Origin of the sequence: Shewanella sp. 10N.286.52.C2, from assembly GCF_002874545.1 — a bacterium.
Taxonomy (GTDB): domain Bacteria; phylum Pseudomonadota; class Gammaproteobacteria; order Enterobacterales; family Shewanellaceae; genus Shewanella.
In genome coordinates this window covers 115,344-173,014 of sequence record NZ_MCTV01000001.1, presented here as the reverse complement: position 1 = coordinate 173,014, position 57,671 = coordinate 115,344, and the positions used below count along the sequence as shown (strand labels likewise).

Annotated in this window: 43 protein-coding genes, 1 tRNA gene and 1 riboswitch (2 of these 45 cut by a window edge); of the genes, 22 read left to right on the top strand and 22 right to left on the bottom strand. The window is 42.3% G+C overall.

Annotated elements, in window-relative coordinates; translation table 11 throughout:
* Positions 1-2,092 carry the 5' portion of an RNA polymerase-associated protein RapA gene (gene rapA / locus BCU94_RS00665; RefSeq protein WP_102475358.1) on the bottom strand. It extends 815 nt beyond the left edge of the window, so 2,092 of the gene's 2,907 nt are visible here — the first part of the coding sequence; the start codon lies at positions 2,090-2,092; its stop codon lies off the left edge, out of view.
* Positions 2,093-2,437: 345 nt separating this feature from the next.
* Between rapA and BCU94_RS00660 the strand changes: the two genes are divergently transcribed.
* From BCU94_RS00660 to BCU94_RS00650, 3 genes are all read left to right on the top strand, one after another.
* A complete protein-coding gene (locus BCU94_RS00660) occupies positions 2,438-3,832 on the top strand; it encodes a PhoH family protein (protein WP_102436666.1) in 1,395 nt (464 codons plus the stop codon).
* Between the two features lie 321 nt (positions 3,833-4,153).
* Positions 4,154-7,861, top strand: a complete 3,708-nt coding sequence (locus BCU94_RS00655; RefSeq protein WP_102436668.1) for a response regulator — start codon at positions 4,154-4,156, stop codon at positions 7,859-7,861.
* Between the two features lie 73 nt (positions 7,862-7,934).
* Positions 7,935-10,334, top strand: a complete 2,400-nt coding sequence (locus tag BCU94_RS00650; protein ID WP_102475357.1) for a zinc-dependent metalloprotease — start codon at positions 7,935-7,937, stop codon at positions 10,332-10,334.
* Between the two features lie 124 nt (positions 10,335-10,458).
* Here BCU94_RS00650 and BCU94_RS00645 read toward each other — a convergent pair whose 3' ends face one another.
* Positions 10,459-12,267, bottom strand: coding sequence for a protein kinase (locus BCU94_RS00645; RefSeq protein ID WP_102436672.1), 1,809 nt, complete (start codon positions 12,265-12,267; stop codon positions 10,459-10,461).
* Positions 12,268-12,543: 276 nt separating this feature from the next.
* Here BCU94_RS00645 and BCU94_RS00640 point away from each other — a divergent pair, with 276 nt between their 5' ends.
* Both BCU94_RS00640 and BCU94_RS00635 read left to right on the top strand, forming a co-directional pair.
* Positions 12,544-12,900 (top strand): hypothetical protein, encoded by a 357-nt coding sequence (locus tag BCU94_RS00640; protein WP_076540594.1) that lies wholly within the window; start codon positions 12,544-12,546, stop codon positions 12,898-12,900.
* A gap of 164 nt (positions 12,901-13,064) precedes the next feature.
* Positions 13,065-13,727, top strand: a complete 663-nt coding sequence (locus BCU94_RS00635; protein WP_102475356.1) for a thiopurine S-methyltransferase — start codon at positions 13,065-13,067, stop codon at positions 13,725-13,727.
* Between the two features lie 82 nt (positions 13,728-13,809).
* On the opposite strand, the gene BCU94_RS00630 is transcribed toward BCU94_RS00635, so the two are convergent.
* Together BCU94_RS00630 and BCU94_RS00625 are read right to left on the bottom strand one after the other, a co-directional pair.
* On the bottom strand, positions 13,810-14,853 hold the full coding sequence (locus BCU94_RS00630; RefSeq protein ID WP_102475355.1) for a porin: 1,044 nt from the start codon (positions 14,851-14,853) through the stop codon (positions 13,810-13,812).
* Positions 14,854-15,343: 490 nt separating this feature from the next.
* The gene (locus BCU94_RS00625; protein ID WP_102475378.1) at positions 15,344-16,372 is read right to left on the bottom strand and encodes a porin; all 1,029 of its coding nucleotides are present in this window, start codon (positions 16,370-16,372) and stop codon (positions 15,344-15,346) included.
* 408 nt (positions 16,373-16,780) lie between these two features.
* Between BCU94_RS00625 and tcdA the strand changes: the two genes are divergently transcribed.
* Positions 16,781-17,575, top strand: coding sequence for a tRNA cyclic N6-threonylcarbamoyladenosine(37) synthase TcdA (gene tcdA / locus BCU94_RS00620; RefSeq protein ID WP_102436769.1), 795 nt, complete (start codon positions 16,781-16,783; stop codon positions 17,573-17,575).
* Between the two features lie 242 nt (positions 17,576-17,817).
* Positions 17,818-18,429, top strand: a complete 612-nt coding sequence (locus tag BCU94_RS00615) for a superinfection exclusion B family protein (protein ID WP_102436678.1) — start codon at positions 17,818-17,820, stop codon at positions 18,427-18,429.
* Positions 18,430-18,552: 123 nt separating this feature from the next.
* Here BCU94_RS00615 and BCU94_RS00610 read toward each other — a convergent pair whose 3' ends face one another.
* Positions 18,553-18,684 carry a DUF3149 domain-containing protein gene (locus BCU94_RS00610; protein ID WP_076540587.1) on the bottom strand — a complete coding sequence of 44 codons (132 nt, stop codon included), beginning with the start codon at positions 18,682-18,684 and terminating at the stop codon, positions 18,553-18,555.
* 262 nt (positions 18,685-18,946) lie between these two features.
* Here BCU94_RS00610 and BCU94_RS00605 point away from each other — a divergent pair.
* A tRNA-Leu gene (locus BCU94_RS00605) sits at positions 18,947-19,031 on the top strand.
* Positions 19,032-19,211: 180 nt separating this feature from the next.
* Here the strand turns inward: BCU94_RS00605 and BCU94_RS00600 are convergent.
* The 3 genes from BCU94_RS00600 to BCU94_RS00590 all read right to left on the bottom strand — a co-directional run bounded on the left by BCU94_RS00600 (position 19,212) and on the right by BCU94_RS00590 (position 22,402).
* The gene (locus BCU94_RS00600; protein WP_102475354.1) at positions 19,212-20,948 is read right to left on the bottom strand and encodes an ATP-binding protein; all 1,737 of its coding nucleotides are present in this window, start codon (positions 20,946-20,948) and stop codon (positions 19,212-19,214) included.
* A 9-nt stretch (positions 20,949-20,957) separates the two neighbouring features.
* Positions 20,958-21,491 (bottom strand): heme NO-binding domain-containing protein, encoded by a 534-nt coding sequence (locus BCU94_RS00595; protein WP_102436682.1) that lies wholly within the window; start codon positions 21,489-21,491, stop codon positions 20,958-20,960.
* Positions 21,492-21,835: 344 nt separating this feature from the next.
* The gene (locus BCU94_RS00590; RefSeq protein WP_102475353.1) at positions 21,836-22,402 is read right to left on the bottom strand and encodes an outer membrane beta-barrel protein; all 567 of its coding nucleotides are present in this window, start codon (positions 22,400-22,402) and stop codon (positions 21,836-21,838) included.
* A gap of 553 nt (positions 22,403-22,955) precedes the next feature.
* Between BCU94_RS00590 and BCU94_RS00585 the strand changes: the two genes are divergently transcribed.
* Positions 22,956-24,278 carry an anaerobic C4-dicarboxylate transporter gene (locus BCU94_RS00585; RefSeq protein WP_102475352.1) on the top strand — a complete coding sequence of 441 codons (1,323 nt, stop codon included), beginning with the start codon at positions 22,956-22,958 and terminating at the stop codon, positions 24,276-24,278.
* Positions 24,279-24,347: 69 nt separating this feature from the next.
* Here the strand turns inward: BCU94_RS00585 and asnC are convergent, their stop codons facing one another.
* From asnC to BCU94_RS00565, 4 genes are all read right to left on the bottom strand, one after another.
* Complete coding sequence (asnC, locus tag BCU94_RS00580) at positions 24,348-24,809, bottom strand: transcriptional regulator AsnC (RefSeq protein ID WP_076540553.1); 462 nt, start codon at positions 24,807-24,809, stop codon at positions 24,348-24,350.
* 121 nt (positions 24,810-24,930) lie between these two features.
* Positions 24,931-25,608: a bifunctional tRNA pseudouridine(32) synthase/23S rRNA pseudouridine(746) synthase RluA gene (gene rluA / locus BCU94_RS00575; RefSeq protein ID WP_102475351.1), complete on the bottom strand. Its 678-nt coding sequence runs from the start codon at positions 25,606-25,608 to the stop codon at positions 24,931-24,933.
* A gap of 135 nt (positions 25,609-25,743) precedes the next feature.
* Positions 25,744-26,034, bottom strand: a complete 291-nt coding sequence (locus BCU94_RS00570) for a hypothetical protein (protein ID WP_102436690.1) — start codon at positions 26,032-26,034, stop codon at positions 25,744-25,746.
* A 36-nt stretch (positions 26,035-26,070) separates the two neighbouring features.
* Positions 26,071-26,490: a hypothetical protein gene (locus tag BCU94_RS00565; protein ID WP_102436692.1), complete on the bottom strand. Its 420-nt coding sequence runs from the start codon at positions 26,488-26,490 to the stop codon at positions 26,071-26,073.
* A 180-nt stretch (positions 26,491-26,670) separates the two neighbouring features.
* Here BCU94_RS00565 and BCU94_RS00560 point away from each other — a divergent pair, with 180 nt between their 5' ends.
* Together BCU94_RS00560 and BCU94_RS00555 are read left to right on the top strand one after the other, a co-directional pair.
* The gene (locus BCU94_RS00560) at positions 26,671-27,663 is read left to right on the top strand and encodes a 2-hydroxyacid dehydrogenase (RefSeq protein ID WP_102475350.1); all 993 of its coding nucleotides are present in this window, start codon (positions 26,671-26,673) and stop codon (positions 27,661-27,663) included.
* An 82-nt stretch (positions 27,664-27,745) separates the two neighbouring features.
* A complete protein-coding gene (locus BCU94_RS00555; RefSeq protein ID WP_102475349.1) occupies positions 27,746-28,483 on the top strand; it encodes a dienelactone hydrolase family protein in 738 nt (245 codons plus the stop codon).
* A gap of 86 nt (positions 28,484-28,569) precedes the next feature.
* On the opposite strand, the gene BCU94_RS00550 is transcribed toward BCU94_RS00555, so the two are convergent.
* Positions 28,570-29,085 (bottom strand): DUF3332 domain-containing protein, encoded by a 516-nt coding sequence (locus BCU94_RS00550; protein WP_102436698.1) that lies wholly within the window; start codon positions 29,083-29,085, stop codon positions 28,570-28,572.
* A gap of 287 nt (positions 29,086-29,372) precedes the next feature.
* Between BCU94_RS00550 and BCU94_RS00545 the strand changes: the two genes are divergently transcribed.
* The 7 genes from BCU94_RS00545 to BCU94_RS00515 all read left to right on the top strand — a co-directional run bounded on the left by BCU94_RS00545 (position 29,373) and on the right by BCU94_RS00515 (position 40,908).
* Positions 29,373-30,116, top strand: coding sequence for a fused MFS/spermidine synthase (locus tag BCU94_RS00545; protein WP_102475348.1), 744 nt, complete (start codon positions 29,373-29,375; stop codon positions 30,114-30,116).
* Between the two features lie 484 nt (positions 30,117-30,600).
* Positions 30,601-31,170, top strand: coding sequence for an alkyl hydroperoxide reductase subunit C (gene ahpC / locus BCU94_RS00540; protein ID WP_076540540.1), 570 nt, complete (start codon positions 30,601-30,603; stop codon positions 31,168-31,170).
* A gap of 162 nt (positions 31,171-31,332) precedes the next feature.
* Entirely contained in the window at positions 31,333-32,940 is a 1,608-nt protein-coding gene (gene ahpF / locus BCU94_RS00535; protein WP_102475347.1) for an alkyl hydroperoxide reductase subunit F, read from the top strand.
* Positions 32,941-33,492: 552 nt separating this feature from the next.
* Positions 33,493-37,167: an ATP-binding protein gene (locus tag BCU94_RS00530; RefSeq protein WP_102436704.1), complete on the top strand. Its 3,675-nt coding sequence runs from the start codon at positions 33,493-33,495 to the stop codon at positions 37,165-37,167.
* Positions 37,167-37,829 carry a hypothetical protein gene (locus BCU94_RS00525; RefSeq protein ID WP_076540535.1) on the top strand — a complete coding sequence of 221 codons (663 nt, stop codon included), beginning with the start codon at positions 37,167-37,169 and terminating at the stop codon, positions 37,827-37,829. Before BCU94_RS00530 ends, BCU94_RS00525 begins: the two co-directional genes overlap by 1 nt.
* The gene (locus BCU94_RS00520) at positions 37,826-39,046 is read left to right on the top strand and encodes a phosphoenolpyruvate carboxylase (RefSeq protein WP_102436706.1); all 1,221 of its coding nucleotides are present in this window, start codon (positions 37,826-37,828) and stop codon (positions 39,044-39,046) included. Before BCU94_RS00525 ends, BCU94_RS00520 begins: the two co-directional genes overlap by 4 nt.
* 620 nt (positions 39,047-39,666) lie before the next feature.
* The gene (locus tag BCU94_RS00515) at positions 39,667-40,908 is read left to right on the top strand and encodes a dicarboxylate/amino acid:cation symporter (RefSeq protein WP_102436708.1); all 1,242 of its coding nucleotides are present in this window, start codon (positions 39,667-39,669) and stop codon (positions 40,906-40,908) included.
* Positions 40,909-41,079: 171 nt separating this feature from the next.
* Here BCU94_RS00515 and BCU94_RS00510 read toward each other — a convergent pair whose 3' ends face one another.
* The gene (locus BCU94_RS00510; RefSeq protein WP_102436710.1) at positions 41,080-42,072 is read right to left on the bottom strand and encodes a class 1 fructose-bisphosphatase; all 993 of its coding nucleotides are present in this window, start codon (positions 42,070-42,072) and stop codon (positions 41,080-41,082) included.
* 249 nt (positions 42,073-42,321) lie between these two features.
* Here BCU94_RS00510 and BCU94_RS00505 point away from each other — a divergent pair, with 249 nt between their 5' ends.
* Complete coding sequence (locus BCU94_RS00505; protein ID WP_102475346.1) at positions 42,322-44,598, top strand: S9 family peptidase; 2,277 nt, start codon at positions 42,322-42,324, stop codon at positions 44,596-44,598.
* Between the two features lie 194 nt (positions 44,599-44,792).
* Here BCU94_RS00505 and arcA read toward each other — a convergent pair whose 3' ends face one another.
* A complete protein-coding gene (arcA, locus tag BCU94_RS00500) occupies positions 44,793-45,509 on the bottom strand; it encodes a two-component system response regulator ArcA (protein ID WP_076540527.1) in 717 nt (238 codons plus the stop codon).
* A gap of 703 nt (positions 45,510-46,212) precedes the next feature.
* On the opposite strand from arcA, the gene BCU94_RS00495 reads away from it, so the two are divergent.
* The 3 genes from BCU94_RS00495 (at position 46,213) to BCU94_RS00485 (ending at position 50,008) form a co-directional block, all read left to right on the top strand.
* A complete protein-coding gene (locus tag BCU94_RS00495; RefSeq protein WP_102475377.1) occupies positions 46,213-46,650 on the top strand; it encodes a DUF3293 domain-containing protein in 438 nt (145 codons plus the stop codon).
* 417 nt (positions 46,651-47,067) lie between these two features.
* A riboswitch (Lysine riboswitch) is annotated at positions 47,068-47,244 on the top strand.
* Positions 47,245-47,492: 248 nt separating this feature from the next.
* Complete coding sequence (lysC, locus tag BCU94_RS00490) at positions 47,493-48,842, top strand: lysine-sensitive aspartokinase 3 (protein WP_102436714.1); 1,350 nt, start codon at positions 47,493-47,495, stop codon at positions 48,840-48,842.
* A gap of 17 nt (positions 48,843-48,859) precedes the next feature.
* Positions 48,860-50,008, top strand: coding sequence for a succinylglutamate desuccinylase/aspartoacylase family protein (locus BCU94_RS00485; protein ID WP_102475345.1), 1,149 nt, complete (start codon positions 48,860-48,862; stop codon positions 50,006-50,008).
* A 155-nt stretch (positions 50,009-50,163) separates the two neighbouring features.
* Here the strand turns inward: BCU94_RS00485 and BCU94_RS00480 are convergent, their stop codons facing one another.
* From BCU94_RS00480 to rsmE, 7 genes are all read right to left on the bottom strand, one after another.
* The gene (locus BCU94_RS00480; protein WP_102436718.1) at positions 50,164-51,294 is read right to left on the bottom strand and encodes a site-2 protease family protein; all 1,131 of its coding nucleotides are present in this window, start codon (positions 51,292-51,294) and stop codon (positions 50,164-50,166) included.
* A 63-nt stretch (positions 51,295-51,357) separates the two neighbouring features.
* Positions 51,358-51,735: a DUF4144 family protein gene (locus BCU94_RS00475; protein ID WP_133149772.1), complete on the bottom strand. Its 378-nt coding sequence runs from the start codon at positions 51,733-51,735 to the stop codon at positions 51,358-51,360.
* Positions 51,736-51,836: 101 nt separating this feature from the next.
* Positions 51,837-53,504: a FapA family protein gene (locus tag BCU94_RS00470; RefSeq protein ID WP_102475343.1), complete on the bottom strand. Its 1,668-nt coding sequence runs from the start codon at positions 53,502-53,504 to the stop codon at positions 51,837-51,839.
* A gap of 193 nt (positions 53,505-53,697) precedes the next feature.
* The gene (locus BCU94_RS00465; protein WP_102475342.1) at positions 53,698-54,732 is read right to left on the bottom strand and encodes a methyltransferase; all 1,035 of its coding nucleotides are present in this window, start codon (positions 54,730-54,732) and stop codon (positions 53,698-53,700) included.
* A gap of 98 nt (positions 54,733-54,830) precedes the next feature.
* The gene (locus BCU94_RS00460; RefSeq protein ID WP_241901135.1) at positions 54,831-56,312 is read right to left on the bottom strand and encodes an alkaline phosphatase; all 1,482 of its coding nucleotides are present in this window, start codon (positions 56,310-56,312) and stop codon (positions 54,831-54,833) included.
* A 65-nt stretch (positions 56,313-56,377) separates the two neighbouring features.
* Entirely contained in the window at positions 56,378-57,331 is a 954-nt protein-coding gene (gene gshB / locus BCU94_RS00455; RefSeq protein ID WP_102436726.1) for a glutathione synthase, read from the bottom strand.
* A 37-nt stretch (positions 57,332-57,368) separates the two neighbouring features.
* On the bottom strand, positions 57,369-57,671 hold the end of the coding sequence (gene rsmE, locus BCU94_RS00450) for a 16S rRNA (uracil(1498)-N(3))-methyltransferase (RefSeq protein WP_102475341.1). The gene runs 444 nt beyond the window's last position; 303 of the gene's 747 nt are visible here — the last part of the coding sequence; the start codon falls outside the window, past its right edge; it ends in the stop codon at positions 57,369-57,371.

Genomic DNA, 57,671 nt, shown 5'->3' with positions numbered 1-57,671 from the left:
GCTCGCCGCCATGGGAGTTAATCTCTAACAGCTTATCGCGGCCTTGCTCCATCGCTTGCTTAAGTGCTTGGTAACGGCTTTGGGTGCCGTTAAGCAGCGCTGTCATTAGCTCTGGGTTGTCATCGTTGAGTACGTTCATTAGCTCATCAGCAAATTCATTGAACAATACATGGCCACTTGGGCTGGTAAGTTCAAATGAGTTTAAGCCTTGATGATACCAATGCATCAGTCTTTCTTGGGCGGTGTCTTCAAGGTATGGCAAATGAATTTGAATATCATTTTGCTGACCAATACGATCTAATCGACCAATACGTTGCTCAAGTAAGTCAGGGTTGAGCGGTAAATCAAATAGCACTAATTGACTCGCAAATTGGAAGTTACGCCCTTCAGAGCCAATTTCAGAACAAATTAACGCCTGAGCGCCGCCTTCTTCTTGAGCAAAGTACGCGCCGGCTTTGTCACGTTCAATAATCGACATCCCTTCATGGAAAACGGTTGCCTGAATACCTTCACGGGTGCGCAGTGCTTCTTCAAGGCTTAATGCCGTTTCTGCTTGGCTAGCAATAATCAGCACTTTTTTACTGCGATTATCTTTTAAGAATTCAATTAACCAATCGACTCGCGGATCAAACTTCCACCAACTGGCACTATCGGTTTCAAAGGCTTGATACAGTTTTTCAGGGCTTAGAGATTGCTTAGCTTGATCTTGTGCTGATTTTTTCGATCCCATCATGGCATTAACGCGCTCAGCCGTGACGTATTCTTGCGGCATAGCCAGTGGATGCGGATTAAAAATACGGGTCGGGAAGCCACTGACAGAGGCGCGGCTGTTACGGTATAAAATGCGGCCAGTACCGTGACGGTCGAGTAAATCTTGTAATAACTCAGCGCGGGCAGCTTGCTGGGCGTCAGCATCGACATCATCTGCTTGGATAAGCTTAATGCTTGCGCTGATGTCTTTCTCGCTGAGTAATTCGGTTAAGCTGACAACAGCACTGTCAGCTAACTTGTCGTTGGCAGCTAATGCTTCGGCGGCCTCGGCAACGCTTTGATAGCTTTTTTCTTCTTCAAGAAACGCGTTGTAGTCGTAGAAGCGATCTGGATCCAGTAATCGTAAACGAGCAAAGTGACTTTCATGGCCTAATTGATCTGGCGTTGCCGTGAGCAATAACACTCCAGGCACTTCTTCACTTAAGGCTTCTACGATTTGATAAGCGCGACTTGGGGCGGTTTCGCTCCACTCAAGGTGATGGGCTTCATCCACTACCATTAAGTCCCAATCGGCATCGACAGCTTGTTCTAAACGGCGCTTTTTACGTAATAGTTCTAATGAACAAATGACTAATTGTTCAGTGTAAAAAGGGTTGTCGTTATCGGCATAGGCTTCAACGCAGCGATCTTCATCGAAAATAGAAAAACGTAAGTTAAAGCGGCGCAGCATTTCAACTAACCACTGATGGCGCAAAGTGTCAGGCACAATCACTAAGATACGTTCAGCACGGCCAGTCAATAATTGTTGATGGATAATAAGGCCAGCTTCAATGGTTTTACCCAAACCTACTTCATCGGCTAAAAGTACTCTAGGGGCATAGCGACGACCGACTTCATGGGCAATCCACTGTTGATGTGGAATTAAACCAACACGTGGGCCTTGTTGCCCAAGCAAATCTGAGGTGGCAAGTTTATGGCGTAGCATTTGGCTTTGGTAACGAATACCAAAGCGCTCTAGACGATCAATTTGACCGGCAAATAATCTGTCTTGTGGTTTATTAAAACGAATGTTGTGGTTTAGTAAGGTTTCACGCAGACGTACCGTCTCGTTGGTCTCACTGTGGATACCAACATAGGTGACTAAACCATCTTTTTCTTCGACTTCACTGATGGTTAGGCTCCAGCCTTCATGGCTTTCTACGGAGTCACCGGGATTAAAAATTACACGAGTTAATGGCGCTTCACTGCGGGAGAACAAACGGTTCTCATCGGCGGCAGGAAACAATACTGTCACCATACGGCCTTCAACAGCAACCACAGTTCCTAAACCAAGTTCTGACTCGGTATCACTAATCCAGCGTTGACCTAAAGAAAACGGCATTTTTTACTCTCATTCGGGACGGATAAACACAAAGGGCGCGTATGTTATACCAAACGCTACTCAATTTAAATTCTAGCAGTGATTTAAATATTCATCTGAAGGAATTTCACTTTTACGCCAGCGAATTTTTGACATCTTAGTGTCATCTCTGTGCCAACTTTAACAACTTAAACTCGAACCTTTAATCAATAAAATGATATTGAGACTTGATATAATTACTGGCATAGTAAATTTAAGTTTGGTTGAAAATCAATCATGATGATTCGATTATTCCAGCTTATGAACAGGAGTTTATATTGCTTTAATCCCATAGTTACATTTTGTATTGAGCACTCTGGAGGCGCCATGGAACGAGACGACAGAAAGTTGTTTGTACTGGATACCAATGTGTTACTACATGAACCTTTAGCGATATATTCGTTTAAAGAACATGACGTAATAATTCCCATGACTGTGTTAGAAGAATTAGACAATATAAAGGATAGAAAGCACGATATTAGCCGTGATGCCCGGGTCGCGATTAGGGCATTGGAAGACATACTTGGCGGTAAGACCTCGCCGGAACAAATTCTAAACGGCGTTGCACTCCCAAGCCGCGAAGGACATTTAGACGTATCAGGTAGTTTATCTATTTTCCCCGACCATCAAATCGACTTTATCATTGGCGCTCTGCCAGGCGATAATAACGATAATCGTATTATTAACACCGCACTTCATCTACAAAATCTGCATCAGCCTCGTCAGGTCGTATTAGTCACCAAAGACATTAATATGCGCCTTAAAGCTAAAGGGGCGGGTATTGAGCGAGTTGAAGACTATCGCACCGATCAGTTAATTGATGATATTCGCTTTTTGGCGAAAGGCTTTTATCAGTTTGACGGTGATTTTTGGGACAAGGTGGATAAAGTCTCTACTGATAGAGAAGCTGGCAAAGTCGTCCATCAGGTGGATATCGATGCCGTAGGTAACGAGCCCTTCTACAGTAATCAATACCTTATCGATGAAACCTCTGATTTTTGCGGCAAGGTTGCCAGCAAAACCGCAACACATCTTAATATCATCGATTATGGCCGCGAAAGGCTTAATCATTTGCAAGCTTGGGGTGTTAAACCTAAGAATATTTATCAGGGGATGGCGTTAAATGCTTTGCTAGATCCAGATATTGACTTAGTGATCCTCACCGGCCCCGCCGGTTGTGGTAAAACCTTAATTGCCATGGCGGCTGCGCTTGAGCTGGTGGTTGAGCAAAACCAGTACGAAAAAGTCATTGTAACCCGTAACACCCCTGAAATTGCCGAGTCCATCGGTTTTTTACCTGGCACCGAAGAGGAAAAAATGGCGCCCTGGCTTGCGGCAATTACTGATACCCTTGAGGTGCTGCATAAAAATGATGTTAACCCCACCGGCAGCATGAACTACATCATGGAGAAGGCGAACGTGCAGTTTAAATCGATTAACTTTATGCGTGGCCGCTCGATTCAAAATTCAGTGGTCATTTTAGATGAATGCCAAAACCTGACCGCATCACAAATCAAAACCATGATCACCCGCATGGGCGAGGGCACCAAACTAGTGTGTTGTGGTAACTTGGCGCAAATAGACTCAACCTATTTGACGGCGGTGACATCAGGTTTAACCTATATTGTGGAGCGTTTTAAAGACTTTGACGGCAGTGCCAATATTTACCTTAATGGTGTGGTGCGATCTCGCTTAGCAGAGTTTGCTGAAGAGAACTTATAAGCACTTCTGCTTTAAAGTACCGTTTATGGCTACCTGTTAGGTGGCCATTTTTTATTTTTAAGCAATCTGTTTCAACGAGCTCTTTTAACGCGCCTTTTATGTAAGCGGCCAGTTTACGGGTTATTGCCAAGAATAATGGTCAGATTTTTGCTATGTTTTTAGTGGAATGGAGTGAAAAATAAATTAGTCATGTTTTGTGAACATTTATTCGTGTGATTGCGAATATGTTCCTGATAATATGCATAAATAGACATTGTTAGCGTACCTCCTTTTTTACCTTATTAAATATCTACGCTGCTAAGAAAAGCCAAAGGGTTTTCAATGAAATCGACCGAGCCAGAATTACAATTAAAATCGCTTATTCAAAGAAAGTATAACCGAGCCGTTTTTTATACTTATATTGGTGTAATTGTTATGGCACTTTTATCGGCATGGGTATTGTTTGAGCGTGAAAAAACCCAGCTAATTAAAGAGCGTGAAGAGCAAGTATTGCGTCATGTCTTGCAAATTGATTTACTGCTGGAGTCGAGTATCCGTGCAGTAAAAAGCTTACGTAACGTCGCCGTAGATAACTTACGTTTAGGCGAGTTAGTCCGTAAAGATCGCTTACCTCAATACGAAAAATTCAATGAAGATGGTCAATTTTTTACCTTAGAGCCAAGTTATGCCACTAGTGGTGAGCCCTTTACCAATATGGGGCGCATTACCGGTATGGGTACCCTTGATGGCCGCAGCGACAGGTTTTATCAAGAATTAGAAATGCTATTTGAGCTGTCGTTGTCTTTCCCTGTTGCGAAAGAGGCCGCCCCTAAAGCTTCTTCGATTTATTACATATCCAAACAAAGGATCATGTCGTCATTTCCGTGGACCAATGACGAGTACCGTTTTCGAGAAGAGCTGCTTAATAAAAAACAATTCCAACTTGCTACTCCTGCCATGAATCCGCAGCGCAGTGTTTTTTGGCGTGAAGCTTATGTAGATTTAGCCGATCAAGGTTTGTTAACCACCCTAGGTCTGCCAGTATATCTTGAAGATGAGTTTATTGGTTCAATCAATTTAGACATGACTTTGGCATCGTTAGCTAAGCAAATGCGGATGTATTTTAAAATGCCGGGTACAGTGATTTTGCTGGATCAATATAACAATATATTGTCCCACAGTGATTTTGAAGCCAGCGATATGAACCGGGTTTATCATATCAGTCAGCGCATTCCGTCAGAGCTGCATTCTTTGCCTGAATCAGAAATGTTCGATGCCCATGATGGCATACTGCGCAACGGCTACTATATTCACTCAGTCGCGCTGCAAAACCCGCCATGGCGCTTGCTATATCTGCAAGATGAAGACCTGTTATTCCAAGACGCTTGGGATAAGTTAAAAGTGAGTTTCTTACTGGTGGTTTTCGCCTTGTCAGTGCTGGTGACCATTGTTCACTGGCAAACTCGCCGCTCATTCGTTAACCCTGCCTCACGTTTATTGACCCATTTGGAAGAGTGTTCTCGCGAGCCTAAATCGCCACCTGAAAAAATCACTGAAGGTTGGGAGCCGTGGTTCTTGCTGGTGAGTCGTATTTTTGAAGAGAACAAACAATATACCGGTCATCTAGCCGAGCAAAATAAACGTCTGGATAACTTAGTCGCAAGGCGCACCCAACGTTTGCGCGATACTACTGAGCGCCGAGAACGTGAGTTTGCACTATTACGCTCATTGATTGACTCAATCCCAGAGGCGATTGTTTACAAAGATAAAGAAGGTAAGTATTTAGGCTGTAATAAATCGGCTGAGTACATGCTGGGCTGCAAAGAAAGTGACATGATCGGGCAATTGTCCCTTGATACCAGTTACGATCAAGGCGTGCGTAGCCGCGAAGAAGATCAAAAAGTATTAACCGAACGCTCACTGATGCGTTATCAAGAAAAAGCCGATATTGGTGGTAAAACGGTACTGCTCGATACCTTAAAACTGCCATTTTATAACCGCCGCGGCGAGTTATTAGGGCTTATTTCAGTATGGCGTGATGTCACCCGTGAATATGAATCGGCTGAGCAATTACGATTATCTGAAGAGCGTTACCATTTAGCCATGGATGCAGTAGAAGATGGCTTGTGGGATTGGTATTTAGATTCAGAGCAGCTGATTTGTAACCCCGCATTTTATTCAATGCTAGGTTATAAGCCGAACGAATTTCCAGCGCTTATTTCAGCAACGGATGCACTTATTCACCCAGACGATCGCATGCGAGTCGAAGAGTATCGAAGTGCATATGCGCTAAAGCCCAAAGGAACCTATGAGATTGAATACCGTATGCGCTCTAAATCTGGAAAGTATCATTGGGTGCTGTCTCGGGGCCGAGCAGTGGAGTTTGCTGCCGATGGTCAGTCTAAGCGAATGCTGGGTACGCATAAAGATATTACCCGCCAAAAGAGTAACGAAGTGGCCTTGCTTGAAGCTAAGCAAGATGCTGAGTTAGCCAACATGTATAAGAGTGAATTCTTGGCCAATATGAGCCATGAAATTCGTACTCCGATGAATGCCATTATCGGCATGTTGCAATTGGCGCTGCGAACTCAGTTAACCGCTCAGCAAAAAGATTATTTAAATAAAGCGGGATTCTCTGCTCAGTCATTACTGCGCATTATTAATGATATTTTGGATTTCTCTAAAATTGAAGCGGGTAAATTAGAGCTTGAAAGGGTGTCATTCCCACTGGATAAAGTGCTTGATCATGTCATTGATATGAATGCGCAAAAGGCTCAAGAAAAAGGCGTTGAGTTACTACTATATGCCCCGGTTACCGCTGGGCTAATTCTCAGTGGTGACCCTCTGCGTTTAGGGCAAATTTTAGTTAACTTATTATCTAACGCGGTTAAATTTACTCAAAATGGTGAGATTGAACTGGGCTGTGAAGATGTAGGCGAGCGAGATCACCGTATTACCCTTAAGTTTTGGGTACGCGATACCGGTATTGGTATTAGCCAAGAGCAACAAGCGAACTTGTTTGATGCCTTCTCCCAAGCTGATGGTTCTACCACTCGAAAATATGGTGGTACCGGATTAGGCCTGTCTATTAGTAAGCATTTAGTCTCGCTGATGGGCGGCACCATGGCCGTTGAATCAGAGCCCAATCAAGGGAGTACTTTCAGCTTTACCATTAGTTTTGAAATTGCTGAAGAAAATGTGGTTGAGCCATTGGTGGTGCCAAAGCAGTTAAATAACTTAACTACCTTAGTGGTGGATGATAACCCAAGTGCTTTGCAGATATATTCCACCGTGATGCGCGACTTTAGCTTTGGGGTGAAAACCGCGCAAAGTGGTGCACAGGCACTAGATGTTTTAGCCCACAGCCCAATAGATTTATTATTGCTTGATTGGATGATGCCTGAAATGGGCGGCGGCGATGTGATTAATATCATTGATGAAATGGTTGCTGATGGGCGGATTAAAAAGCGTCCGGTGATTATTTTAATGACCGCTTATAGTGCTGAGCCGTTAGAGGCCGAGTTTGATGTCAGTCGTGTGTTTGCTGTTTTGCAAAAGCCTTTTAAAGCATCAGCCTTGTTTGATGAGATTATTGGCGCCTTTGCCGCTGAGCCTCAATTGAATGTAGCGCCTGTGGTTGAAGAGGATTCCGAAGCTGCCAAACAAACCGGATTAGTCTTGCTGGTTGAAGATAACTTTATTAATCAGCAGGTAGCCACCGAGCTACTTAAAAGCGCCGGTTATGAAGTTGAAGTGGCTGATAATGGTCAAATAGCACTAGATATGATCGATACTCGTCCGTTTGATGCCGTATTGATGGATATTCAAATGCCGGTCATGGATGGCTTGACTGCTGCCAGAGAATTACGTAAGCGTTACACTACAGAGCAAATGCCGATTATTGCCATGACGGCCCACGCCATGTCTGGTGACAGAGAGAAAAGTATTCAAGCGGGCATGAATGCCCATATCACCAAGCCGATAGTATTAAATGAATTGTTTGATACCTTAGAGCATTGGATTGACTATAAAAATCAGCAGCAAAAATAACAACAATAATGGCGTCAGTTAAGTCGCCAATAATAACAATTAACCTGAGCACAACAACAAGGGAGAGTGTTGAATGGATCGTAAAAGTATGGCGCTTGCTTCAGTCATGGCATTAACGCCAGTACTCATGGCAACCCCAATTATGACTTACGCTGCGACCTCAGCGGCGCAGAAAGTGATAAAGCAAAGTGACAAAGCCCAAGGGTTTATCAACTTTTATTTCCAAAATAGCTCTGGGGAATTGTTTTTAGAAGCAAACCGACTCAATGAGCCCTTTTTACTGATCAGCAGTTTACCCCATGGCGTTGGTTCTAATGATATAGGCCTAGACCGAGGCCAGCTCGGGCAAACACGCATGGTGCAATTTGAGCGCCACGGTCCTTATATTCTGCTTAAACAGTTAAATACCTTTTATCGGGCATCAAGCGATAACCCAGCGGAACAGCTAGCGGTCAAAGAGGCGTTTGCTGAATCGGTATTATGGCGCGGTAAAGTGGTCGAAGGTAAAACGCCGCTAGTTGCGGTTAATGATCTAATGATTAATGATTTACATGGGGTTTCTCAGCGTTTAGCTGACACTAAGCAAGGCAGTTATACCTTGGATAAATCCCGCTCAGTTATCTTACCCCAAGGAGTTAAGTCATTTGAGCAAAATGCCGATGTCGATGTTTTACTGACTTTCAATAGCGCTAAAGCTGGCGAATTTGTTAAGCAGGTGACTCCAGATGGCAAGTTTGTTTCAGTGCGAATGCGCTACTCTTTTGTGGCCTTGCCAGAAGCGGGTTATCAGCCCCGCGCTTATCAGCCGATGAGTGGTTATTTATCAGATGAGTATTTTGATTACTCTGCGCCTATCGACTCGCCAGTAAGCAAACAATATCTTTTACGTCATCGACTTGAAAAAGTCACCCCAGGTATTGCTCCTAGTGAAGTGGTTAAACCGATTACTTATTATCTTGATCCTGGCGTGCCAGAGCCTATTCGCTCAGCATTACTCGATGGTGGCCGCTGGTGGGAAGAAGCCTTTAATGAAGCAGGCTTTATTAATGGTTTTAAGCTGGAGATATTACCAGAAGATGCCGACCCACAAGATATTCGTTATAACATGATCCAATGGGTGCATCGTGCGACTCGCGGCTGGTCTTATGGCGCGTCAATTAAAGATCCGCGCACCGGTGAGATCATTAAAGGCCATGTCACCCTTGGGAGTTTGCGGGTTAAACAAGACCACCTTATTGCTCGCGGTTTAACTGCAGGTTGGCAAGACCGAGATGCCGCTGCTGAGGCATCAATGGCCTTAGCATTGGCGCGTATACGCCAATTGTCAGCTCACGAGATTGGCCATACCTTGGGGCTAGATCATAACTTTGCCGCCTCAACCAATGACAATGCTTCGGTGATGGATTATCCCCATCCCAACATTACCCTTAAAGGGGATCAAGTTGATATTTCAGCGCCATACGTTGAAGGCATTGGTGAGTGGGACAAGTTTACTATTGCTTACGGCTATGGCGATAAAGCTAATGCTGACGAGCTAGTGAAACAAGCCAGAACAGCAGGATTGCGTTACATTGGTGAAGCAGATTCCCGCTCAGCATCAGCAAGCCATGCCTATGCAAGTTTATGGGATAACGGTAACTCTGCAGCAGCAGAACTAACACGATTAGAGCAAGTGCGCCGCAAGGCAATTGAGCAGTTTAATGCCAATGCCTTACTGCAAGAGCAGCCACTAGGTGAACTTGCCGATGTGTTTGTGCCAATTTACTTACTGACCCGTTTTCAAGTGGATGCCGCAGCGAAGTGGATTGGTGGCAGTGATTATAGCTATCAGCAGCATGGCTCAGCTGAGCGCTGGCATTATTTATCGCCCAAGTTACAAACTGAAGCCTTAAGCTCTTTATTAGCGCTACTATCGGCTGAAAGCTTAGCAGTACCGACTGAAGTCACTGAGTTATTAGTGCCTAAAGCAGGTAATTACCGCAAAACCCGAGAAAGCTTTGATTCTGGCATTGGGGTGTTAACCGACCCCATAGGAATGGCAGAGGTGATGAGCCGCCATGTGGTAAGCCGAATATTAGTTCCAGAAAGATTAAACCGTGTCAATCAAGGCTTTATGGATGATTCAGAGCAGTTATCTGTGGTGAGTCTCATCGATAAGTTATTGGCGAAAACGCTTTTTCAAGATTTACAGCGTGGGCAGTTGTTAGCTGTGCAGATGCGTGTCAATACCGTGGTATTAGATGAGTTACTATCTAGCTACCATAACGACAACACCTCAGCTGAAGTAAAAGCGCAATTGTTAGCGCGCTTAACGTATGCCGAGAAGCAATTAAAGCGCCGTAGCAATCGCGCCAGTAATTATCAAGCTGCCCATTTTGAATGGTTATTGCAAGGTTTAGCCAAAGGGCTTGAGTCAGCGGAGTATCGCTTTATTGCCAAACCTCTAATGATGCCACCGGGTTCGCCAATTTAGTTTTTTGCTATGAACTGCTCGTTATAAGTGCGTGGCTAAAAATGCCCTGTTAAGCCGGTATGCTCGGACTAACAGGGCTTTTTATTGGCAGTAATTTAGCCGATGAGATGACATCTGCAGATAATCACTCTGCTATTTGCTTTGGATTTTTAGGGTAAAAATGATCCGCTTTATGATCAATATGGGAAAACTGACGGGTATTTTTATAAGGCAGTTTCATAAAACCTGAGACCCCATGGCCTTGAATCTTACTGGCATGAAATAAGATTCTATCCAGAGAAGCTCTAAAAGCTGCTTGTTTTCTCGGGTTTAATAAGCGCAAATAACTGTGTATTTTTAGATGGTTAGGTAAGGCTTCAAAAATAATACAGCCGGTATGATGAATTTGGTTTATCCAACCCAGTTCTGTCATGATCTCGGTGGGCAGCTCAAGGTTCTCTTCAGGATCTTTACCATCTTCAAAGTAAGAATGTAGCCGCGAACGGCCTTCTGATGCGGGCACATCACCCACTTCAAAACTTAATTGCGCATCGTTGACCATTTTATATGGCTCAGATGGATTGTTTCGCTCTAAATGTAAGGTGTCTTTAGCGTTAAAAAAGCAGGCTTTAAATACCCCGATACGTCGAATGCCGCGGGCTAAGGTCACCATATTATTGACCGCTTGGATTAACACTTCCTTAGTGTCGGGGTCATAAATAGCAAGGTTAGAGTCGATATAGACGCCGCTTTTACGCCAATGAATGGCAAGGCCTCCCACAATCGGGTATTGGGCTAATTTACCCACTGCGGCAATAAAGCCTTTTTCAGTGTCACCCATGCCCGCAAGAAAATTACGGTAATATTTTTCTAATTGAATATCATCCATCTTCGTAATGGGGTCTTGGGTGTTATGTTCCTTTAAAAATGATTTTCTGGAACTGTAACTCACGGTTTCGACTTGTTTTTGCTTTGGTAAAACCCACAGTGGTATATCTTCAATTAACGGCTGAGCCCCAAGGTGTGGCAAGTGCATACGGTGATTGTGGCGCATGCTCTTTAAAAAATAATCACCGGCTAAATTACGTCTGCTGGGGTCATCGCTAAGCATGCCATCTAAAGTGCGGGCCAGCTCAATGGGTAAACCTAAACTACTGGCGGTGATCACTTTACTGCCAAAGCGGCTAATTTGCCCTGATGCCAGTGCGTATAAGGTGGCTGCCACCCCTTGCTCATCAAATCTTGGACTGGATAACGCCCCATTAAGCTGATCTTCACCGATAAAGTACACATCGCCCATTCTGGCGTTGGTGTGTTGTTGATCGCTCGACATCAAGGACATCACATTGTCTTCAACCGAGTTATTATGCTCATCACGTTGGGCAAACACCGCCGAGCCCCAATCAATGAGTGATAAATGGTCGTTTTCAATGTCATACACTAAATTTGATGGCTTAATATCGCCATGGACTAAGCATTTACCTGTGCGCAGGTAGTACAATAAATTGGCCAATTGCCGTGCAATGCTGATGATCATGGCTATGGGTAACGTCCCCATTCGGTGACAGATTTTATCGAGATCTTCACCTTTGGCTCGCTCCATGACCATAATGCCTTGCTTGCCGACCCGCTCAAATTTGATGGCGTTAGGGACATTAGGGTGCACTAATTGACTGAGCATGAAGGCTTCTTCTTCAAGTCTATCTTGCACGCTTCGTGGCAGGGTAATGCGGGAAAACTTAAACACATGGGATTGGCTAATATCATTGATACCCGCAAACACAAAGCCATAGGCACCTTTGCCGATAAACTCGATATCATGATAACCAAGCTTGCTTAGTTGCTGTTTACATAAACGGATCCAGGCTCGATGCTTACGGGCATCTTCAGCCTTGAGCAGGTAAACTGATTGCTCTTCATTGATATAAAAATGCTGTAACTGCGGTGTTTGCAAAATTAACTTCCTATGTACCAAGGTGCCTGTTGAGTGTATTGGTATTGGCTTATCTCATAAACTCATATTTACACATTGCTGGCAAGCTATTGGATTGATTGAGCCGATTTTTTTTCTGTTTTAGCCTTTATAAAGCAAATTAACCTCACCTAGATCTCAAACCGACCTATCGTAAAAATTAGCTGTTGTAAACTTTGACGTGAGTCAAATTGTTTTGTGCGTTAGGTAGGTAGTATTTAAGTAAGTAAAAATATTCGGTTTAATCAAGGAGTGCTTATGCCTACCATTAACAAAGCGGATTTAATTTCACTATTTCCTTTTCCACGGCAACGTATTTTACAGTCGATGGAAGTTACTCACTGTCCACATGCGGTGTTTTATAATGCCAGTGATGAGCAATGTACTACTTGTCATCAGGGCGAAGAGTGCATTTGGATGAATCATAATGATGAACTGGTGGCCCTTGAGAAAAAATCAGTGGAAGATCTGAAACAACAGTTGTTGATTGCGGTGGACTTTATTGACTCGAATTTGAGCCCACATCATTTATCACGTCGTAATTGTCAATGTGATAACTGCAAGTGGCTTAAAAAAGTTCAGCATGTGCTTCAAGGTAAAGCTGAACAAGAGTAGCAGACATTGCCATTACTGTTGCTTTATAGCTTAGGTTTAGTCAATCAAAGTTGTCGTTTGTCGGGTTCAAACTGTGGTTTACGGGTTTAAGCTTTTTAGTGTTGCATCTCACTTTTAGAGTGATTAGAGTTAGACGCATTATTTACTGACTTGAGTTTATCTACATGGAAGCGAGTTTTTGGCATGAGAAGTGGCAGTTACAACAAATCGGTTTTCATCAGCCGCAAGTGAATCCATTTTTAGTAAAGTATTGGTCTACACTTGCCGTCGATAACAGCGCAGAGGTGTTTGTACCTTTATGTGGCAAGTCATTAGACATGTGTTACCTTGCAGAGCAAGGCCATGATGTTGTTGGCTGTGAGCTAAGCCAAACCGCTGTTGAGGACTTTTTTAGCGACAATAATTTGCCTGTGAGCATGACTTCGCAAGCTGAGCATCAATTTTTTTGTGCTGATCAAGTAACCCTTATTCAAGGTGATATTTTTACCCTACCATTAACGGCGACAAAGTCGATTCAGGCTTTTTACGATCGCGCCGCCTTAATTGCTTGGCCAGAGCAAATGCGCCAGCAATATGCACAACAGCTTGCCAAGTTAATTCCGGCTAAAGTTAAAGGGTTATTGATTACCTTAGATTACCCACAAGCCGAGCTTAATGGCCCGCCATTTGCGGTGAGCCCGCAGTGGATTGAACAATACCTGGCGCCATATTTCGAGATTGAATTACTCGAGTGTGCTGATGTATTAGCGGAAAACCCACGCTTTATTAATAAGAATGTTTCTTGGCTAAATGAAGCGGCTTATTTGTTAACCCGCAAATCATCATAAACTTTTCTCTATTGTTTTAGTGAGCTGCAGACAATAAAAAAGCGACCATCAGGTCGCTTTTCAGTTGTAGACTAACTCGTTGTTAGAAGTCGTAACGCATACCTACACTGAAGACATTATCGTCTTTTAGATCAGTCTTAGTATTAACCACTGTGTAATCACCTTCATACATAGCGTAATGAGCAAACACTAAGGTTGATTTAGCAACGCGATAATCAGCACCAATAGTGATATTTTGCACATTGACATCATCAGGCATTACACCGGCAGTATCTTTTGTTAGGTTCTTGTAATAATTGCCAAAACCTGCTTCATCAGCGCCGTATTCTACTTTCAAGTTTACGCCATTTAAGTTGTAAGCTAGGTTAATAAAGTAAGTATTGCCGTCTTGATCTGAATTAGTCACACTTTCTGAGTTTTGGAATAAACCACCAATTTTAAAATCGCCGGCTTTAAATTGTGCTACTGCGCGGTATGCATCAATACCACCAATGGCTTTGTTATAAGCACCAGCAACATAGTAATTGTGTTTTTTAAGGCCTTTGTCACCAAAGGTCACGCTTAAGGCATATTGAGAGTCATCAGAGGCTTGATTATCTTCCATTAAATAAGTGGCATTAATGGTAAACATGTCAGCAATCAGCGGTGAATAGTACCAAAAACCATCGGCACTACGGGTTTGGCCGCCAACTAAACGATCCATATCGGCATTGGTGTTACCAAAAATATCCACACCACCTTCAGCAGCTTTAAATACGGTATCGTTACGGCCGACTAGCACTGAGCCGCCTTCAGTTTTAATTCCTAAGTAGGTGTTACGCGCTTTGAAAACATCACCTTTGCCAGACGTGTTCTCTACCTGAAATTCCATTTGGTATAGCACTTCAACGCCATCAGTAATTTTTTCACTGCCCTTCACACCCAATAGCGAGAAGTTATTTTCAATGTAAGTGCCACTTTCACCTAGGGTTACACCGTTAGTGCCGCCTTGCAGGGTTGCGCCGGTTTCGGAGTTGGTGATAGATAAATCTAAGCGACCGTAAAAATCAGGACCGTCGGCTAGCGCAGCGAACGAAGTGAGGGTTAAAACCGATACAACTGATGCAGATAATAATGTCTTTTTCATCTTTCATACTCCCTTTAGAACATGATGTTCTATCCCCATTTATATGGGATTGTTTTAGTGGTATTTTTCGCAGAACACTCTGCGTAACAAACTTGTTGCAATATTTGCAGGTTTATCGTTAAAAAGTTGTGGCCTAGATCAAGTTTTTTGTTTTGAGGTGAGATTGGTGTGCAAAAGATGTGATAAATGCTGTGTATTTGGGTTTTGGTTAACACTTTTATAGCGTTATACCTATTTAGAGAGGTTCACATCTAATTAAAAATGCGCTAGCCCAGTAATTTATGAGATCTACATCAGGTTTAGGGATTGCTTAAGTGGGAGCTTTGAAGAGTTGTTATTGCAGTTTTTTTAGCTATTAGGTCATTAAAATCAACCTCTAATGACTAAAACAAAAAAAACGGCCTAAATAGACCGTTTTTAATCATCATATCGGTAGATAAATTAACGCTTAAAAACGATGATTAAGCCGTTAATAAGTCGCTGTGATGAGTTAGAAATCGTAGCGTAAACCCACAGTCACGATATCGTCATTTAAGCTTTGGCTAGTTTGGTTTAGTACCATGTCGCCATCATACTTAGTGTAGTGACCATATACTAAGGTACTTGGGCTAACGCGGTAATCTGCACCAACACTGAACTGGTTGATTTCGAAATCGCTCATGTTTTCAAGGTTGTCAGCGCCAACTAAACGACTTGCATATTTACCTAAACCTGAATCATCGTAGCTATAGCCTGCTTTAATTTTCACGTTGCCTAATAAATAAGCTAGGTTTACTGAGTAACTGTCACCTTCTAGATGCGCTAACTCAGCTTTTTGGCTTTCACTGTTTTGGTATAAACCACCTACAATGAAGTTACCAATTTTACCTTGTACAACAGCACGATATGCTTCGATATCGCTGATACCATCTTGGTAAGCGGCTGCAGCATAGAAGTTATGGGTTTTAAATGCTTTATCACCGATGGTGGCACTTAATGCATACATAGAGCTGCTTTGTGAGTCGTGGTTATCATCAACTAGGTAAGTCGCATTTAGCGTTAGCATGTCAGCAATTTTTGGTGAGTAGTAGCTAACACCATCAGCTTCACGGTTTTGACCAGCAAATAATAAATCGATGTCTGAGTTGGTGTTACCGAATAAATCAAATCCACCTTCTGCTGCTTTGAACACAGTGTCGTTACGACCCACTAATGCAGTACCTGCAACTGTTTTAATACCTAAAAAGCTGTTACGAGCAGCAAAAGTATTACCAGAGTTATCAAAGTTAGAAACGCCGAACTCCATTTGATATAAGATTTCTACGTCATCACTGATTTTTTCAGAACCTTTAACACCTAACCATGAAAAGTTATTTTCAAGGACAGTGCCATCTTTTTGGTTTTGAGTTGCAATACCTTCACTAGAGTTAGTGATTGCAAGATCGGCGCGGCCATAAAAATTTGGGCCATCAGCTAGAGCAGTAAAAGAGGTCATTGCAGTGCAAGATAAAATAGCTGCAGTGATCAGGTTTTTTTTCATCATCTTAATCTTCCTTTGGTAAGGGATTGATTTTTATCAGCTATGCTTGCTGATATTGATAGAAAATAACGACTGGGTTATCAACCTTATCGTTATTCATAGTAATTCCTGTTCTGTGGAGGATATTGCCACAAAAAGTTCATACCAAAGTGTGATCTATGTCACTTTAGGTTGGATTTAATTTATATGTATCATTATGATTTACAATGACTTAAATCGTAGTTAACAGTTTTATTGGTGCGGTTAACTGGCTTTCTTTGTTTTTGCTGCATGTTGCGGGTTTAGGTAATAGGTGTTTCAGTGTGTAACTAGGGTTTAACTAAGGTTTAATTGAGGAATACATTCAGATCTGCGTTGATTTCGTATAAAATACCGCCCCCACATTGAGAGTTTAAAGAGCAATACATGTTGTCTGAATCATACTTAAATCGTTTTGGTGGTATAGGTCGACTATACGGTCAAGCGGCATTGGAAAACTTTGCTAATGCACATGTCGTGATCATCGGTATTGGTGGGGTAGGGACTTGGGTCGCTGAATCGCTGGCTCGAAGTGGTATAGGGCAAATAACACTGATTGATTTAGATGACATATGTGTCACTAATACCAATCGTCAATCTCACGCAATTGCATCCACCATCGGCCAGTCCAAAGTTGAAGTAATGGCGCAGCGAATTATTGAAATTAATCCTGAGTGCGTGGTGAATGAAGTCGAAGACTTTATCACTGTCGATAATTTGGCGGAGCATCTGGGTAGTAAAGCCAGTCCGTTAGCGATTGATTATGTGGTTGACTGTATTGATGCCGTCAAACAAAAAGCGGCGTTAATTGCATGGTGTAAAAGAAATAAGCTGAAAATTGTCACCGTAGGTGGCGCGGGAGGTCAAACCGATCCCACTCAAATTCAGTTAACCGATTTAGCTAAAACTTATCAAGACCCATTATTAGCGAAAGTCAGAAACATTTTGCGTAGAGAATATAACTTTTCAAAAAATGTTGCCCGCAGGTTTGCCGTTGACGCAGTGTTTTCAACGCAACAACTGGTATATCCTCAAAATGATGGTAGCGTCTGCAGTACTAAAAATAGCGCCGATGGCAGTATGAGAATGGATTGTGCGTCAGGCTTTGGCGCAGTGACTATGGTTACTGGCACTTTTGGTTTTATTGCTGCAAGTCGAGTATTAGCCAAATTGGCAGCCAAATAATGTATACAGAATGCCAATATTTTTAAGCTTAACGTTTAGCTTATCAATCTCATTTAACCTATAGCTTAGTTTCGATCTTCATGGCGCATTAAACAGCTTATTTGATGCGCCTAACTGCCGTTGTTTGCTCTTCCCTCTAAATAAGTCATTGCGTTAACTGCTTTTATTCATTTCTAATTTTATTGGCATTGAAATTGCTTTACTAAGTCTAGATTCAAAAATCTGACACTGTGGATAGCATGATGATGAAAATGAAATTAAAGGCTGTAAATTTAGTGAATATCAAACGCGTTTTAGTCAGCACTATGCTGTGGTTAGTGATCGCTTGTGCGGTATTATTAGTTGCACCTCAGCACGTGCTTGAGACGCTTTCTTTGTCGGCTCTGGTGTCAGATTATGGCCATTTTATTGGCTTAGGGCTCATTGTTGGTGCCGCTTTTTTCTTAAGCCAATTATTCACCTTTGTGGTTGACGAGTCGATTGGGATTTTAAAAGAAAAACGCGCTGTTGAAACCATAGAAGCCAAAGTTAAGTTACTCGATCCCGCTGAGCGAGCGTTACTGCGAGAGTTCTTTTTACAGGGAGCGACAATTTTGGCGCTACCGCAAAACGAATTGGCAGTTAAAGGTCTAGTGGACAGTAATATTTTAGAGTTAGTGGGTAATGAGCGTCACTATGCGATTCAAGGACCGACTGCTGAGTATAAAATTTCAATGAAAGCGCGTTTGTATTTAAATCGTGAAGTATTGAGATTACCCGCAGGCGAGCCAAGTAAGGAAGAGCTTAATCACCTTATTAAAGCGCGACCACAGTTTGTAAATGGTCTAGTGCAATCTAGAAAGCATGCCGCGTAATCTAAAAATTAGGTTTAATAAACATAAAAATGGGGGCGAAAGCCCCCTAAAGAAACAAATAACAAATAACAAATAACAAATAACAAATAACAAATAACAAAAATTATAGAAGGAGGGTAGTAACTATTCCTTAGGAGCAGATTTCACAATAAACATCCACATCATGTAAGACATGATCCCCATGGTGCAGAAGATAACAATCATTGACAGCAATCCGATTGCGTTACCAAACATTAAATCTAACCAAAAAGCCATAATCATTATCCTTTCATTGTAAAACTAGCTTTAACATACTATTTTCATTTTTTAACATTTATGATCTTGATCAATAAAGTCAGTGCTTTTTAATGGGGAAGATTTATTAATGTCGATTAGCGCAAATTTACTCTACTTGAATGAGATTTAAGCTATTGAGATTGATTTGATCATTTTGCTTATGAAAGGGCTTGCCATTGTCATTGGCCTAGGTATAATTCCGTCACTCAATTGAGCCAAGCTTGATTGACTACAATATGATGCCAGCGTGATGAAATTGGTATACATGGGGGATTCAAAATCCCCTGTCGAAAGACGTGTCGGTTCGAGTCCGACCGCTGGTACCATCTCCTCTTTGAGGATAAAACCGACGTAAGTCGGTTTTTTTGTGCTTGAAATTTACCAAGCCAGGTTTAATTTCCTAATAGTAATTGTGTTGATTTCGTTCATTTCGTTCATTTCGTTCATTGCGTTCATTGCTTTGTTGTATGAGACACAATTACCCGCTAAAGCGCTAGCTTCGAAAGCTAAATATCATAGTGTTGTAGCCCATAGCTCCATTTTTTTAACGCGGCCTCCAACTCTTTAAGTTTATAAGGTTTGTGTAAAATGTCATTCATGCCTGATTCAACGCACTCAGCGACTTCAGTGGATGTTGTGCCAGCCGTTAGTGCAATTATCGGTTTAGTATAACCCTGTTTACGTAAGTACTTTGTTGTTTGAAATCCATCTAAAATGGGCATACGGCAATCCATTAAAATGATATCAAATTCATTATTTTTTAAGACTTCAAGGGCTAGTTCTCCATTATCAGCGAACTGATAGTTAATGCTAAATTTATCTAGCATCATCCCTAAAATAACTTGATTGGTCTTGATGTCTTCTACGGCTAAAATGCGTAGATGATTGATACTGTGAGTATTCCTGTTTACCTCAATAACACTTTGGTTATTTTCTACGGCAAGTTCAAGGGGCAGCTTAACGGTAAACTCTGTCCCTTTATCAAGGGTACTGACGAAGCTGACCTCACCATTCATCAATTCAATCAACTGCTTACAAATGGATAGCCCTAAACCTGTTCCTTCAAACTTTCTTTGGCTAGAGTTATCGACTTGGGTGAAGGGCTCAAATAAGCTTGCTTGCTTATTTTGGGGGATGCCGCAGCCTGTGTCAGAGATAATAAAAATCAATGACGTGTCTTGCCATGATGTGTGTAGATGAATCGATCCTTGATTGGTAAATTTAACTGAATTGCCGATTAGGTTAATTAGGATTTGTTTAATCCTGTCTGCATCCCCAAGCAGGGTGGTAGGTATTGATTGGTCATTTTCGCAACTGAATGTCAGTCCCTTGGCTTTGATTTTCTCAGTAAAAATTTGTTCTATGGTATCAATTAGGGTTTGCGGGCTGAAAGTGGCTAATTTCAACTCAAGCATACCAGCGTTCATTTTGCTGATATCAAGTAAGTCATTAATAATAACTCGAAGCATTTCTCCCGCTTGATGTACGCTCATGAGTAATTTTTTTTGGTAGCTGGTAATGGAGGTGTCCTCCATGAGCTCCGCTGCCCCAAGTAAGCCATTTAAGGGGGTTCTTAATTCATGGTTAATCATTGCCACAAAGTCACGGGTCGACTTTTCAGAGTGTTCCGCTCTTATTTTTTCCTTAATGGTTTTGTTAAGTAATAATTGGCGCTGAAAAGAGGCACTTATCATATCGGCAATTAAACAGTACTGTTTTTCAATCACGCGATGCCAGCTTTCTTGAGGGCTGGTACGGAAAATAAAATGTAATCGGCCCACTTTTTTAGGTCCAAATTGCAGATATACTACTAGCTCGGTTTTATCTTGATTCCATTGGAAGTTATTTTTCGGGGTTGGAAACTCATCAAAGGTGGTTGCTTCACCGGATTGTAAGTGTTCATTTTCTAATATATCCAAGCTGGAAGACAGCCGGATTGCTTTAATACTGGCAGTATCCATCAGATCTTCAAGTAATTGTTGGATCACCTGCTCACTGGGAGGGACTTGTAATAACTGCGAGTTATAATGTGACAGGGTGGATTCTAATTTATTGATGAAGATCAGCAGTTGTTCATCTTGTTCAGCTTGTTTTTTTGCAACAACTAAAGAGTCTTCCACAAGTAATTTTGCGAAATACAGTTCGGTACTTTTTTCTTCCAATAGCGATTCAGCTGCTTTGCGAATTTTAGTTTCTCGTTGAATCTTTTTCTTAAGCAGTTCTATTGTTTTTTCACTATCCATTTATAAAGCCTAAACTTTGGTCAATGTAAAGCGAACCTGAGAACCGTCCGCTTGAATCGGTTTCATTTGGATATCAATTTTTTCATTATAATATTCAGCGCAGCCTTCAATGAGGCCAAAACAAACATGAGAAAAACAACGGGCAGAAATATAATCTAACACCATGTCATATTCACTGCTTGAAATAAGGTCAAACTTGGGTGGCTTTGCATCGCCGTAAAGCTTTTTAACTTCAAGATGAATATATTCTTCGACTTGGGTAATAAATTGAAAAGTCGAGCTCGAGTTAATTTTAAGCTCTGGCATACTGTCTAGTAAATTAGTGAATACTGATTTACCATATACAGCCTGTAATTCTTCAATACTGATACCTGTTATTTTACTCAAAGAGATAATCAGTTTTACTAAATCCTTATGATCGTAGGTGCCAGCGGAGGTATACACTCCTTCATCTGCATTTTCATCAAGTATTTCTTGGCATACTTCTAAACCAAATGTGCTTTCAACAAGTTCTAAAAACTCAGAAAAAATAATACCCTTCATAATCATCCTTAATTAATGTCTTTGTATTGAGTATAGGCATAAAATGACATTACTCTGCAGTTAATCGCAGTTTTTTTAGATAAACAGGAATGTTGTAAAACTATTCTGATACTCGGGCGAACTGATTTCGTCAGCGATGAAACTTAGCAAGGTTAGTTATTATTGGGGTGATTGCTCAGACAAGCTCTGAGTCTTTAATCCTTTCAATCGTGACCTATGTGGAATGGATGCGATCGCGTAAATAAAGTTGAATAATAGTGTTCTTATTTTCAGCTAATGAAAAAGGATGCCAAGGCATCCTTATTTGTTTCATCGGCTATAGAGACTTTAAATTGGCGTTAAGCTTAGAACTTATAATCAATAGCCAAATACACTTGCTGTGTATCATTTAATGAGTAGCTGGCACTATTCGCCCCATTAGATGCGTTTACATCATAATCTTGTTTTAAATAGCGGTAACCCACTTCAGTAGACCAGCTGTTATTAATGTTATACATCAAACCTGTTTGACCGCCCCATACAAAGGTATTTTTAGAGTCAAAGCCACTGTCTTTAATCCCGTTATGCGTCATACCTGCAGTTGCACCAACAAACCAGTTCATTTTATTACTGTCACCTAAGCCAACAAGGTAATCATATGATAATAAAAAGGTTTGTTGTCTTGCTATATCATCAGAGTTATAGCCGTAGGTGGCGTATATACGGTTGTTATCATTGAGGTAGTTACCCACTCTAAATTGGTAGCTTATATCTTCTTCTATATTTCTCTGATTACTTTCTGCACTAGATTTCATTTTATAGGTATCTTGCTGATAACCTGCTGCGCCACCCACAAACCAATCTGATGCCATAGCAGGAACTGACATTACCGATGAGATTAAACCCGCTAGAACAAGATGTTTAATTTTCATTTTTTACTCCAAGTGTAAATCATAACTATAAATAATTTGTCACAGTGTTTTGCTGTTGAGGTCATCATAGTGCGAACTAGCTGAATCATTACTGAATGAAATCGTTGCTATTTTCATATCGCTTAGAAGAGTTATGTATTTTTTACCTGGGTAGAACTGGTTTTATCACTGGTTTTTTGCTGGCAATGTTTTGGCTTAAATAGGCTCTGGGAAACAGCAATCGAATTAATTTTTGAATCGAGGTGCCATATCACATATGACTTAATTATTGGTAGATCACAAATATGAAAGATAGTTATGGGATTGTATGCGCTTTGTCACTTTATTGTTTTTTAGCCCACTTTTGAGGATGATTTTTCATGTATAACCTTGTATGTGGCTAAGTAAGAAAGATAACTAAAATTTAAGCTATAAATTCAGATAATTGAAACATATTTTGAAATTGTATCGATATGATTTTGTCGATAATTAACGCTGTTGTTGAGTTAGCTAATGGCTTAGTTGTCCCAAGTCAGGTTCGAAAACGATAGGGTTTTGCTAAGGAGATTGGCTAATGTTTTATGTTCACATGTTGTTATTGCTTGCAGTGATCTTTGTGGGGATCCGTCATGGCGGGGTCGCATTTGGGTTATTAGGAGGCTTAGGGGTTTCCGTATTAGCGTTTGCTTTCGGAGTCGCCCCCGGTTCACCGCCTGTCAGCGTGATGTTAATTATTTTAGCGGTTGTCGCGGCATCAGCGACGTTAGAAGCAACTGGTGGCCTGAAATTATTGGTTAAGTATGCTGAAAAACTATTAAGAAAACACCCCAATCAAATTACCTTTTTAGGGCCATTATGTACTTATTCATTAACTGTGTTAGTGGGTACGGGTCATTCGGTTTATCCATTATTACCGGTTATTTATGACGTGGCCTATAAAAAAGGTATCCGCCCTGAGCGTCCTTTAGCAATGGCTACCGTGGCATCACAAATGGGCATTACAGCCAGCCCAATTGCCGCAGCCGCCGCAGTGGTTATGGCAACGGCAATGGATAATCATCTTGATATTAGCTTAATCAATGTTTTATCTGTCACTATCCCGGCGACTTTAGTGGGCGTATTAGCAGGTTGTGCTTGGAGCTTAAATCGCGGTAAAGATCTTGATAAAGATGAAGACTTTCAAGCGCGTTTAAAAGATGACGAGTTTAAAAACAACTTAATTGACCCAGAAATTGAAACGGATGATCAAGCCCATACCGATACCATAGCGAAAAGAGGCTTAATGCTGTTTTTAGGCGGTATTTTATCTGTGATCATGTTGGCAATGTTCAGCAAAGAATTACTGCCTGAAGGCGTAAAAATGTCGGTAGCCATTCAGTTTATGATGCTATCCGTTGGCGCCATTATTTTACTGGCAACAAAAGTCTCGCCGCAAAAAATCGTTAGCAGCAATGTGTTTACAGCCGGTATGACGGCGGTGGTGATTATCTTTGGTATCGCATGGTTAAGTGACACCATTATTGGCCACCATAAGAGTTACTTAGTGAGCTCATTGAGTGATTTAGTTAGTGCTTACCCTTGGTCGTTTGCCATTGCGATGTTTATGGCATCAATATTCTTAAAAAGTCAGGCAGCCGTGCTAACCATTATGTTTCCGCTGGGCTTTGCATTAGGCATTCCTGCCCCTGTGCTGATTGGGGTTATTCCAGCCTGTTATGCTTATTTCTTTTTCCCGTTTTATCCAAGTGATTTAGCGGCAATCAGTTTTGACCGCTCTGGTACCACTAATATTGGTAAGTACGTCCTAAATCACAGCTTTATTGTGCCTGGATTTATTGGGGTGAGTACCGCAACAGTATTAGGCTACTTCCTATCAACAGTGGTGATAAACCATTAGTCTATCGCCAGATTAACTGACAAAAATGCCCAGCAATTGCTGGGCATTTTTGTATCGACAATTCAGTGCTTAAGGCTTAACACCGCGAACGATAGGATTTTGCAGGCTTATCAAGGTTTCTGTCGATTGAATTTCATCGATTGATTGAATGCGGTTAATTAACACGTGCTGTAAGCCATCGATTGATTGGCACATCACTTTGACAAAAACACTGTAATTACCCGTGGTGTAATAGGCTTCTACCACTTCTTCAAGGGCATTGAGTTTGGAGATCGCGGCAGGGTAATCGCCGGCACTTTTTAAGTTAATCCCAATAAAACAGCAAACGTCATAACCTAGAGCTTTGGGGTCTACTGTAATGCGCGCGCCAGTGATAATGCCGGCTTGCTTCATTTTTTCCACTCGTACATGAATGGTGCCGGCACTTACTGCAAAACGCTTTGCCAGCTCTGCAAATGGGGTTCTGGCCTCTTGCATTAATGCTTCTAGGATTTGGTTATCTAGCTGGTCACGCTGAAATGGAGTTTCCATAGTAAAATGCCTAATTAAATTATAATTAGACATTAATTTACGGATAAATGTGATAATTGGCTATCAAAAAGTTCTCATGATTAGTTTTTTACTAAGCACTTATCGTCAATTGTGACTGATATTATTGTGTATCTAAGGGCGTTATAAACGGCACTTCAGCATTAAAGGTTAATGGCGTTTGATGGTAAGGATGCTTTATGGTTAATTCAGCAGCGTGCAATAACAGCCTGTTTGATAGACTTTTGGCCCAAGGATCAGCATAAAAGCCATCACCTAAAATTGGGTGGCCAATTGCCATCATATGTACTCTAAGTTGATGGGACCGCCCTGTAATAGGCGTTAGCTTAACCAGTGTTGATTTTTTCCCATAGCTTACCACTTCAACATGGGTTAAAGACGGTTTCCCCACAAGGTGGTCGACTTTCTGTTTTGGTCTATTAGGCCAGTCACAAATTAAGGGATAATCAACTTGCTTAACGGCCGGAGTGACATGGCCTGCGACTCTGGCATAGTATGTTTTGGCGGTTTCACGATCGCGAAATTGCCGTTTCAGTTCACGCTCAGCGTTACGCCTTAACGCCACTACAATGACCCCTGAGGTAGCCATATCAAGTCGATGGACAATGTGTGAATTAGGAAAGCGTTCAAGCACTCGGCTATAGATGCTGTCATGATATTGGGCTTGGCGGCCAGGAATAGACAGCAATCCAGATGGCTTATTCAAAACGATAATATCTTTATCTTCATGAATAATATCTAACCAAGGATCGGTTGGGGGAGTATAGATAAAGTCTGCCATGTGTTGCGCCTAGCCTTAATAGAGAATGCGCGGCAAAGATACCTATCCCTTGGCGTGAGTGCAAGTCATCTGAGCCTATTTAAGAGGGTTATAGCTTTTATACAAAACTTGAACTAATGGTTTATTAAAAAGCTTTTATGAAAATGCATTGCCGTTAACGTGCATGATGGTGAATGTCCACACCACAAAGGCTAGCGGAATATGGACTAAGGCATAAAAACCTTGATCTAAGCGCGATAACCCTTGCGCGTTCCAAATTAAAAACACATGACTGAACACCACTAGCGGAAATAACGCCATTAAAGGGTAGAGTGCAAATGGGCTCGCATCAGCAAAAATACTGTGGCTGAGTAAAGCCCAAAAAACCATAAAACTTGTGGTTAAAGGCGGTGTTGCTAATCGATATTGTTCTGGGTAAGGGAACATTTGTTAACCTTAAGTTTGACATGCTGTAACCCTAGGTTAACCTTTTATTTCCTTTTTGCCATGTATTACTTTTCTATGAACCACTGAATAATGTCTTAAACCCGCAGGGCCATGGGATACGATGACAGATAATAGGATGATAAAAATAGTAATTTCAGGTTTCCAGTTGGCCATAGGGATAAACAGCAGTAATAGCAGTACTTTAAAAATAGTCAGTACTCCTTTTAGCTGGATAAGCCAGCGCCAATCTCTGATGACTTCCCATGACAATAATGCAAGTCCACTGACCATGGCTAAGATCCAGTAATTGAGCCAAAGTGGTTGCTCTAAGCCAAGAAGAATGCCACCGCCAGCGCCGACTACACCGACAATATGTAATGCTCTCAGGCTGGTTTTTCCTAGACGTTGAATCCAAAACTGAACTTCTGAAACTGCTTGCTGCTGCTTTTTTGACATGTCTATACACATATTCCTGTGAGTAATGTCTCAGCTTAACAAGAAGATCTAAAATGTTCAGCGATCTGTAGCAAAAACTCAATTATTGTTATGCTTTAACCAAACGCTCAATTGCACTGACATAGGTAAAGTCGGGCAATCCATTTTTAATGAGCCAAATAAACAACACAGGAGTTAAGGATGAGAATCGGGTTCTTTAGTGCTAAGCACTACGATATTCAGCATTTTGATGCCATGAATACAGGCTTTAACGCAGAGATTGAATATTTCGATTATCGACTTTGTATGCAAACAGTAAAACTGGCTGATGGTTTTGAAGTGGTTTGTGCTTTTGTCAATGACTCCCTATGTGAAGAGGTATTGGTTGAGCTTGCCAATGGCGGTACTAAGATTATCGCCATGCGCTGTGCAGGCTTTAATAATGTTGATTTAGATGCCGCTAAGCGCTTAGGTATCACAGTGGTTAATGTGCCTGCCTATTCGCCAGAGTCTGTGGCTGAACATACCATTGCCTTAATGTTAACCCTAAACCGTAAAATTCATAAAGCTTACCAACGTACTAGAGACGCGAACTTTGCCTTAACTGGCCTGGTGGGCTTTAATATGCAAGGTAAGACCGTTGGAGTGATTGGCACCGGTAAAATTGGTCTTGCTACCATCAAAATATTGCAAGGCTTTGGCTGTAAAGTGGTGGCTTACGATCCGTACCCTAATCCTGCAGTTGAGGCATTAGGCGTTGAGTATATTGACTTAGAAGCACTCTATCCTCAATGTGATGTAATTAGTTTACATTGTCCATTAACACCTGAAAATCATCACCTGTTATCTGCTAAGACATTTGAAAAAATGAAGCCTGGGGTGATGGTGGTTAATACCAGTCGTGGTGGCTTGCTCAATGCCATTGATGCCATGGAAGCGTTAAAAACCGGTAAAATTGGTTCATTGGCGTTAGATGTTTATGAAAATGAAAAAGAGCTGTTTTTCCAAGATAACTCTAATGAAATTATTCAAGATGATGTCTTTAGAAGGCTTTCTGCTTGCCATAATGTTATTTTTACCGGACATCAGGCGTTCTTAACCGTTGAAGCGCTTAATGCGATTGCCCAAACGACCTTGCAAAATGTCACCGACTTGCTTGATGGTCAGCGCTGCGTAAATGAACTCACCAACTAGTGCCGTTGTCGCTCGAGTTTGTAAAGGATTGAGAAAAATCGACTTAACCCAAGCTTAGGTTACTTAACAAGGAATCAGCAATATGATCATTACCAAAGAAGTCCACGATATTGAAACCCCAACAGGTGATATGCGGACTTATGTATATCGCCCAGATGCCCCTGGGCAATTTGCCAGTATCATATTCTACTCTGAGATTTTTCAACAAACTGCGCCTATTGCCAGAAGTGCAGCCATCTTAGCCGGACATGGTTTTGTGGTGTTAGTGCCAGAAGTGTTTCATGAACTGAATCCGCTAGGCACTGTGCTTGAGTATGACGATGTGGGTAAAGATAAGGGCAATGCTGATAAATTTGCTAAGCCCTTAGAGCAACATGATAGCGACACTCAAGCGATTATCGACTTTGCCCGTAGCCAAGCATATTGCAGCTGTAAAGTGGGCGCGATGGGCGTGTGCATAGGTGGCCATTTGGCTTTTCGTGCAGCGTTAAACCCCGATATCAGCGGTGCTTTTTGCTTATATCCCACAGATATCCATTCAAATACCTTGCCCTGTGAGCCAGAGAACGATTCATTAACTCGCTGTGGTGATATTAATTGTGAGCTGGTATTAGTCTTTGGCAAGCAAGATCCTCATGTATCTAAAGCAGGCCGAAAAGCCATTTATCAAAAGTTAGAGCAGCTTGATACCAACTTTAGCTGGTTAGAGGTGAATGCTCAGCATGCCTTTATGCGTGATGAAGGCGAGCGTTATGATGCGGCATTAGCACTGCAAATGTATTTGCAAGCGGTGAGCTTTTTTCAGCGCACCTTAAAGTAAAACCTTGTTAGGATCAGTAAAAAAATAAGCCCTGAGTGATACTCAGGGCTTATTAATTCACGACATAATCGCAAATGAATTATGGCTTAAGCCGCTTGTTGATATTGCGCTAATTCAGCAAGGCTTACTTGAGCCACTAGCATGTCATCAAGATAAAAATCGATATGCTCTTCGCCTTTACTGCCAATCAACTCTTGCTTAGAGCCATCTTCATAAGCCAAGGTCATCACCAGAGTGCGCTCATCCTGTTGACTAATTTGTGCACTTGATAGTTTAACTGGCGCCGTTTTAAAGTCGTCGCTAACGTGCTTATTCATTTTAAAAATAGCATCAGTTGGTAAATCAACTACCGCTTCTTTATCTGTTAATGGGTTAGTCCCGGTCCAGAACTCAATGCTGTTAAATACAAAAAGATCAGCTGTAGCTGCTAAACCATAAACTGGCGACAATAATGCGAATAAACCCGCACGACCATAACGGTTGTCGACAGTATCTAAATTTAACTTAGTGACCATTTGGCTTGTGGCCATTTGTCCCATACAGCCAGATAGTTGGCTACAAGTTACGATCATTGCAGCAGTTGCTAAAAACTTCTTTTTCATTTCATCAATCTCTTATTTTTTTATCAGCTGCGGATTATAGGCATTTCTCCCTTGGAGTATGTGATGGCTGTCACGTCAGTGTGTTGGGTTATTTATGGCTAAGTATCTGAAATGTTGAACTAGTTTGTTTACTGTGTGCAGGTTGGCTAACTGTTGCTATTGCTTGGTTGTTTTTAACGATTGGTGAGCTAAATGTTGGGGTTTTAGGGGCAATAAAAACTGCTTAAAAGATCTATTTATGCGGTATAATTTCGCCGAATATCCTGCCTATAAACCATGAGAACTCCATGTCAGAGTACCAGCTGTTACACCATGTCAGTGACGATATCGGCCCCATCTATGTATTAGATGATGGCGATTTTCGCGTGTTATCTTTTGGTGACAATGACGAGCAGAGTAAAATACTGAAAGCGGCGCCCCATATCCCTCAGCATACCTATGTTCAGGCCATGCTAGCGGTACTGCTATTTAGCAAACCTAAAAGTGCCATCATATTTGGCCTTGGTGGCGGCGGGCTGGTGCATGCACTTAGACGTTTTGATGCTGGGATTAAGCTGACTGCAGTTGAGTTGCGCGCTGATGTGATTGAGATTGCTAAACGCTATTTTCAATTGCCTATTGGCAAAAAGCTTAAAATTGAACTTGATGATGGCGGCACATTTTTAGCCAGAGCTGAACACAAAAAAGTGGATATTATTTTTGCTGATATGTATATCGAGCAAGGGGTTGATGAAAAGCAATTAACCAGCGAGTTCATTGGCACTTGTCATAAAGGCCTTAAAGCGGAAGGTTTTTTAGTGCTTAACTGCTGGAAAGAGCACAGTAAAAGTGAGCTGCTAAAGCAAGTGTTATCAGCGCACTTTGCCAATGTTTATGCCACTTTAACAGGAGGGGGAAATTGGGTGGTTTACGCCAGTAAGCAGCCACATTCTTTTAGCTCAGCTTATAACAAACAGCAGTTGCAGCAATTATCGCAACAGCTTGATTACCCAGTAGGGCGTTCACTGACACGTTTCACTCAATGGGAATAGCTGTTAGCAAATGATAGTGGCACTTGCGGTGCTAGTACTAATAACTAACTAACAAGCAACCGATTAATGACAGCCTTTGCCTCAACAGCCTGGCTATCCAACAAGACGTTCACTGACACGTTTCACTCAATGGGAATAGCTGTTAGCAAATGATAGTGGCACTTGCGGTGCTAGTACTAATAACTAACGAACGAACAAGCAACCGATTAATGACAGCCTTTGCCTCAACAGTTTGGCTATCCTGCTAATTGTTTATTTTTTGCTTTAATTAATAGCCATTGCTCACCTTTACACCAACGAATGCTCGCTTATCGAGCATTTCGATTGCCAAGGTTTATTTAGTGTTCACTTTCTAAAAAATCGATTAGGGTGATAGTTTTTACCCGTTATATTTAATTCTAACTTGTCGCTATTATCTATTCCATCAAACAGATACAGCTACACACTAAATTAGAATTTACTTTAAATATAACGGAGCACACCCATGACTCAATCAATTATTAATTCAACTATCAAGCCATTTTCTGCAACTGCTTTTCACAATGGTGACTTTGTTTCAGTAACTGAACAAGATTTACTGGGCAAATGGTCAGTAGTATTTTTCTATCCAGCTGATTTTACTTTTGTATGTCCTACTGAATTAGGCGACATGGCAGACCATTACGCTAAGTTACAAGAAATGGGTGTTGAAGTTTACTCAGTATCAACAGATACCCACTTCACTCATAAAGCATGGCACTCAAGTTCAGACACTATCGGTAAAATTAACTACCCAATGATTGGTGACCCAACTGGCGCAATTACTCGCAACTTCGGTGTGATGATTGAAGAAGACGGTTTAGCACTTCGTGGTACGTTCGTAATGAACCCGGAAGGCGAAGTCAAAGTTGCTGAAATTCATGACCTAGGTATTGGCCGTAGCGCAGCTGAATTAGTTCGTAAAATTCAAGCAGCACAATATGTTGCATCACATGACGGCGAAGTATGTCCAGCAGCATGGCAGCCAGGTGAAGACACATTAGCACCATCAATTGACCTAGTAGGTAAAATCTAAACCACTGGCGTTAATTCTCTCCAATAGCTGAGTCGCCTCATCCACGGTTCAGCTAAGTTTCATCACACTCCAATCTGCCTGGTTCTTTGTTAATGCTAAATGGGTTTAGCATTTATGAATTAGGCTTTTTTTTGGCTCAACTTCAATACTAGGAGCACACGTATGTTAGATGCGAATATTAAAAATCAACTGAAGACTTATCTGCAAAACCTTAAACGACCAGTTGAACTTGTCGTGTCAGCAGGCGATAGCCCGAAAGCAAAAGAATTGAGCTCTTTAGCCAATGATATTGTTGGCTTATCAAACCTTGTAAGCCTTAAAGAGCAGCAAGGGATCCGAACCCCATCAATGAGTATCATTAACCCAGAACTTGGTAGCAACATTAGCTTTGCTGGTTTACCTATGGGCCATGAATTTACCTCGTTAGTGTTGGCACTACTGCACTCAGGTGGCCACCCAATTAAATTAACCGATGAGGTTATTGGGCAAATTAAAGATCTGCCCGGTGAGTTTAAGTTTGAAACCTACGTATCACTAAGCTGTCAGACATGTCCTGAAGTGGTACAAGCACTGAATATGATGGCAGCGATTAACCCCAATATTACTAACGTGATGATTGATGGTGCATTATTCCAAGATGAGATTAATGACCGTAATATCATGTCAGTACCGACGGTATATATGAATGGCGAGCCATTTTCTGTTGGCGCCATTAGCGTAGTAGAAATTTTAAATAAGTTAGACGTCAATGCTGTAGCACGACAAGCAGAACAACTAAATAATAAACAAAGCTTTGATGTATTAGTGGTTGGTGGTGGCCCTGCAGGCGCATCTGCTGCCATTTACGCGGCGCGTAAAGGCCTGCGCACTGGCATAGTGGCTGATAAGTTTGGCGGTCAAGTGGCAGAAACTGTCGGCATTGAAAACTTTATCTCAGTGTCAAAAACCGAAGGGCCAAAATTAGTTGCCAATCTTGAAGCTCACGTGAAAGATTACGATGTTGATGTCATGGACAACCAACGGGCGCTATCCCTTAAATCGGGTGAGCGTTTTGAAATCGAACTAGAAAGCGGCGCGATTTTATCAAGTAAGACCATATTGTTAGCAACCGGCGCGCGCTGGCGTGAAATGAACGTCCCTGGTGAGCAAGAATACCGCGGCAGAGGCGTAGCCTATTGCCCACATTGTGATGGGCCGTTATTTAAAGGTAAGCGCGTCGCTGTGATTGGCGGCGGTAATTCTGGTATTGAAGCGGCTATCGATTTAGCGAATATCGTTGAGCACGTTACTGTACTTGAGTTTGATACTAGCCTTCGCGCTGATGAAGTTTTGCAGCGCAAAGCCAACTCAATGGGTAATATCACCATCATCACTGAAGCGATGACCACAGAAGTGCTAGGTGATGGCAAACGCGTTACCGGGCTCACTTATACCGATCGCAGTACTAACGAATCGCATAATGTCGCGCTTGAAGGGATTTTCGTTCAAATTGGTTTAGTGCCAAATACTGAATGGTTAAAAGACACTGTAGAGTTAACTAATCGTGGTGAAATTATTGTTGATGGCAAAGGCCAAACTTCCATACCAGGGGTATTTGCCGCAGGTGATGTCACTAACTCAGCCTATAAACAAATCATTATTGCCATGGGTAGCGGCGCGACTGCCTCACTCGGTGCCTTTGATTATCTGATTAGACACAGTGAAGCTGACATGTCAGCGGCTGAGCAAGTTGAGCTTGAGTCTGAAAAAACTGAGACAGAAGCGGCTTAATTAGTCGCAATGACAGTGTTGTAACGAAAACGAATCACTTTGTTCGTGCTCTTAATCGAAAAGCGCTGATAGAAAAGCGTTTATAAAGTGCTTAACGCATTATTGAATTTTGACAAAAAGCCAGCTTATTTAAATAAGCTGGCTTTTTTTGTGTTTAGCGCTGTTAAAAATAACGCACTGGAATGGTTATTAAAGGGGCTCCTGAATCAGTGAAAAGGGGGGGGAGCTGCTGACTAATAGTGAAATTTTATTTGGTTATATTCATTTTTAACGCCATCGCAAAGGTGGTTTTTTTATCTCTGAATCAGCTTATCCGCCTTAGCCTCGCATAAAACCTAAGTGATATCCCACAACTTCATGCTGGTAAAAACAATATACTGGCCGTTTGCTGCTTTGTTAGGCGAGTAAAGCAGCCTTTATCGGTTATTATTTCACGCTTTGTTATCAGCTAAATTGCTTCATTCAGCGCTTTGATTTAACTTATAGCTCATTAAAATAAATTCCCTAAAATCTTGTTTTTAGCCGTTGCGGAAAGTACGCAAAAGGATGCCAATGCCAAGCTTGATCAGAATAGTGTTAATTAATACTCACCTTCCTGGTGTGGTGGAACTGCAGCTAGATGGACACACCAACATTTGTGGTACCAATGCTTCAGGTAAAACCACACTGCAGCGATTAGTCCCAGTGTTTTATGGTGAGTACCCTAGCCGAGTCGTGCCTTCAACCCGTGATAGTTTTGAGCGTTGGTATCTTCCCCATGATTCAAGTTACATCATCTATGAATATCAAAAGAGTGACGGCCAGCTTTATCAAGCGCTAATGGCATCCGCCGGTGACGGTAAAGGGGTGAATTACCGCTTTATTGCCAAAGGTTTCGAGCTTGATGATTACGTTAAAAACCGTAATGGCGATACCATCATTTGTCATACCATGGCGGAGTTAGGCCGTGAAATGAAGCGCCAGTCGGTGCCGCATACTAACTTGCTGAATACCCGAGAATACCGCGCGATTATTCAACATGATCGCAGTTTATTGTCCACCGGCGGCAATAAAAGCGAGCTACGTAATTACGCCCATCAGTTCTCATTGTGTGATAGCGAATACTCGCTACGTCATATCGAAAAACTGGCCAAAGCGGTGCATTCTAAAGAAGGCAAAATGGAAACCGTTAAGTCGATGGTAGCCGCCATTTTAGAAGAAGATGGTGTTAACCCGCCAACCTCACGCTTAAACCCACAGCGAGTAGAAAGCTGGATCCGTGAAAGTCAGTTAGTCCAAGGCTTTGAGCAAATTCGCCCTGAATTTGAAAAGCTAGAACAAGAGTTTAATCAGTTACTGAGCGCCGAGCTTCGACTAGGCAGTTTAGCTAAAGGCTATCGCGCCGATGAAACCTTTGAAGCACAGCGCCAAGAGCGCAGTGAAAATCAGTCTAAAGAGACCAGTTTACAACTGCGCCTTCTGGACGAAGAATGGAAAGAAGCCCGCGATGAGATCAGCCAAGAATTGTCATTCGCCCAAGGTGATATCCGCAAATATGAAGCTGAGCTTGATGGCATTGAAGATCAATATGAAGGCTTTTTAAATGCCAATATTGAACAAGCTAAAGCCGACTTAGACAGTTTAGATAATTGGCGCAGTGATTTAGAAAACTTATCAGAGCGTCATAAGTTACAAACTGAAAAGCACCAAGACATTGAAGCGGCTTACAGTACCCGCCGTAGTAAAATTGCTGAGCAGTTACACCGAGAGCTTGAGTCACTGCATCAAGAGCAAGATAGCATTCGTGAAACCCGTGATGCCCAGCGTGAATCTGCTAACGATGATTTAACTCAACTCGACAGCTTATGGCGTGAAAAAACCGATGCCGGTAAAGCGCAGTTTGCTGAACAAGAATTTAAACTCAAGCTCAGCCAAGGTGAGCTGAAACATCAAATCGACGGTGTCAGCTACACCGAAGAAGAGAAAATGAGCTTAGCAGTGTTTGATGAGCGCATTAGCCGCGCTGATGAAGAACAAGAAAGCTGTAATCAAAAAGTCGATCGCTTATCAATAGAAGAAAGAAAACTGCGCGCCAAACGCGATCAAGTCTCTGAGGCACTTCGAATCGCCAGTGTGAGAGTGAATGAGCGCTTAGCTGATGTTGATGATGTCAAAGGGGTGTTATTTCCACAATCACACACTCTATTAGAGTTTTTGCGTAAAGAGTCCTCAGGTTGGGAGCAAAGCTTTGGTAAGGTTATTGCCCCTGAACTATTACACCGCACCGATCTCCATCCCCATGTTGCAGACAGTAATGGCGAGGTATTATTTGGTATTGGCTTAGATCTTAAAGCCATTGATGTGCCTGATTATGCTGCCTCAGAGCAAGATTTACGCCTGCGCTTAGCTAAAGCTGAAGAAGCCTTAGCTCAAGCTGAAGAGTTAAAGTCGGAAAACGAAGATCAACTGGTAGCCATTAACGATCAATTAGACACGCTTAATAAAGAGCTGACTTTTGCTCGCACTGCTTATAAAAATAGCCGTGAAGATGTGCGGCGTTTATTTGATGAAAAGCGCAGCTCACAAGAGCAAATCAATCAAGCGTTATCCGAGCGTAAAGCCCATGCCAGCAAGCGTCTGATTCAATTAGAAAACGAGCTCAAGCAGCAGCACAATAAGCACCTAGAGTGGCTTAGTGAGCAAAAAGAGCAAGCCCTTGAAGCCCGCATGGAAAAAAATGCCTATTGGCAAGATGTGGTCGGTGCGCTAGATAATCAGCTAGGGCAAATTAAAGCCAATATCGACACTCGCCGTAGTAATGCTAAGCAAGAGCAAAAAGCCTGTGAATCATGGTACAAAAACGAGCTTAAATCTCGCGGGGTTGATGAAGCGGCTATCGTGGCATTAAAAGGGCAAATTCGGGATCTTGAAACCCAAATCAGTAATGCGGAAAAGCGTCGCAGTGATGTATTGCGTTATGAACATTGGTATCAAAATGCCTGGCTAATTGCCAAGCCGAAATTGCAAACCGATTTATCCAAAGTTAAGCAAGCAGCCCTTGAGTTAGAACAGCAGCTTGCCAATAAAACCACTGACGTTAAGCAGCGTAAACAACACTTTGAAAGCTTGAAAAAAGCCTCGGATGCTGCGCAAGTTGAGGCTTCTGAAAACCTCACCAAGCTGCGGGCTGTGATGCGAAAACTGGCTGAGCTTAAATTGCCGCCAACTAAAGATGAAGCCGCTGGTGGCATTGGTGAGCGCTTAAGACAAGGTGAAGAATTATTACTACAGCGTGATTATTTACTGGGCTCAGTAAAACAATACGTTGAGCATTTTGATTCGGTTATTGCCAGTAAGTCAGGCTCGAGCTTAGCTGAGTTTTGGGAACGTGCCCGAGATGAATCAAGCTTTAGCAATGATAAAGGTATCCGCCTACTGGATTATCGCAAGTTGGTTCCACAACTTGAACAGTTATTGAATGTGATGGTGCCGCAATCCTTGATGGCCATTCGCGAGCAAGGGCGTATTTTTGGTATCGACTTAACCGCTTATTACGATGTATTAGCAGACATCGACAGACGTATCGCCTCCCAAAGCGCGCGTATTACTCGCGAAGTGGGTGAAGAGTTGTTTCTTGATGGGGTATCTGAATCCGCGGTTAAGATTCGTTCTCGCATTAGCGAACTTGAGTTTTGGCCTGAGCTTGAAGTGTTTGTTAAAGCCTTTAAACAGTGGAAAGCAGATGGCTTTAGTGAGCTGCCTGATGAGCATTACACCTCAAGTATGCGCCGCGCCTTAGATATTATTGGTCGCTCGGCGTTAAGTGGCGGCATTGCTAAACTGCTGGAAATTGAGCTGCGCTTAAAAGAAGGCAACAGCGACTTAATTATTCGCACCGATAGACAGCTTAATGAATCTTCAAGTCATGGTATGGCTTATCTGATTTTATGTAAGTTCTTACTGGCCTTTACTCGCCTATTACGGGGTAAAGCCGATGTCACTATTCATTGGCCTATTGATGAGTTGGGCACCTTGCACCACACCAACGTGAAGAAGATATTTGATGCCTGCGTTAATAACAATATCAGCGTATTAGGGGCGTTTCCTAACCCAGAATCTGAAGTGCTGAACTTGTTTGCTAATCGCTACATTATCAATAAGCAAACCCGTAAATTACAAGTGGTGAAACCTAAAGCCAACCCATTGGCTGCACGCTTAAGTCAACATGCCAATAAGGAGGCTATTTAATGTCTGAGGTTACGGCAAGTACCGAAACAACACTGGTTGGCACTGGCATGCTGATTGAGCAACTGCTTCGTGGTGAGTTTATTTGTCGCACCACCAATGAAGATGGCTGGCGCGCCCTGAAAAGCAGTGCCACCTTTGATAAAGTGGAGCAGTATTTAAATCAAATCAACCGCACGATTTCTTCTGCAGCAGAAGGTGATGTGTTCTTTTGCGGCTACCAGCAACTTGGCGAGCAAGAACGTAAAGTGATTTCTAGCCAGTTTAAAGATATTTGCTCGGCGCTTATTCCGCTGGTGGAATGGTTGGTGCTAGTACAAGAAAGTAGCGGCCAAGATGCGCCTTTAAGTGAAGGTGCGCCAATACGCTTAACTGAGCTGCAAGCGCGTATTGAAGATACGCCAGCGTTTATGGAGCAGCTCGCTAAGTTGAGCCAATATCGCTTATTTGGCTCAACCAGTAGCAATGCCGACAACCAAATTAAATTGGTGTTTAAGCGCTTAGTGGAGTTGGGGTATTTGGTAAAACCTAATAGCGAGAAACAAATTTATATTGCCACCGGCAAGCTTGATTATTTGTACGAAGTGATTCGCTTTATTGATGAAACTGAAGGGTTAAGCCTTGAAGCGCAAGCTGAAACGGCTACCCAAAAGGATTTATTATGAGCAATAATTTACATCAAGCGGGGGTTAAGCTACTAAAACAGCTGAGTCGCCATTCTGATGTGGTTATGGATGCCTATCTTGCTGGCTCAGTGAATGAGCAAACCCATGACGCAGCAGTGATTGAGAAACTCAGAAAAAGTGGCATTTTATGGCGCCCAGAGCCCGATGAAGAACTGCGCTTAAAACGCTCGGTACGGGCGTTACTTGAAGAAGCTTTAAGTGATGAGCGTAATCGGCAAATTGATGCCAATGTCGGCTCGGCGTTTAGCACCATTAAAACACTGGCTGATCATTACAAAGAAGCAAGGCACAATATTGATTATGGCGCAGCAGAGGCGTATTTAGCTGACTTAAACGAGCACGTTTACAGCTTTACCGACAGCCTGCGCTACTCCATTCGGGTATTGTGGGGCCGTATTAATAATGAGTTTGGTTATGTTGGTAGTATTAGTGCCAAAATTCGTGAAAATGAATTAGCCCAAAGTCAGGTGTCTGAATTACTCAACGGCTTAGAAATGTTCCAGTTTAGTGAGCTTAGTGATACCGCCGGTGATATTCGCGAGCTAAGACGCTTACTGGTGACCAATCTGCAAGAAACCTTAAGTCAGTGCATTCAAGAAATTAGTGCAGTGCAAGGGCGCTTGCTAGAGCTACTGGGGCGTTTTCGTCAAATTCAGGGGCGTACTCGATTATTAAAAGGCTTTTTACTGCACACAGATTTGCATCCTGATTATCAACCTGATGATCATGTGGCGCATAAGTTTGTGCCGAAATTGTTTAACTGCGCTGAAGCCATCATTAAGCCTGCCAGTGTCGACGTTAATAACGCCAGCCATGAGCTTATCTTGCTCGATACGGTGGCGAGAATTAAAACCATTAGCCGCGACTTATTGCCGGCAAAAGTGCGTGAGCACGATGTGTCCATGACCATGACTGCGGTGGAGGATTTTGATATTCCTGATAATCCACTAAAGCTAGCGGTAGATGAATACTTCTGCGCCGTGATTGATTCAGGAGTTCGTCAATCAGCACTGGAATACTTAGAAGAGCATAAGTTGCACTGGGCATCTGAGAATTGGCTTTATCAAGTGATTGGCGGCTACGAAGGTTTGCCCGATGAGCACAAAGCTTATTTTGAACTTGAGCCCATAGGCCATCCTGATCCTGTTTATAACGGTAACTTTATGATCCATGATGTGGAGTTATGGCTGGCTTAAACTTGATAAGTGAATCATCCCAGAACTGATTTACAAAAAAGCTGTTTGGTGCCAACCAAGCAGCTTTTTTATGTCATTTCATTAGCGCTACAGCCCGAGCTTCAAAGCTGCATTAACCGATAATAGAATAAGCTGTAATGTTGTGGTAATTAAGCGTCTTGTTTGCATTAATGTTATCTTTGTTGAGCACTGGTTAATGCTGCCAGCATGGGATAAATAGAAGCAAATGTTGCGCTTTTATAAAACGCTAGTTATTAGCTTAAATTGTCGTCAGAGTTGTAGTGTTCTCAACTCATTAGTGCTCTTGCGGCAGTGTATAATACTGTTGGTGTTGTGTTTTTTAGTCTTGAATCCTGCTAAAAATATTTATAATTCAACTGTTTTAGTTTAAGTTGTTTTAATTCAACAGTTTGGTGGTAGTTGTAAATGCTGCTGCTCAGTGGCCGCTCAAACTAATTGATCGATAGCATTGAATTAAATTGCTTCTTGTCCCAGTATCCTTGTCGTTAAAAATAATTAAAACAAATTTTCAGTCGAATTAACCTCAGTATTGAGCCTGTGTAAGTCGTTACAACAGCGAAATCAGCGTTAATTTGACTTTTATTAGGAACGTTCGCGATATGACCAAATCATTATCAAGCCGCATTTTTATCGGATTATTCTTTGGACTAATATTGGGCAGTATTGTCCAATTTGCCCTCAATGATGTCAGCTTCTTCTCAGGCACCTTAGTCAATGCTGCCAGCGGTATTGGTACCATGTTCGTTAATATGATCATGATGCTAGTGGTGCCACTGGTATTTGTCAGTATTGTTTGCGGCGTGTGTGAACTGCAAGATTTAAAGAGCTTTGGCCGTTTGGGCGGTAAAACCTTTAGCTTTTATATTATTAATACCTTGGTGGCTATCACAGCGGCATTTTTAGTCGCCATGTTACTGGAGCCAGGTAAAGGCGTTGATATGTCTAGCGATGGCGGCGTGAGCATTACTGCAACTGAGTTACCTAACTTAATGCAGCTGATTGTTAGCATAGTGCCTAATAACCCATTTGCCGCATTTACTTCAGGTAATATGCTGCAAGTTATTTTCATGGCCTTGCTGTTAGGCGGCGTGATTAAATCAATGGGTGAGAGCGTTAGCGGCGCAGTGCAAGGTTTTCAAACAGCCAATAAAATCATGATGCGCTTAATCACTGTGGTAATGAGCCTTGCGCCAATTGGTGTGTTTGCCTTGATGTTTAAATTAGCGGCAACCCTTGAGCCGGCTATTTTTGTCAGCGTGGTTGAATACCTGGTTATCATCTTAGCATTGCTGTTGTTATGGATTTTTGTGGTTTACCCTACAGCAGTGTCGATTTTCACCCCGGTATCAGCCTCGAGCTTTCGTGAAAAAACCAAAGAGCAGATTTTATTCTCGCTTTCTACCGCCAGTTCAAATGCGACCATCCCTGTGACCATGCGTACCTTAACCGATAAGTTAGCTGTTAGCCGCGCTGTCGCTGGATTCGGGGTGCCACTCGGGGCAACGATGAACATGGGCGGAGTGTCAATTTACATTACTATCGCGATTTTCTTTGTGGCCAATGCTTTTGGTATGCCAATTACAGCAGAGCAAATTCCAGCATTGTTATTTAGTGTGTTTTTATTGTCAGTGGGCGCTGGTGGCGTACCCGGCGGCGGCATGGTGATGATTGGTGTGCTTATCTACCAATTAGGTTTACCAGTCGAAGCCTTTGCCATTGTGGCAGCACTTGATCGTATTATTGATATGGTACTGACATCTTGTAACGTAGTGGGTGATACTGCGGTATTAACTATAGTGGATCAAACGGAAAAACCACATCAGCTTAATGCTGAGGCATAAGCTCGCTATTTAATCGTAGCTAAAGCGCAAACATTACATAGCCTGCAATTGCAGGCCATGTTGTTTTTAAAACTTAGTTATCTATTAGCTCAATCATTACTAATCACTAATAGCTAGCAAGATCAAAAAAACCGCCAGCAGGCGGTTTTTTAATAGTAGCTAAAAGCGCAATTAATCAATTGTCGGCTCTTGGCTGTAATCAACATCATGGTAGCTTAAGCAAGTATCCACTTCGTTGGCGCTACCAAGAATAACAGCAACACGTTGATGGATAGCTGTTGGTTCGATATCTAGGATATCACCATAGCCTGTAGATGCTTTACCACCGGCTTGTTCAACCAATAAAGCCATAGGGTTGGCTTCATACATTAAACGCAGCTTGTACGGCTTTTCAGGGTTCTTATTATCGGTTGGGTAAGCAAAGATACCGCCACGACATAATACGCGGTGAACATCACCCACCATTGCAGCAATCCAGCGCATATTGAATGACTTTTCACGGGGCCCAATAGTGCCTAATACTAAGTCAGCAATGTAAGTTTGCATTGGTGCTTCCCAAAAGCGCTGATTGGACATATTGATCGCAAATTCAGCGGTATCTTTACTGATACTCACTTCTGCTGTGGTGAGCAGGAACTCGTTAGTGTCAGGATCTAAGGTATAAAGTTGAGTACCTTGACCTGTGGTGAGCGCCATCATGGTTGATGGGCCGTAAAGCACATAACCTGCGGCAACTTGTTTGCGGCCACTTTGTAAAAAGCTTTGCTCGTTAAACTCGCCTTCGCCAGCAGGTAGCACTGAGAAAATCGTCCCTACCAGTGAGTTGATATCGATATTTGATGAACCGTCTAGAGGATCAAAACAAACTAAGTATTCGCCGTCTTGATTGACTTCAACAACATAATCTTCTTCTTCAGATGCAAGACCGCGAACATTGCCTTCAGCTTTAAGTGCATCTTTGAGCATGTCATTGGTAATCACGTCGAGTTTCTTTTGGGTTTCGCCTTGAACATTTTCTTGTTCAGTAGCGCCCAAAACACCAGCTAATGCACCATGTTGCACTGCTTTACTAATTGCTTTTGAGCAATCGGCAAGGCTAAGTACTAATTGTGAAAGCGAAGCTGATACTGCTTGGTTGGTCAGGGTTTGTGTCAAAGTTTGCATGCTTGTTCCTAAGACAGTAGAGGTTAAGGTCGGTAACCAGTGGTTAATGTTTTATTTTATTATCAAGGATAATACCTCAGATTTGTCCATATTACAGCGTGAAAAAGATGAGCAATATATGACTTGCAGTAGATTTGTTATAAACTCGCTGGTAAATAATGCTTTCAGTTGATTTTTGGTTAAATTAATATTGGCAGCGAAAATAATAATAACGATAAATATAAATTTATGGCTTCCCAAGGATTGATAATGACTAAAAAATGGAAATCGACCGCGGCGTTGATGCTGTCGGCAATTCCGCTAGTGTTTACTGGCGCTCTTATTTCAGATCATGCAATGGCCTCTACCATGAAAATATCCGGCAATACCACTCCACTGACCATAGAAAGAATTCATGCATCACCAGCCTTGGCCGGCGCTAGCCCTCGGGGATTAAAACTGTCTCCCGATGGTAGCCGAGTGACGTATCTTGCTAGCCGTGAAGATAACCAGCATTTTTATGACTTATGGCAAATGGATATCAGCACTGCAAAGCGCAGTATGCTGCTTAATGCCGATAAGCTGGCTGGGGGCGAATTATCTGATGAAGAAAAAGCCCGCCGCGAACGTCAACGTATTTATGGTCAAGGGATCATGGAGTACTTTTGGGCTGATGATGGCCAAGCGTTATTAATTCCAGCTGCAGGCAAGCTGTATTTTTATACCTTGGCGGATCAAAAGGCGCAGTCATTAAATACCGGTGAAGGCTTTGTCACTGATGCGCGTTTGTCCCCTAAAGGCCGTTATGTGTCATTTGTGCGCGAGCAAAATATTTTTGTACTGGAGCTGGCAACAGAAAAGCTAACTCAGCTGACGTTTGATGGTAAAGGGCCGATTAAAAACGGCATGGCAGAGTTTGTCGCCCAAGAAGAAATGGGCCGAATGACAGGTTACTGGTGGTCGCCAGATGAATCAGCTATCGCCTTTACTCGTATTGATGAGTCAGGTGTTGAATTAGTCACCCGTAATGAGATTTATGCTGACGGTATAAAACTGACTGAGCAGCGTTATCCTTATGCGGGTAAAGCCAATGTTGAGATTGAACTTGGCGTGATTGAGCTGGCGAGTAAAGCAGTGCAGTGGATTGATTTAGGTAAAGAGAAGGATATGTATTTACCGCGAGTAAAATGGCTGCCAGATAGCAAGCAGTTATCATTTCAATGGCAAAGCCGCGATCAGCAGGCATTGGACTTACGCATCATTAACCTTGGTTCAAAACCTGGTTCAGACGTTAAAGCTAACACGGTTGTCAAAGAGCGCAGCCAAGCATGGGTAAACCTTAACGATGACTTACATTTCTTAAAGCAACAACAAGCGTTTATTTGGGCCTCAGAGCGTGATGGTTTTAAGCACCTTTATTTATTTGACCTGTCGGGTAAACAAATAAAGCAATTAACCACAGGGCTGTGGGCGGTTGATGATCTTGAGTTTGTGGATGAGCAGGCGGGCTGGGTGTATTTTTCAGGCCGAAAAGACACAGTTGTTGAACGCCATTTATATAGAGTGTCATTAACCAGTGACAAGATTGAAAAACTATCAACTAAAGCCGGGATGCACTCAGCAGTCTTTGCTGATAAAAAACCAATTTATTTAGATTACTTCAATAGTTTAATTCAGCCGCCACAGGTGAGTTTGCACAATGACACTGGCGAGCATTTAATGTGGGTAGAACAAAATGAAATTAACCAAACCCATCCTTTGTATGACGTTGCGGGTTTATGGCAAATACCAGATTTTGGCCAATTAAAGGCTGAAGATGGCCAAAATCTGCAGTACCGATTATTTAAACCCACTGATTTTGATGCCAGCAAAAAATACCCAGTAGTTGTTCGAGTATACGGTGGGCCACATGCGCAATTAGTGGTTAATAGCTGGAGTGAAGCGGATTACTTTACCCAATATCTATTACAACAAGGCTTTGCTGTATTTCAATTAGACAACCGCGGCTCAGCCCATCGTGGTACTAAGTTTGAATACGTTATTTACCAGAGTATGGGTGATGCAGAAGTTAACGATCAAAAAGTGGGCGTAGATTACTTAAGAAGTCTGCCATTTATTGATGGCGATAATATCGCTATTTATGGTCATAGTTATGGCGGCTATATGGCGTTAATGAGCCAGTTTAAAGCCCCTGATTATTTCAAAGCGGCAATTTCAGGTGCGCCCGTGACCGATTGGCGTTTGTATGACACCCATTATACCGAGCGCTATATGGGTCACCCTGCTAAGAATAAACAAGGTTACGATGCCAGCAGCATTACCCCTTATGTGGAAAATTATCAGTCTGGTTTGCTGATGTATCACGGTATGGCTGACGATAATGTGTTGTTTGAAAATAGCACCCGCGTATATAAAGCGCTGCAAGATGAAGGCAAGTTATTTCAAATGATAGACTACCCTGGCTCAAAGCATTCTATGCGCGGTGAAAAGGTGAGGAATCATTTGTATAAATCCTTAGCTGCCTTTTTAGAACGCGAGCTTAAGTAGCGCTGTTTATAGCAAATGGGTAATAGGTAATGGGTTGGCAATAATAGCCCATTAGTTATAGATCACTTGTTATCGTCCATGAGGGATAGTTCATTTTTAATAGCCCATAAAAAAGCCAAGTCACTGACTTGGCTTTTATTTTCATTTGCTACCCAATGAGCTTAATCAAATAAGCACATTAATTGCAGACGAAATTAATCTTCTAAGTTACCACAAAAACGGTAACCTTCACCGTGGATAGTTGCGATGATTTCTGGCGTGTCTGGTAAGCTTTCGAAGTGCTTACGGATACGACGGATAGTCACGTCAACAGTACGGTCATGTGGCTTAAGCTCACGGCCAGTCATTTTCATTAACAAGTCTGCACGAGTTAAGATTTTGCCTGGGTTTTCTACAAAGTGAAGCATCGCACGGAATTCACTGCGAGGTAATTTGTAAGACTCACCTTGTGGGCTAACTAAAGAACGGCTGTTGATTTCTAAGCTCCAACCGTTGAAACGGTAAAACTCAACTGAACCTTTTTCTTCGGTTTCAGCGCCAGCGCTGTTTACACGAGTTAATAGGTTACGAGCACGGATAGTTAATTCACGTGGGTTAAATGGCTTAGTGATGTAGTCATCAGCGCCAATTTCTAAACCAAGGATCTTATCAACTTCGTTATCACGGCCAGTAAGGAAAATAAGGCCAATGTTATTAATTTCACGAAGTTCACGGGCTAATAATAAACCGTTTTTACCAGGAAGGTTGATATCCATAACAACAAGATTAATCTTATTATCCTGCATGGCTTTATGCATTTCTGCGCCATCGTTTGCTTCAGTTACTACATACCCTTCGGCTTCAAAAATACTACGTAGAGTATTACGGGTTACAGCTTCATCTTCAACAATAAGAATGTGTGGGTTTTGCATGTCATTTACCTAAATTAAAAACAATTCGATTCTAGTCATGTTGCACTAGGGCTGTGGCGTTATATAGCTAAGAAAACGCCGATAATTTATAAATTCACGATAGGTGTTTATCTATGTCTGCCCTGAACAAAACACGCTTCATGACTAACTACAATATATAAACCAGTTTAAGGCACTAATATTTATCGCACTTCTATAAAAGAGTTATACGTGACGTAAATTTTGATCATAAAAAATCAATATTCAGATCGTATGCTGAGCTTGAGTAAGCTCACAACCTGTCAAAATATCTGTAAAACCGATGATTCATATAAACTAAGAGATTAAATTGCTGATTAAAGTTCCTTCGCAACCTAATTTTGTCCTACATTTATATTCAGTCTTTTAAAATGTAGAACACATTTTAAAAGCTTGAACACTTTACCAAGATTTAATTTCAGTAAATGTAGTCGCTTGTGTCACAACTTAGCGTTATGTAGCAAAATCTAGCTAGTGTGAGATATTGTACTCGTTTTAGGCATTTGTTAACAAATGAAATGTTAACAAATTTACGGGGAAGATTTGTTACAAAAATGCTTTTTGGTGTAAGCTTATGATTTTTAAGTCAAATATAATTATTGTTCTTGTGACTTACATCACACAGGGTGTTGGTCCAAGTCTTGGTTTGCTACACTGAATTGGTCTTAATTGAGAAAAATAAATGATGAATAATTCAATAGATAACCTTTGGTTTAAGTATCAAGGGACCCAATTTCTACTTACTCAGCGCCTTTCTTACGCTGTCCCCTTCGCCATTGTCACCGCCCATAATCCCTTAGGCAGCCAATTGAATCCGTGTCAAAACCGTTTGTTAGATAGGCGACTTCAACGGAAAATTCAGCAATTTAAAAGCCCCTATCGTTGCTTAATTGGCGCGGCGCCAGACTTATCTCATATGGAAAAAAGTTGGGCAGTCTTTATAGAAAAAGACCAAGCGTTAGCGTTAGGCCGAGAGTTTAAACAGCTCGCTATTTACTATGTTGATAATGGGGTGTTGTCATTACTTGCCTGTGGTGAAGCACCTGACAAGGAAGTGTTAATTGGCGAGTTTGGCCCACGAACGGTTTTAGTTAATGAATTACCTGATTTGCACGATGAATAACATGATCGGCGATTAAGTGACATTTGTATCAGTTATCGAGGATGTTTAATATCAGTAACTCCTTCTATAGGTACTTAGTTAAGTGCCTTTTTTTATTGTTATTTTTATATTTTTATTAGGGCAATGGCTATTTATATACTGTTGAAACTTGATTGTTAATATTGAAGCTTAATTGTGCAGTTTAGTTGAAGGTTTTAACTCAATAACCTCGAATTTACATTGAGGTTATTACTTTTTATTTTTTAATCACTATTGTTTTATATCACTTTTTTGTTTCAAATTATAAATAACAGCTTACATGATACTATTTTGAGCTCAGTGTCTCTATTTACGTATTGTGTTATTTGACGACTTTATGGCATATCCCAATTGACTTGAGTTGTTATTTATTGGTATTTTCATGCTCTTCCTGTGGGAAGAAACAGAAGAGGAGCGTTAGCTAGGTAGTAAGTTCGAGGAAAACCAATTCCTATGACAGCTTATGAGGGAGATTAGCGCCGAGGTACTGGTATGTTTGGTTGGCATTCGGTATCGGTCGTTTAGGTTGAATCCTAGCGATTGTCACCTATTTTTTGGTGGAGAGCTTCTGGTGAAAGATTGCTGTTTCCCTTCTTTAAGGGTGCGTTATCACTGCACCAGGCTCTTCGAACGAAGTAAGTTCGGAGTGTAATCATGTTTTTACGTATTAAATTTCAAGTTGTTCCAATACTGTGTACTCAGTTTATGTCTACTCAGTCCATGTCTACTGAAAGTATGTTTAGTCAAAGTTTGTCTGCTAAAACTTTGTCTACTAAAACTTTGTCTAGTAAAAGTTCGTCTGCGAATGTCGTGGAGGTATCAGCATGAGTTTAGTTGTTGCTAAGTTCGGTGGCACCTCAGTTGCTGATTTTGACGCCATGAACCGCTGTGCGGACATTATTTTAGCCAATGCCAATACCCGCGTCGTTGTTGTTAGTGCTTCTAGCGGTGTCACTAATTTACTGGTTGAGTTAACTCAAGCCAATGTGAACGACCAACGCCGCTTAAGTTTAGTCACTCAAATTGCTAAAATTCAATATGACATTGTTGATAAGCTGGCGCGTCCACAAGATGTAGCTGCTACGATTGATAAGCTATTAAGCAGAATGGCAGTGCTTAGTGATAAGTTAGTGCTCGATAGAAGCAAAGCCATCATTGATGAGCTGTTATCCATGGGTGAGCAATGTTCATCATTATTGTTCTCTGCGGTTATTCGCCAAAAAGGCACGCCATCAAGTTCATTTGATGTGCGCCAAGTATTAAGAACCGATAGCCATTTTGGTAAAGCAGAGCCGCAAATTGAGCAAATTGCGCTCCTAGGCGCTGAGCATTTACAGCCGTTATTGGCTCAGCAAGTGATCGTGACTCAAGGTTTTATTGGCGCTGATGAAGCAGGCAACACCACCACCTTAGGCCGTGGCGGCAGTGATTATTCAGCTGCGTTATTAGCTGAAGCCTTAAAAGCAGATGCGGTAGAGATTTGGACTGATGTGGCCGGAATTTATACCACTGACCCACGTTTAGCGCCTAATGCGAGACCTATCGCTGAAATTAGCTTTAATGAAGCGGCTGAGATGGCTACCTTTGGCGCTAAAGTATTACACCCTGCGACGATTTTACCGGCCGTGCGTCAACAAATTCAGGTGTTTGTTGGTTCCAGTAAAGCACCTGAACAAGGTGGAACTTGGATCCGTCATCAAGTAGAAGATGCCCCGGTTTATCGAGCTGTGGCTCTAAGACGCGATCAAACTTTATTAAACCTGCATAGCTTACAAATGCTCCATGCTCAGGGCTTTTTAGCGCACACCTTTGCCACGCTTGCTAAGCATAAAATTTCAGTTGATTTGATTACCACCTCAGAAGTTAATGTGTCACTAACGCTTGATAAAACCGGTTCTGACTCCAGCGGGCAGGGGTTATTAAGCGAGTCATTACTGCAAGAACTATCACAAAATTGCCGTGTAAGAGTGGAAGATAAATTAGCTTTAGTGGCGATTATTGGTAATCAAATAGCGTCAACAGCAGGTATTTGCAGCCGAGTTTTTGGGGTACTTGAACAGCATAATGTGCGCATGATTTGCCAAGGGGCTAGCCCACATAACTTATGTGTTCTCGTCGCTGAATCTGAAGCCGCAGATGTGGTTAACTCTCTGCACCAAAACTTATTTGAATAATAGCTAACGTGGCAGGTATGACATCAGTGAATTCAATTACAGAACAGGCTAACGATTATTCAGCCACCATGTCTCGGGTTGAAGTGGGAGAGCTTGCCACAGGCCAAGCGTTAACGGCGCCACTGTTTAGCTTTAAAGGCTCAGATGACGCCGCGCCCAGTGTTTATATTCAGGCCAATGTTCATGGGGCTGAAGTGCAGGGTAATGCGGTGATACATCAGCTGATGACTTTACTGCAAGACTACACTGTATTAGGCGATATTCACTGCGTGCCATTAGCCAACCCTTTAGGCATTAATCAAAAAAGTGGCGAGTTTACCTTAGGGCGATTTGATCCTATCACTGGGGTGAATTGGAACCGAGAGTATTATGATCAGTCACTTGATATTGCGAGCTGGTTCACTGAGCATCAACACTTTGCCGACAAGGACTTGTTTAGTGCTTTTAGGCAAACCTTAGTCAATAATTGCCAGCAACGTTTAGCCAACCCTTGGGGTATTAGTACCGGGCATCGCTTAGCGGTGATATTACAACATATGGCCCATGGCGCTGATATCGTGCTTGATTTACATACCGGGCCTAAATCTGCAAAGCACCTTTATTGCCCTGAGTATGATGCAGCCGCAGCCGCGTTTTTCTCGATCCCCTTATCGTTAATTATCCCCAATGAATTTGGCGGCGCCATGGATGAAGCGGTTTTTTGTCCATGGTGGCAATTAACTGAATATGCAGCGTTAAAAGGGCGCATATTCGATGTGCCTGTGGCGGCTTTTACCTTAGAGCTAGCAAGCCAAGAACGTATTGATATGGCAGATGCTAAAAATGATGCCCTAGGTATTTTGGCCTATTTGAGCCATCGGGGAGTGATCAAAGAGCATGTTGCTCCTGCCAGCATGAAACGCTGGGGCTGTTACTTAAAGGATTATAAAAAGTTTCATGCCCCTAAAGCGGGTTTAGTGGAATACTGCGCAGCGGTTGGTGAGCCGTTAGCTGCTGGCGAGCCTTTAGTGACCTTATTAAGGTTAGATCAGTACGGCAGTGATAATGCCGTCACTTCGGTGAGTTTGCCGATAGATTGCGTGCCAGTGCTGCATTTTGCTTCAGCTTCAGTCCATCAAGGCACTGAGCTGTATAAAGTCATGACTAAGGTATTTGAAATTCCATAAGCTAAATAGATAAGTTAATTTCGTTTTTTCAGCAAGTTAAGCCCGTAGCTAGTTCTTACGGGCTTAGTTTTTACGGACTTAGTTCTCTCAGGCTTAGTTCTTGCTAGCTTAGTTCTTGCTAGCTTAGTTGATGTTAAGCACTGCTATTTATTTGACTAGCTTCTTAATATTTCTAATGGCATCGACAGCATTTCATCGCCAGATGCAGCAAAATACCAAATAATAGCAATCAGTAAGCCAACCGTAATGAAGTACCACAAGGTCGAGAAGATTTGCCCATAACGGTCAAGGGGCAATAAATGACTTTGATGACGGCTTTTCCATTCAAATACAATCTCAAGACTGCCAATTAATAATAAGAAGCCCAGTAATGCCAGTCCAAGGCTGTAGCTAATGAATACCCCAGCGGCTGCGCCTGCGATACAGGCGATTAGACCCACCATGCTATTCATCGAAAAGGTGATACTTTTTAAAATATGACCACCATCTAAAGGCAGTATCGGCAATAAATTAAAGAGGTTTAATAGGGCGTTAAAGCTGGCCAGTCCGGCAAAAAAGATATTACCCGTCAGCCAATAAGCCAGCATACAGCCGATGGACATAAACAGGCCAAAAGTCGGCCCCATAATAGAGATCACCACGTTCTGCCAACGGGTATTAATACGCTCGTCACTAACAGCAAGGCCGCCCATAAATGGGATCAAATAAATCCCTTTGGTTTTCATGCCAAAGTGTTTCATTGCTTTGATATGACCATATTCATGGATAACCAAACAGGCAATCAAGGCTAATGCAAACTCAATTGAAAATAGCCAAGAGTAGGCCGCCACACTGGCTGCAGCGAGCATGGCTTTAATCACTTTGGCGCTTTTAAGTAACTTAAAACCTAGAGAGGCTAAGCCAACAAAACTGAATTTTTGTTGTTTAACTGGGGCCACTTCAGGGGTTTGTCGTTCTATGTCCTTGCTGTTACGCTGGCCATCGGCAATGGTGTTATTGTCCACCAAAACCGTATAGTTGATGATAAATGGTTGCCACTGCACATCAGACTCTAAGCGCACTTTCATGACTTGGCGGTTGGTTTGGGTGATGACATCATCATGACTGGGTTCTGCTAGTGAACTCGGTCTAGACAACTCAAATTCGTGGATAGTAAAGCTTTGATTATCAGCAGAAGCCGACTTTTGCGAAACCAGTTGATTATCCCAATAGAGCTGTTGCCAGCCAGCCATGGAGCCCTCTAATCGTAGGCGTTTTCCTAGGCATTCTATGTTTAACAGTTCCATGCTTGATACTCGTATTACGGGATAAAATGTGGAACAGCATTTTGCCTGAGTCGTGAGGCTGACTCAAGAAAATTCAGACTCAAGAAATTCAACCGTTTCAATTCCTTGTCTAATAGTACTGAAAATAAGCTTTGCGCTGCAGCAATGACCATTTAGCTGGGCATGTTGGCGTACATAATGAATGAAAGTCATTAAGTCGATAGCCTGAGTGCTTAATGCTAATTGAGGCAATGCGGCTACGGTTATAGGTTGGCTGGTATCTGTTGCTGAGTTGATGGAAATATCGAAAGTATTGCCTTCACTGTCGAGTAACTTATCGCAGGTACCTGCAATATGAGGAGTTAAGTAGCAAAACTCTAGCCAGTCTCTATCACTAGCTAGATAAATAAGCTCGTCACAGCTTTGCTGCTTGATGACTGCGGGCCAACAAATACTTTGCATGATAAAACCTGAAGGCGGTGACACTGAGTAACCATTGATAAACTCAATGATTTAAGGCCACACTATTGCCGCTTGAAGTATGTACCCGTTACATAGTGCAACTATCGGTTGCCATAATCAAAACTAATTTCATTTTGCTTATTCATGACGAGGCAAGGGCCGTGCTCCCGTTGGGTTGTATTTTTAGACGGGCCAATATTAATTTTAACGTTGGTAAAGATATGCTTTTTGGCCTGAATAAAATGCTTATTATAGTAGCCATCGGCATCTTGCTGTAATTGCTTGAACTGCGCTTCTAACTGCGCACGATTGCTGGCGAGTTGTTTCTTTTCATCCAGCATCATTTTTACTTGCTCTATCATGCCTGCATCGGTTTGCCATTCGCTTTTAGGTGGCAGCTTGCGTAATCTAGCTTCAATATCAAGGCCTGCAATGACAAGCTGTTTGATTTTATCATGGGTAGTTTTGACTTCTGCGCGAATTTGAGCTTGATCCATGGCGCAAAATAATGCGGTTTTAGTGCCTGCTGTAGCGCCAATTGCCACCGCATGAATGCCTTTGCTAGCGCTCGCCTTGCCACCAACCAGATCGCCTCGTCTGCCGCTAGGATCACTCACTGTGATGACACCGTTTGAACATGCGTGACTATGAAGTAATTGCTTGGTCACTAAGATATCATTGTCAGCATTAAGGCTTGAGTATTGCACGAATTGTGCGCAAATTTGTCCTTGGGCATTAATGGTGGTGCTAAGTTGATGCTCTTTAATTTGGCGACCAATGATGCCTTTACTGACAATGATATCGCCTTTGGCATCCAGTGTTGCTGAGTCCACAAACCCCATGACGGTAATATCGCCGCTACTTTTCACTTGCATGCCTTCATGGACATCACCGCTAATTAACACGCTGCCTTCAAAGTTCACATGGCCAAAATTGACATCAACGTCTTTAATTTGTAGTACATCATCCACTTGCATGCCAAGGCGGGTTTCAACTGGCTGACCTGAAACTGTCGCAATTAATAAGTTAGGATCATTGACGGCCAGTTGAGTGCCATTACCTGGCTGCATAATCATGTCTTTGCCGGGGATTTGCGGCAAAACATCATCATTGACGTTATAACCTGCAACACCATCTGTAGCAGGGGTTTTAATCATTAATACATCGTTTGGTTTTACCATGATCATGGCGCCCAAATCGCGCATATCCACCGATCCATCTTCTCGCTCTTGGGGTTGCAATAAGCGCTCGCGGGCTAATGGCACTTGCCTTGCTAGGCTGGCATTGGTGCCATTTTGGGGCTGTTTACCGTGGGCGATCAGCGAGCGACATTGCTCACCTGGCGGTAAGGTGTCTAATTGTTGTAGTAGCGATAGGATGTTGGGTTTGCTTAAGCCCATTTTAACCTTATGGAATTTAAGCGCATTTAAAATGGTTGGCAGTGTTGGGTCTTGGCCGCCATAGGCAGACACCAAGCTCATTGAGGCTGACATTTTATCTTCGCTGATCTCGATGATGACTTTACCATCAAGGCGCTCAGCAATAATAAAAAATAATTCGTGTTTACCGCTATCGACACTGCAGTGACTATTTACTTCAGCGGTCGCCTTAGCAATGTTTTGCTCTAAGGGCCGCAGCATGGCAAATTCAGGCTGATTAAGTAACTGGGTTATATCATCTTCAGTGATGGGGCCGTGACGGCTAGGCGTAACGCGAAGCTCAACTTGAGTTTGATCAACATTAAAAACCGCTAAATCTGATGCTAGCATAAAATCCCTTATTTTTACGTTCTACATTTGAGCTTATTAGGCTGCCCAATAGGTAGAACGATACGCCTTAGATGACGTTTATTATTAGCTAACAAAATGTAGCGTTTTTTAGGGATAAAAACTAGTCAGTAATTGGTTGTTTTATAACTAAATCAAATAATTTGTGAACTCCATAGCCGTGGAGCCATTTTTGTTATTTATTAAATAGATATAATTTATATTTATTGTTTTCTGCAGGTACGTTCACTTGGCCAAATTCAGCGGCTATGGTGTCGGCATACGGCAAGTTTCGGTTAGCGACAATTTGCCACACCCCACCTTTGGCAAGGCTTGATGCACTTGATTTAACAAAGTCTTTGGCAATTTGGGTGGTTGCGGCTAAGCCATCATGAAATGGTGGGTTAGCAATGATGCCATTAAATTGACCGCTAATTTGGTTAAAGCCATCAGAGGGATACACTTTTGCTTGCATGCCATTTGCGGCAAGGGTGAGTTCACAGGCTTTTAAAGCCATGGCATTAATATCAATACACTCAACGGATAAACTTGGGTTTGCTTTTAGTAAGGCCGCGCTAATAACCCCAGCACCACAGCCAAAGTCCAATACGCGTTTTTCTAATGTCGGCAAATGCGATAGCAATAATTCTGTACCTTGATCGAGACGCTTTTCGCTAAACACGCCCACAAGATTACAAATGGTGATCTCCCCTTGAGGGGTTGATAATGAGTATTGGCTGACCCAATTATTAAGGTCAAATACAGGTGCTTGGGCGATTAACTCACTGACAAATAATAAACAATGGCGGGCATTATCGCGCTTACTTGGGGTTGAGAAATACTCAGGTAGTAACTTTGCTAACGATTTAACCCCACCTTTATTTTCGCCTACGACAATTAGGTGTCCGCCCTGCTTTAAATGCTTGGCGGCGAGGTTAAATAAATAAGGCGCTAGGGGCTTAGCTTTTGGGAAATAGATAATAGCGACATCAAAGCGTTTTTCTGCATCGGTAGTTGGCAGCTGATGACCAAAGTGACTGCTTAAGCCTTTTTGTTGTTTTTGCGGCAATAATAAATAATGGTTAAAGTCTAATGCTAAGCTCGTCACAGATGCAGCGCTGTTAAGCAACTCAGCCGCCAAGGTATCAGCTTCATGATTTAGAATTAAAACATCTTGGTTTTCAATGAATTCAGCATTTCTTAAAATGACTTGAGAAGCGTTAGTAAGCACGAGATTAACCTTTGAAAAAATAATCTGTCGATTATAGCAAATACCGGCAATAAAAAGGGTGACAAAATTGTCACCCTTTAAGCTTTCTTCATCAGTAATTAATTACTGATAATAACAGTTTGGCTTTGGGGTAATAAACTCATCATCTTAGTGGCAATATCAGTGTTGTTTTGATGGCCACTGAACAGTCTTTCTCCTGGACCTGCGGCAAAAACCTGCACGTCTAATCCAGTGTGACCCAGTGTGGTCCAGCCGGTATTAGTGCGGGCATCAATGATTGTTAATATAGTGGCAGTAAGCTGCTTTTCACCCTGCATACGGGCGTTACTTAATTGAGTCAATTCTTCTTGGCTGGCGTCAAAGCCAATCAGTTGATTAAACTTAGTTTGCCAGTCATCAGTAGCAATTAACTGCTGAGCAATATTCGTTGGTGAGGCATTGATGGCGTGAATGAGTTGTGGCTGCCACTCATACTCACCATTAGTACCAATAGAAAGTCCGCCGGTGTTGTGATCGGCGGTAACCACCATCAAGGTGTCTTTACGTTGACGAACAAATTGCTCAACCACTTCAATGGCATTGGCAAATTCATCCATTTCGCCCATCACTGAGGCGATATCATTATCATGTCCAGCCCAATCTATCAGGCTGCCTTCAACCAGTAACACAAAGCCTTGGTCGTTTTGAGCTAATAGCTCTAAGGCCTTTTTCGTTAAGCTGCTAAGTTTATGGCCTTGCTTATCATCAATGACCCATGGCAGTTGCACTGGGGCAAATAAACCCAGTACTTTTGGCTCAGTGATACTATCAAGTTGCTCAAACTCGGTAATGTGTTGATAGCCTTTGTCTTTAAATTGCAGCAACAGTTCAGCTGAAAAATACTGTTGGCCGCCGCCTAAAATGACATCAGCATCGGTGTTTAAATATGATTGTGCGATGGCTTTATAGTTTTTGCGGTGCTCATTGTGCGTTAAAAACGCCGCAGGAGTAGCGTGGTTCACCTGACTTGATACCGCGACACCCGTGGATAAGCCTGCCGCTTTGGCAAGTTCCATAATGGTGGTCAGTGGGCGTTTATTTTCATCGACTGAAATCGCGCCATTATAGGTTTTAAATCCTGTGGCTAACGCGGTTGCCGAGGCGGCAGAGTCAGTCACATAACCGCTACTGCGAGCAGGGTAGGTACTTGCCATGCCCACTAACAGCCTATCGAATACGGTTTGCTCGATTTCTTGGGTATTGGGGTTGTCTTTAAAGTAGCGGTAGGCGCTGGTGTAAGCTGGGCCCATGCCATCTCCCACCATGATGACCATGTTTTTAGGTTTAGCTGCTGTAGTTGAAGCTTTGTTAGTGCTTTTTAGTGCTGTAATTGGCGCGACGATTACGGGGTCATCAATTACAACCTGTTCAATTGCTGCTTTTTCCGAAATGGCTTCGGAAGTAACAGCAGCTTCAGCTTGAGTTTGGCTAGCAGTATCAGTATTAATGGCGGCTTCAGCGATAAGTTCATTGGCAACAGTGGTATTAGAAAACCACAGGGTTAAGCTAAGCAGTAAGCCTAGCGTACGTCTTAAATGCATGTGTAGTCCCAAATGTGTTCGACAATATCAGCAGCAATGATCTCCACTGCTGCTATCCTTTTGATTTATGCTTTTTTATTGATACGCGCTTCAATTGAGTCCATCAACATCCCAGTAATATCCACATCAAATGCGGCTTCAATTTCTTTGATACAAGTTGGGCTGGTGACGTTAATTTCAGTTAGCTTGTCGCCAATCACGTCAAGACCAACAAAGATAAGCCCACGCTTTTTAAGCTCAGGTCCGATAGTGTTAGCAATATGCCAATCAGATTCCGATAACGGCTGCGCCACACCACGGCCGCCAGCGGCTAAATTGCCACGGGTTTCGCCTTTTTGTGGAATGCGTGCCAGTGAGAAGGGCACTGGCTGGCCATCGACCACTAAAATGCGCTTATCACCAGAAGTAATATCTGGAATAAAGGCTTGTGCCATGGCGTATTGCTGACCTTCATTGGTTAAGGTTTCAATAATAACGCCTAAGTTAGGATCATCTTTCTTAACGCGGAAAATTGAACTGCCACCCATACCATCAAGTGGTTTTAAAATGATATCGCCTTTGGCTTTATGGAAAGCGCGGATGCGTTGCTCATCTCTGGTGACTATGGTTTCTGGGGTGAATTCTGAGAACCACGCAGTAAACAGCTTTTCATTGGCATCACGTAAACTTTGTGGCTTATTAACGATCAGTGTACCTTGCTCTTCAGCGCGCTCAAGCATATAAGTTGCATAGATAAACTCAGTATCAAATGGTGGGTCTTTACGCATTAAGATGACATCAAGGTCAGCCAGTGGCGTATCAATACTGTCGCCTAATTCAAACCATTTTTCAGAATTTGCTGCAACAGTCAATGAACGCATGGTGGCAGTAGCCTCGCCATTAACCATAGCAAGATCATTCATTTCCATATAAAACAACTGATAACCGCGAGCTTGCGCTGCCATTAACATGGCGAAACTAGAATCTTTTTTAATGTTAATCTCACTAATTGGATCCATTACTATGCCGAGCTTAATCATACTTTTATCCTTATATTCTCAATGCATGCATCATTGATTAACCAATATCACCAAACCTAAGTTGCAAGGCGGTGATAGCCGTTAGCGAAGCGGTTTCTGTTCGTAATACTCTTGGACCGAGCAATACATCGGTAAATTGTTGGGTTTCTGTCATGGCGATCTCTTCTTCTGATAAACCGCCTTCAGGACCAATTAGCAAACGAACTTTATGGCTATCTTTACTCTCATCCAATGACAGACCATTAATACCATGTGCCGCTCTTGGGTGTAGGTTCAACTTTAGCGCATCGGTTTGCTCAGCGCACCACTGACTTAAGGTCATGGCTGGGCGCACAACAGG

Bases quoted from the DNA above. Each gene is read 5' to 3' on its own strand.
- BCU94_RS00650 (WP_102475357.1), top strand. From the start codon at position 7,935: ATGGATCGTAAAAGTATGGCGCTTGCTTCAGTCATGGCATTAACGCCA.
- BCU94_RS00615 (WP_102436678.1), top strand. From the start codon at position 17,818: ATGATGAAAATGAAATTAAAGGCTGTAAATTTAGTGAATATCAAACGC.
- BCU94_RS00640 (WP_076540594.1), top strand. From the start codon at position 12,544: ATGCCTACCATTAACAAAGCGGATTTAATTTCACTATTTCCTTTTCCA.
- BCU94_RS00530 (WP_102436704.1), top strand. From the start codon at position 33,493: ATGCCAAGCTTGATCAGAATAGTGTTAATTAATACTCACCTTCCTGGT.
- BCU94_RS00510 (WP_102436710.1), bottom strand. From the start codon at position 42,072: ATGCAAACTTTGACACAAACCCTGACCAACCAAGCAGTATCAGCTTCG.
- BCU94_RS00525 (WP_076540535.1), top strand. From the start codon at position 37,167: ATGTCTGAGGTTACGGCAAGTACCGAAACAACACTGGTTGGCACTGGC.
- lysC (WP_102436714.1), top strand. From the start codon at position 47,493: ATGAGTTTAGTTGTTGCTAAGTTCGGTGGCACCTCAGTTGCTGATTTT.
- BCU94_RS00660 (WP_102436666.1), top strand. From the start codon at position 2,438: ATGGAACGAGACGACAGAAAGTTGTTTGTACTGGATACCAATGTGTTA.
- BCU94_RS00590 (WP_102475353.1), bottom strand. From the start codon at position 22,402: ATGAAAATTAAACATCTTGTTCTAGCGGGTTTAATCTCATCGGTAATG.
- BCU94_RS00515 (WP_102436708.1), top strand. From the start codon at position 39,667: ATGACCAAATCATTATCAAGCCGCATTTTTATCGGATTATTCTTTGGA.
- BCU94_RS00635 (WP_102475356.1), top strand. From the start codon at position 13,065: ATGGAAGCGAGTTTTTGGCATGAGAAGTGGCAGTTACAACAAATCGGT.
- rluA (WP_102475351.1), bottom strand. From the start codon at position 25,608: ATGGCAGACTTTATCTATACTCCCCCAACCGATCCTTGGTTAGATATT.
- BCU94_RS00480 (WP_102436718.1), bottom strand. From the start codon at position 51,294: ATGGAACTGTTAAACATAGAATGCCTAGGAAAACGCCTACGATTAGAG.
- gshB (WP_102436726.1), bottom strand. From the start codon at position 57,331: ATGATTAAGCTCGGCATAGTAATGGATCCAATTAGTGAGATTAACATT.
- BCU94_RS00600 (WP_102475354.1), bottom strand. From the start codon at position 20,948: ATGGATAGTGAAAAAACAATAGAACTGCTTAAGAAAAAGATTCAACGA.
- ahpF (WP_102475347.1), top strand. From the start codon at position 31,333: ATGTTAGATGCGAATATTAAAAATCAACTGAAGACTTATCTGCAAAAC.
- BCU94_RS00545 (WP_102475348.1), top strand. From the start codon at position 29,373: ATGTCAGAGTACCAGCTGTTACACCATGTCAGTGACGATATCGGCCCC.
- BCU94_RS00610 (WP_076540587.1), bottom strand. From the start codon at position 18,684: ATGGCTTTTTGGTTAGATTTAATGTTTGGTAACGCAATCGGATTGCTG.
- BCU94_RS00460 (WP_241901135.1), bottom strand. From the start codon at position 56,312: ATGCATTTAAGACGTACGCTAGGCTTACTGCTTAGCTTAACCCTGTGG.
- BCU94_RS00555 (WP_102475349.1), top strand. From the start codon at position 27,746: ATGATCATTACCAAAGAAGTCCACGATATTGAAACCCCAACAGGTGAT.
- BCU94_RS00595 (WP_102436682.1), bottom strand. From the start codon at position 21,491: ATGAAGGGTATTATTTTTTCTGAGTTTTTAGAACTTGTTGAAAGCACA.
- BCU94_RS00550 (WP_102436698.1), bottom strand. From the start codon at position 29,085: ATGAAAAAGAAGTTTTTAGCAACTGCTGCAATGATCGTAACTTGTAGC.
- BCU94_RS00470 (WP_102475343.1), bottom strand. From the start codon at position 53,504: ATGCTAGCATCAGATTTAGCGGTTTTTAATGTTGATCAAACTCAAGTT.
- BCU94_RS00570 (WP_102436690.1), bottom strand. From the start codon at position 26,034: ATGTTCCCTTACCCAGAACAATATCGATTAGCAACACCGCCTTTAACC.
- ahpC (WP_076540540.1), top strand. From the start codon at position 30,601: ATGACTCAATCAATTATTAATTCAACTATCAAGCCATTTTCTGCAACT.
- BCU94_RS00655 (WP_102436668.1), top strand. From the start codon at position 4,154: ATGAAATCGACCGAGCCAGAATTACAATTAAAATCGCTTATTCAAAGA.
- BCU94_RS00625 (WP_102475378.1), bottom strand. From the start codon at position 16,372: ATGAAAAAAAACCTGATCACTGCAGCTATTTTATCTTGCACTGCAATG.
- BCU94_RS00505 (WP_102475346.1), top strand. From the start codon at position 42,322: ATGACTAAAAAATGGAAATCGACCGCGGCGTTGATGCTGTCGGCAATT.
- arcA (WP_076540527.1), bottom strand. From the start codon at position 45,509: ATGCAAAACCCACACATTCTTATTGTTGAAGATGAAGCTGTAACCCGT.
- BCU94_RS00630 (WP_102475355.1), bottom strand. From the start codon at position 14,853: ATGAAAAAGACATTATTATCTGCATCAGTTGTATCGGTTTTAACCCTC.
- BCU94_RS00495 (WP_102475377.1), top strand. From the start codon at position 46,213: ATGAATAATTCAATAGATAACCTTTGGTTTAAGTATCAAGGGACCCAA.
- BCU94_RS00585 (WP_102475352.1), top strand. From the start codon at position 22,956: ATGTTTTATGTTCACATGTTGTTATTGCTTGCAGTGATCTTTGTGGGG.
- BCU94_RS00560 (WP_102475350.1), top strand. From the start codon at position 26,671: ATGAGAATCGGGTTCTTTAGTGCTAAGCACTACGATATTCAGCATTTT.
- BCU94_RS00475 (WP_133149772.1), bottom strand. From the start codon at position 51,735: ATGCAAAGTATTTGTTGGCCCGCAGTCATCAAGCAGCAAAGCTGTGAC.
- BCU94_RS00520 (WP_102436706.1), top strand. From the start codon at position 37,826: ATGAGCAATAATTTACATCAAGCGGGGGTTAAGCTACTAAAACAGCTG.
- BCU94_RS00565 (WP_102436692.1), bottom strand. From the start codon at position 26,490: ATGTCAAAAAAGCAGCAGCAAGCAGTTTCAGAAGTTCAGTTTTGGATT.
- asnC (WP_076540553.1), bottom strand. From the start codon at position 24,809: ATGGAAACTCCATTTCAGCGTGACCAGCTAGATAACCAAATCCTAGAA.
- BCU94_RS00485 (WP_102475345.1), top strand. From the start codon at position 48,860: ATGACATCAGTGAATTCAATTACAGAACAGGCTAACGATTATTCAGCC.